Raw genomic sequence first — 56,629 nt, 5'->3', positions numbered from 1 at the left:
TTGCGGCCTGCGGACCGGCAGCATCGGGCCTCGGCGGACGCGGCCTGCGCCCCGGCTCCTGCGGACGCGGCTCCTGCACACGCGGTTCCTGAACACGAGGTTCCTGAACACGGGGTTCCTGGATACGCGGTTCCTGGACACGGGGCTCGGCGGCGCGAGGAGGCCGCACCCTCGGCTCAGGCGTGTTGGGTGCAGGGGTTCTGGGCTCGGCGACGGGCGGCTCCGGGCGTCGAACCGCCTGAATACGGGGTTCGGCCACGCGAGGCCGAGGATTGTGTGCCACGGGTGCTTGCTGCGTGGGTGCCTCGTGCACCGACGGCCTACCGGGATCACTCCGATCATCACCGGGGCGAGCGCCGTAGACCGCGCTTCCGCGAACCGGCGGCAGCACGTGCAACATGCCCGACAGTCTCGCGACCGCGTCGATCGCGGCATCCCAATCGCGACCGACACTGCCGAGCGGCAGTGACCCGAGCGTCCAGTCCTTCTCGCTCCACAGCAGCTGCAGATTCTCCGGGATGGACTCGGTGAACGCTGCCATCCGCTGGTCGCAGACACGCCGAGCGATGTCGACGTCGGTTGCGAACACCACGCGTGGGCCGATGGAACCGAGCAGTTCCATGTCCTCGTCGCGCGGCGGTGGCGTCGAGCGGGGCCGAAGATCGATGTCGACATCCGAACCGACCGAGCGTTGCACGGCCACGATCGTGCCCGTCTCCTCGACGTCGAAGAGAACGAACTCCTCACCGCGTCGAACGCCGGTCACCACTCCGAGAGCCACGTCGAACTCCGGCTTGGACAGGGCAGCGCGCGAGAACCGCGTGACCAGTTCTCGATCGTGCGGTCGGTACTCGTATCCCTGAGCCTTGGCCCACATCTGCCGTACACGTCCGGACCGATCTCGCTTGGACCTGTCGATGTAGAGCAGGGCCACTGCACCCATCAGTGCAATTGCCGCAAGGCCGAACCACATTGCCGTCATCGCGAACCACCTTAATCGACATCGACACCTTCGCCGCCCACCACCGCCGGGGCCTGTGAACCGTCCCTACTGCGACGCGGGTTGCCTAACCACCCAGACTCGGCGTTTCGATGATGACGTTCGCGCGAATCGTTCCGTCCTCGACGGCCTCGCCCTGCACCACGACGAATGCACCGACGGTCAGCGACGCCAGATCGCTACCGGACAACGAGATTATCTGGGTCTGGGGTGTGGTCTGCACCGTGACCGGGGCCCCGTCGAGACCGTCGAGCGTCAGAGTCGAGCCGTCGTTGGCGGTGATCGTTCCCACCGACGAGCCGAGCTGGCCGAGAATCTCGGGAATTCCCCCCGGGATCAGCTCGGGTGTGGTGGCCGTGCCCGATTCGGTGGGCTGCGGCGTGGTCGTGGGCGCAGTCGAGGTGGGCGGCCGGATCGAGGTCGACGGCGCAGTCGCCGTGGTCTCGGGCTCGTCCGATCCCCCGCTCAGGAAGGAAATGCCGAACACCACGACGATGGCGAGAACGACGAGTCCGATGAGCGCCAGAACCCACGGTCGGGGCCCCTTGCTGCCGGAATCGGCGTCGTTCGGTCCTTCGGTGGGAGGTGGGGCACCGTACTCCGGCGGCTGTCCGAACTGCTGAGTGTGGCCGAACTGCTGAGTGTGGCCGTACTGCGCAGTGTCGTAGCCCGGAGCCTGCCCGTACTGCTGGGGTTGCCCGTACTGAGCAGTGTTGTACCCCGGCGCCTGGCCGTAACCCGGGGCCTGACCGTACTGCTGGGTCTGGCCGTAGGCCTGATTCGCCGCAGCCTGCTGCTCGGGGTCGTAAGGCGGAAACGCCTGCGTCGGCTGATACCCCGGCGGATACGCCTGCGGGTCCGGATTCTGGTAGGCCGCGTTCTCGTAGCCCGGGTTCTGATACGCCTGCGTCGGATATGCCTCGGTCGGGTGAGCGCCGTCGGGATTTTGCTGGGTTCCGGAGTACGGCCGACCGTCGTCCTGGGTCGGCTCGGACGACTCCGCCTGGCGTGCCGCGTCCTGATCGCGCTCTCGAGGTGACCGCGGGTCGTCCGGATTCGTCATTCCACGAGCGTACCCACCCGCTGCACCCCGGTCGAAGCACGAAACAGGCCCGCACGAGCAGCGCTCGTGCGGGCCTGTTCGGACAGGCGACCCCGGCTAGCCCAGGATCAGGTGCTCGCCATCCGGGCTGACGTTGACCGACACCACATCGCCGTCGTGGACCTCACCGGCGAGGAGCAACTTCGCCAGTTGATCCCCGATGGCCTGCTGGATCAGTCGACGCAGCGGACGCGCACCGTACAGCGGGTCGTAACCGCGCACCGCGAGCCACATCTTCGCCGGCGACGACACCTCGAGTGTCAGGCGACGAGCCGACAGACGCTTGGCCAGGAAGCCGAGCTGGATGTCGACGATCGACTCGAGCTGATCCTCGGACAACGCGTCGAACACCACCACGTCGTCGAGTCGGTTGACGAACTCGGGCTTGAACGAACGCCGCACCGCGTCCATCACCTGCTCCTTGGTACCGCCGGCACCGAGGTTGGAGGTGAGGATCAGGATCGTGTTGCGGAAGTCGACGGTCCGGCCCTGGCCGTCGGTGAGACGGCCCTCGTCGAGCACTGCGAGCAGGATGTCGAACACGTCGGGGTGTGCCTTCTCGACCTCGTCGAAGAGCACCACCGTGTACGGCCGCCTGCGCACGGCTTCGGTCAACTGTCCGCCGGCCTCGTAGCCCACGTAGCCCGGAGGTGCACCGACGAGCCGAGCGACGGCATGCTTCTCGCTGTACTCACTCATGTCGATGCGCACCATGGCCCGTTCGTCGTCGAACAGGAACTCCGCCAACGCCTTCGCCAGCTCGGTCTTGCCGACGCCGGTGGGGCCGAGGAAGAGGAACGATCCCGTCGGACGGTTGGGATCGGCCACCCCGGCACGGGAGCGCCGGACCGCGTCGGACACCGCTTGTACGGCGTCCTTCTGTCCGACGACTCGCTTGCCTAGTTCGTCCTCCATGCGGAGCAGCTTGGCGGTCTCGCCTTCGAGCATCCGGCCGGCCGGAATTCCGGTCCAGGCCGCGACGACGTCGGCGACGTCGTCCGGTCCCACTTCCTCCTTGAGCATCACCTCGCCCTGAGCAGGAGAGTCCTCGGTCTTGGCGGCGAGCTCCTTCTCGAGCGTCGGGATGCGTCCGTAACGCAGCTCGGCGGCCTTGCCCAGATCGCCGTCGCGTTCGGCGCGGTCGGACTCCCCGCGCAGGTTCTCGAGCTCCTCCTTCAGGACCCGCACCGAGTCGATGGCGTTCTTCTCGTTCTGCCAGCGGGTGCTGAGCCCGGCGAGCTTCTCCTGAAGATCGGCCAGTTCCTGGCGGAGCTTGTCGAGGCGAGCCTTCGACGCGTCGTCGGTCTCCTTCGCCAGGGCCATCTCCTCGATTTCGAGGCGGCGGACGGCCCGCTCCACCTCGTCGATCTCGACGGGGCGCGAGTCGATCTCCATGCGCAGCCGCGACGCGGCCTCGTCGACGAGGTCGATGGCCTTGTCCGGCAGGAAGCGGGCGGTGATGTACCGATCACTGAGCGTTGCCGCAGCGACCAGGGCGGAGTCCGTGATCCGGACGCCGTGGTGCACCTCGTAGCGTTCCTTGAGTCCGCGCAGGATTCCGACGGTGTCCTCGACCGAGGGCTCTCCGACGTAGACCTGTTGGAAGCGTCGTTCGAGGGCAGCGTCCTTCTCGATGTACTTGCGGTACTCCTCGAGGGTCGTCGCACCGACCAGACGCAGTTCGCCGCGGGCCAGCATCGGCTTGATCATGTTGCCCGCGTCCATCGCGGACTCGCCGGTCGCGCCGGCACCGACGATGGTGTGCAGCTCGTCGATGAACGTGATGACCTGGCCCGCGGAGTTCTTGATGTCGTCGAGCACGGCCTTGAGCCGCTCCTCGAACTCACCGCGGAACTTCGCCCCCGCGACCATGGAACCGAGGTCGAGGGAGACGACGGTCTTGCCGCGCAGGCTCTCCGGAACATCGCCTGCCACGACCCGTTGGGCGAGTCCCTCGACGATGGCCGTCTTGCCGACGCCGGGCTCGCCGATGAGCACCGGGTTGTTCTTGGTGCGTCGCGACAGGACCTGCACGACACGCCTGATCTCGGTGTCGCGCCCGATGACGGGATCGAGCTTGCCTTCGCGGGCCAGCGCGGTCAGGTCGGTGCTGTACTTCTCCAGCGCCTGGTAGGTGTTCTCGGGATCTGCGCTGGTGACCCGCGCGCTGCCCCGGACGGCCTGGAAGGCGTCGCGCAATTCGTTGGGTCCGGCTCCGTGGCCGCTCAGAAGCTTGGCTACGTCGTCGTTGCCGGTCGCCAGGCCCACCATGAGGTGCTCGGTGGAGACGAACTCGTCGTCGAGTTCGGTGGCCAGATGCTGCGCGGCGGTGATCGCGGCGAGGGTTTCACGGCCGAGTTGCGGAGTTGTGGTCGAGCCGGATGCCGAGGGCATGCGATCGACGAGGTTCTGCGCTTCTCGACGCACCGTTGCAGGGTCGACGCCGACGGCCTTCAACAAGGGTGTGGCGATGCCGTCGGTCTGATCGAGCAACGCCACCAACAAATGTGCCGGACGAATGTCCGGGTTACCGGCCGCGGATGCGGCCTGCAGGGCAGCAGAAAGCGCTGCCTGCGACTTCGTGGTGGGAGTGAAACTGTCCACCGGTCACCTTCTTTCTCGGATCGGGTTTCGTGACTGTCGCTGGGTACAACCATAGACAAGTTGAGTCTGTTCCGCTCAACCCTGATTTTCTTCGTGCGCGACTCTGCACATTCCGCACCGTGCGCGATACCCTCGATCGGTCTACTTTGGAGACGGTCGACGGCAGTGACCGGTGGGGCAATCGGTGGGGTGGAGGTAGATCGATGCTCGACGCACGCACGATCTCCCTGGTTCGCACCGGATTCAAGTCCGTCGTGGCCGCCCAGGACGGACCGGCGCGGCTGTCTCGGTCCTTCTACGGCCACCTGTTCGCCGAGCACCCCCACTTCCGCGCCCTGTTCCCCGCGTCGATGGATGCGTTGCGTGAACACTTCGTCATGGCGCTCGGGTACGTCTTCGAGCATCTCGACGACCCCGACCGCGTCGAACCGTTCCTCGAGCAGCTCGGCCGGGACCACCGCAAGCACGGAATCTCGGGCGCGCACTTCCGTGCGGGCAGCTCGGCCCTGATCAGCGCGTTCCGCACCTTCGCCGGCAACGAGGTGTGGACCGACGAGGTCGAGACGGCCTGGAACGACACACTCACCGTCGTGAGCGACGCAATGGCCGAAGCCGCCGACAACGACGAACTGCCGCCGTTCTGGAGTGCCACCGTCGTCGAACATCATCGGCTTCTCGACGACCTCGCGGTCGTGCGGCTCAAGACCGACGGCGAAATTCCGTACTTCCCCGGGCAGTACGTCAGTGTGCAGATTCCGCAGCGGCCCAAGCTGTGGCGGTATCTGTCCCCGGCCATCCCCAGCAATCCGTACGGCGAGATCGAGTTCCACGTCCGACGCGTATCCGGGGGCTGGGTGTCGCCGGCGATGGTCACCGAGACCGCGGTCGGTGATCGCTGGTCCATCAGCCCGCCACTGGGCGGGATGCACGTCGATCGCGCGATCCGCGAGGACGTGCTGATGATCGCGGGAGGTACCGGCCTGGCTCCGCTGCGCGCGCAGGTCATGGAGATGGCGCAGCGCAGCAACAATCCGCGGGTGCATCTGTTCGTCAGCGGGACGTATCCGTGCGATCTCTACGATCTGGACACGCTGTGGCAGCTGTCTCTGTCCAATCCGTGGCTGACGGTCGTTCCGGTGACCGAGGAGCTCGAGAATCCGTGGTGGTACTCGGGCACACCTCGCGAACTGCCATGGGGAATGCACCACCGTCTGCACGGCGCGGTGGGCAAGGTGGTGACCCAGTTCGGCTCGTGGGCCGATCGGCAGATTCAGATCTGTGGGTCGCCGTCGATGGTTCGGACAACGATCTACGCCCTCCGCAAGGTCGGCACACCGATGGAGCACATTCAGCACGATCCGTTCTGAATCACGTTGCGCTGCTCGGGTTTCAGCTCGACAAAGACTTCGGCGGCAGATCCTCGACGATTCCGCCCGCCACCAGGCGAGGAGTCCAGGTCTCGGTGATGAGCCTGCCGTCTCCGGTGATGATCGCGTCGGGATCGGGGTCGATCAGAATGGGATAGCCCGCGTCCGCGTCGGCCAGGACGTTCTGCACCAGAAGGTCGTTCTCGATGGTGTAGTGCACGCGAACCGGATGCAGATCCGAGTCGAAAGCCCATGGGCGGCCGATGAAGATCACCGCATCACCGGAATCGTCGAGTACCGACACCGAGCCGTCGTGCTCGAGCCGCAGGCTCCACCGAGGCGGCATGGACGTGACGAACTCGAAGCGGTGGGGCGCTCGGGTGTCGAGCAGGTGGATCATCAGCAGTGCACCGTCCCAGGGATCTCGTTGCGGGACAATCACTTCGAACGATCCACATTCGTAGAACCTGGATCCGAACGGACCCGGGATACCTGCGCCGAGATCGTCTGCGATGGCGAGTTCGAGCCGAACGAATCCGGAGCCGTCCTCGGCGCGGAGCATGATTCCCTCGGACGGGTGCGGCATGGGCGATTCGTCCCGCGGTGCGTAGGACAGCACTGCACGAAGCAGAGGCTCGACCACCTCCGCGTCACCGTCTCGTGAATCGAACGTTCGTCGTCGACGACCGGTCATCTCCACCCCCTCCGCCTGGCAAGACAGTCTGCCACCGAGGCTCCGATCACGCGCCCGATTCTGCGGAAAAGCATTCGTTCGATCCCGTTTCCCCGGGTACCCGGCCGCGCGGACTCGGCCCCGCACGTCACCCCCCTCATGAAACCGATCAGTCCGATTCTGGGACGGATTTCTGCAGGTCAGCCATGATTCGACGGGATCACGACAGCGGCTACTATGAGCCGGTTCGGTCCGTGGCGGACCGATCTGCCCGGGTGGGCAGCGGCTGTATCAGGAAGGCACACACATCCCCGATGTCCGCTGATTTCGCCGCACGTCTGAACCATCTGTTCGCCACGATCCACCCGCCCGGACGCAAGCCACACACCAATGCCGAGGTCGCCGACGCACTCGCCCTGCGCGGGCACCAGATCTCAAAGCCGTACATCTCGCAACTGCGGTCGGGGCAGCGCGTCAATCCGTCCGCCGACACCGTGGCGGCACTCGCCGCGTTCTTCAAGGTCAAGGCCGACTACTTCTTCGACAACATCTATGCGGCCAAGGTCGATCACGACCTCGAACTGCTCACCCAGCTGCAGGGATACGGCCTACGTCGCCTGTCCGCCAGGGCATTCGACCTGTCCGAGGAATCTCAGAACCTGCTCAGCTCGATGGCCGAGAAGCTGCGCGTGAGCGAAGGACTTCCAGCGGTGCCGCCGGACAGCACCGTCTAGGATCCGGCTTTCGAGGCCGATACGGGTCGTTCCGCAGGCTGCACTCCCGCGGCCGCAATTCGCGCCTGCACTTCGGGACGCCTCAGTGGCGGCACCGTCGGCGGTGGCTGACGCCGCTCCGGGAGCGCGTCGAGGAGCCGGTGCGTCGTTGCCGTCACCTCGGCGACGGCAACCTCGAAGGCGTCACGGGTGGCGTCCGAGGTCTTCTGCACACCACTGATCTTGCGGACGTACTGACGCGCGGCCGCTTCGATCTCCTCGTCGGTTGCGTGTGGTTCCAGCCCTCGCAGGGTGGTGATGTTTCGGCACATGCATCGACGATAACCCCGCAGCTCACACCTCGAGAAGACCTGCCACGGCACGTAGACACACCGCACGAACCTGTTCTCGGCTCAGAGTTCTGCGCTCCACCCAGTCCAGGCACACCGCTCGCACGAAGGCCACCCACCCGCGCAGTGCGGTGCGGACAATTTCGTCGTCGCGGAATCCTTCGGGCAGAGCAGCCAGGATCCGCTCCTGCTGGATCTCGAACTCGCGCCTGAGGATGTCGTCGATCCGTCGGTCTCCCAGCAGACACCCGCGGTTGACGGCGCGGACGCCGTGCGCGTGCTCGTCGGTGTAGGAGATGTATGCATCGAGACCGGCGGCGATCTGCTCGAGGACCGGAAGGGAGGTGTCCGGTGCGGTGAGGTCGAGGTTTCGCTCGGATTCGGTGCGCACGACCTCGACGAAGAATTCACGCTTGGACGGGAAGTAGTGGTACATCAACCCGCGGGAGACGCCTGCGAGGTCGGCGACCTCCTCGATCCACACGTCCTCGTAGGGCCGCTCGGCGAACAGCGCCGAGCCGATCTCGAGTAGCTGCGCACGCCGTTGCGTCGGCGTCATCCGCTTACGGGGTGTGGTCATGGGACTCGAACTTTACTTGACACGGGTTCAACAGTGAGTACGGTCACTATTGGACACCGGTTCAACAGGCTTGTCTCTAAACGATGGAGTGGCGATGTCGACAGAGTTCGCGGTACGAAATGACGCTCTGCCGCATCCCCCGTACCGAGTCCCCGTGCTCGGCGACGTTCTCGGAATCAACCCGCGCACACCGGTTCAGGACTCGACCGCCATGGCCGGCCGCCTGGGCACCATGTTCGAGCGGAGCATCCTCGGCCGACGGTTCGTGTTCGCCTCGGGTGCCGATGTGGTGGGCGAACTGTGCGACGAGAAGCGGTTCGAGAAGTTTCTCCCTCCCGGCGTCGAGAATCTACGCGACATCGGAGCCGACGGTCTGTTCACCGCCTACAACCACGAACCGAATTGGCAACGCGCCCACGATCTGTTGCGTCCGGCGTTCACCGCCGGTGCCATGCGCGGTTATCACGAGATCATGGTCGACGTCGCCGACGATCTGGTTCGGCACTGGGAAGGTTGCGCACGCACCGGGGCGACGACCGACGTGTCCTCGGACATGACGAAGCTGACGCTCGAGACCATCGGTCGCACCGGGTTCAGTTACAGCTTCGGTTCGTTCGACCGAACCGAGCCGCATCCGTTCGTCTCCGCGATGGTCGGCGCACTGACCTACAACCAGCGGCGGGCGTTTCTGAAGGTCCCTGCGTTCGCCAAACCCTTGTTGGCCCGCTCGGATCGCGCGTACGCGCAGAACAAACAGTATTTGGCCGATGTCCTCGCAGACGTCGTCCGAACTCGACGCCGGTCCACCGAGAACTTCGACGACCTGCTGCAGATCATGATGAACGCGGCACGCGACGTCGAAAATCCGAATGCGTTGAGCGAAGCCAACATCGGCTACCAGATTTTGACGTTCTTGATCGCCGGGCACGAGACCACCTCCGGTGCGCTGTCGTTCGCGCTGTACTACCTGGCGACACATCCGGAGGTCTTCGAACGGGCCCGCGCCGAGGTCGACGAGGTCTGGGGTGCGGGCAAGCCCGAGTTCGGGCAGGTCCCCAAGCTACGGTACGTCCGCCGAGTCCTCGACGAATCGTTGCGCCTGTGGCCGACGGTTCCCGCGTTCGGCCGAGGAGCACGGGCCGAGACCACCGTCGGTGACGGCTACCGAATGGCGGCCGGGGACTGGGCGATCGTGCTGGTGACGGCCCTGCATCGCGATCCGGTGTGGGGCGATCGTCCCGGCGAGTTCGACCCGGACAACTTTCTACCCGACCGCATCAGGGCCAGACCGGCTCATGTCTACAAGCCCTTCGGTACCGGTGAACGTGCCTGCATCGGAAGGCAATTCGCCATTCACGAGGCGGTCCTGGTACTCGGAACCATTCTCCAGCGTTTCGATCTGCACGCCGACCCTTCGTACCGGCTTCAGGTCGTGGAGCGACTGACCATGATGCCCACGGGCTTTCGGGTGCAACCGTCGACTCGGCACTAGTCAGTCCGGCAACAGCGGAACCGAGATTCCCGGATCGCGGCCGAGAAGCACCCCACGAGTGAGCGATGTCGATCCGAACTTCTTGTGCACCCCGTCGAGCGCACGGTCGAGAGCCGATGCCTCCGGCGGCGTCCGCACCTGCGATGCGTCGAACTGCAACTCGAGCTGTTCGGCTCCACCCTTGTCGATACTCGAGACGGTGACACCGACGAGGGTGATGCCCTTCTCGGCGATCAGCGGTGCGGCATCACGGAGCAGTTCGAGTGCGGCGTCCAGGATGTCTCGGGTGTCGGCGGTGGCGCGATCGAGCGTGTGTGATCTGGTAGCGCGAGTGAAATCGGCAAACCGTAAGCGCAACATGACCGTTCGACCGGTTCGCTCTGCTGCGCGCATACGGTGCGTGACGCGATCGACGAGCCCGATCAACGAGGCCTCCACCTCGGCCGCGTCGTGCCTGCCGCGTCCGAGTGCCCGCTGCGCGCCGATGGAACTGCGTGACTTCCCGGGTTGGACGCGTCGCGGATCCCGGCCCATGGCGAGCGCGTACAGATGGGCGCCCGCTCCCTTGCCGAGCACCGATGCCAACGACCGCTCGCCGTAGGCTGCGATATCCCCGACGGTCCTGATGTCGAGGACGTGCAGCTTCTCGGCGGTCACTTTGCCTACGCCCCAGAGCCTTTCGATGTTCAGCGGATGCAGGAACTCGAGTTCGCCGCCGGGCGGCACGAGAAGAAGGCCGTCGGGCTTGGCGAAGGCACTGGCCACCTTGGCCAGAAACTTGGTGGTGGCGATCCCGACGGTGATGGGCAGCCCGACCTGCTCGGCGACGTCCCGGCGCAGTTGCCGACCGATCTCGGTCGCACTGCCCGCTATCTTCTGCAAGCCGCCGACGTCGAGAAATGCCTCGTCGATGGAGATGCCCTCCACCAGCGGGGTGGTGTCGTGGAAGACGTCGAACACGTCCTTGCTCGCCTGCGAATAGGCATCCATGCGTGGCGGGACGACGATCGCCTGCGGGCACACGGCGCGGGCCTGCCCACCGCTCATCGCCGTGCGTACCCCGAAGGCCTTGGCCTCGTAGCTGGCGGCGAGCACCACTCCCCCGCCGACGATCACCGGCCTGCCGCGCAACCGCGGGTCGTCACGCTGCTCCACCGAGGCATAGAAGGAGTCCAGATCGGCGTGCATGATGCTCGCCACGGGTCGGCCGCTGGACTCCACGAGTCCATGCTCGCACGGCCCACCGACACCGCACCCGACTCAGCGGCAGACGTGCTCCTCCGCGGCCTGCACGATCGGCTCGGCCCAGGGTTCGCCGGTCCCCTTGTCGTAGGTTGCTCCCAGAGAATCGGTCACCTCTGCGACGGCTTCCTCCTCCGTGAGTCCCTGTTGGGCGCGGGTCTCGCAGAAGCCGGGAATGTAGATACCGAGCGCGAACACCTCGTTGACGGTCGTTCCGATGCCCTGCCCGTAGAGGTCGTCGAACAGTTCGGCCATTCCCGGGGTCTCGAGAAAACCGTCCCGTGCCTCCTGAACATCACGCGACACATCGCTCCCTGCGCCGGAGGACGTCAGCTCGTAGCTGCAGCCGGCGGTCAACGCCATCACGCACAGTGCAGCACTCACCGATGTCCGACCTACTCGCGACTTCACAGGACCACCCCGGCAACCACGTAGGTCAGCGCGGCGACAGCTGCCGCCGCGGGCAGCGTGGTGACCCACGCCGCGAGCATGTTTCCCGCCGTTCCCCAACGCACGGCCGTCGTGCGCTTGGTCGCCCCGACGCCCATGATCGCCGACGAAATGACATGCGTCGTCGATACCGGTGCTCCCAGTCCGATCGAGGCAACGTAGAGAACCGCGGATGCGGTCGCCTCGGCCGCGAAGCCCTGGGGTGGGTCGAGTTCGATGATCTTGCGGCCGAGGGTGCGCATGATCCGCATTCCTCCGGTCGCTGTTCCGACCGCCAGCACCGTCGCGGTGAGGAAATAGCACCACAGAGGAATCGTGTAATCGGCCTGATGACCCGACACCACCAGTGCCAGAACCACGATGCCCATCGTCTTGGCCGCATCCTGCATACCGTGCCCGAAGGCCATGGCTGCGGCCGAGCATGTCTGAGCTCGCCGGAATCCGCGGCTGGTGGCACTGGGAGACGAGCGGCGGAACATCCACAGAATGGCCACCATCGCGGCACTTCCGAGCGCGAAACCGACTGCAGGAGAGACGATCATCGGCAGGATTACCTTGGTCGCGACGCCTCCCCACAGCACTGTCATTCCGCCTGCGAGTGCAGCTCCCACCATGCCGCCCACCAATGCGTGCGAGGACGAGGACGGCAACCCGAACCACCACGTGATCAGATTCCAGGCGATGGCACCGACCAGGGCGCACCCGACCACGAGCAATGCGTCGGATCCGACATCGAGGGCGATGATTCCCTCGCCGACCGTCGAGGCGACCTTCGCACCGAAGAAGGAGCCGAGCAGGTTTCCCACCGCGGCCATGAGCAGAGCCGAACGCAGTGTGAGTGCACGCGTGGACACCGACGTCGCGATGGCATTGGCCGAATCGTGAAAGCCGTTGGTGAAGGTGAACGCCATCGCCAGAGTGATGACAAGAACGAGTGCTACCACCGCGCACTCACGTCTCTTTCAACACGATGGATTCGATGACGTGCGCGACTTTCTCGAAAGCGTCTGCGGCATCTTCGAGTTCGTCGCCCACTCCCTTGAGTTTCATCACGGTCAACGCGTCGAAACGGCCATCGAACAGATCCGCCAGGAATGTCCGATAGGCATGGTCGGCCCGGTTCTCGAGCTCGTTGATCTCGATCCAGTAGCGCTCGAGATCCTTCATCGACGCCAGCCTCGGCATGGCTTCCGCAGTGACTTTCGCCGACCGGTCGAGGATGTCGATCATGTCGTGCATGTGCGGGGTGAGTCGGTCGATCCGGTAGAGCGAGAGCAGATGAGTCGCCGCTTCCATGTGGTCCATCACGTCGTCGAGACTCGAACCCAGGACGTAGATGTCGGTGCGATCGAACGGGGTGATGAAACTCGAATTCAGGGTGCGGAACAGGTCGTGAGTGATGCTGTCTGCTTCGTGCTCGAGATCGACCATGCGACGCGCCACAGCATCGATCTCCGGTGCGGATTCGAGCAGTTCGGTCAACGTCTTGGCTCCGGCGGCCAGCAGTTGAGCCGAGGAGTTGAACAGGTCGTAGAACAGAACGGACTTGGGCTTGAAGCGTGCGAACATCGTGCGGCTCCTAGGGGTGAGTCGGCTACCGGCGAGCGCCGGCGTATGGCTCGAGTAGATCCGACGGCACGCGATGATCGGCATCGGCGGGAAGCACGAGTTCGGGTGCACCGGCGCGTGATCGGGGTGCCATTCTGAATGCCTCGATGGACTGGCAGTACTTCGAGACGCGAATGACGGACATGTTCATGCGAGCCGTCATATTGGTCACCCAGTACGGAACCCGCTCGTTGGCCTTGATCTCCAGGATGGCCAGCTTGGGCGGAATGATGAACCGATTCTCGGCACCGGAGTCGAAGCGGAAGTCGCGGTCGCGTCCGTGCACCTTGTGATCGATGGTTACCCGAAGCCCCAGATCGGCCTCGCGTCCGACGTACGCCTCGCGTAGATAGCCGGTCGTCACCATCGGACGCAGGTCGAGATTGGCGATCAACGTACTGACCTCGTTGACGAACGGGCGTTGACTCGGATCGCAGTCGATCTCCTCACGTCCGTTCAACCACCGCTGAGAAACGTCGTAGGGCAACGAGATTCGACGCTTCTGCGTGACCCTGTTGACGCGCTGCTTGATCTCGATCTGCACCGGTGTGTCGTCCGTGCACTCCGACGGCGCCCCGTACAGGCGCACCCGCACCTTGCGTCGGAACTTCAGGCCCTCGATCTTCTCCCAGTAGAACCGCAGGTCGGTGGTGTCGTAGTACAGCGAGGTGACCGGGTAACCGCCCTTCGGCGAGAACGGATCGGTGTCCATCCGCGCCGTCAGCTCTTCACGGACCTGCGCGACGTCTGCCTCGGCGACGAAGTACTTGATCTCGTACCGGTTGAACGAGTGCAGCTTGCTTGCGGTCTGCTGGTAACCGGTGGGCTCGGTGGTCAGGTCTTCCGGCGACGCACCCTGCTTCTCCAGTGCGGCCTTGGGTCGAAATTTGTCGAACAGACTCATGCGGATTCCTTCTTCCTACGAACGGTGGAACGGAGCGAGCACTACGGCGGGCAAGTCGGCAGCTCCGTCGGCCTCGGACGCGAGCAGCAGTTCACCCGCGTCGGTGAAGGCGACGGCCTCGCCCTGTGGTTGATCGGGGCCCTCGACAACACCGGTTGGAGCGCCCGAGAATGCCGCGGCCACATCGCCGTCGGCGATATCGAAGACGAACAGATCCTTCTTCGTTCGCAGTGCCCCCACAGTGGCATCGGCATCGACGGCCGCCCCGGTGATCGGCCTGCTCGATCCGTCCGGTGCCGTCGCCGACACCGTTCCATTGCGAGCAAGATCGATCAATTGCGGAGAGGCGGTGACGGATTCGGCGCTGCTGTATATCGTGGCGGACGCACCGCCGGAGGCCTTGGTGATCAACACCGGTTGCCCGCTGGGCGTCAGAGCGAACGCCTCGACGTCGTGTGCGCGGTCCGGGTAGCGCAGAGAGACGGAGGTCCGCCGATCGGACCGAACATCGACGCCGATCAGCGTGACGCTGTCGCGGTCACTGTCGTTGTCACCGGTGTCGGCGAGCCACACGATCCCCGCATGATCGACGGCCATGTCCTCGACGTCGACCGTCTCGACCCCGACCTCGACCCACCTCGTGACCTCGCAGGCACGGTCGAGCACCGCCAGCCGGTCGTCGCTGCCGCGATCTCCTATCGCGTATCCGGTATCGCCCGTCCACGCCAGGCCCGAGAGCTCGGACAGTCCCGGATCGGTCGGAGTACACCAGGTCTCGAATGCTGCCGTCGACTCCGGTTGGGTCACCCCGCACGACGCGAGAACCGAGACACCGATCCCACATGCGGCGACAGTCCGACCCACGCGTCGATTCCTGTTGTTCACCCACGCGTCGCCTGACCGCCACGCGAACGAGCGGCGATCGTCACCACCCGGGAGCAACATCGGCTCATGAACGGTCGAACCTCTGTTCCGGAGTTGCTGGTGGCCACGGGTACGGCGCGCACGCTCGCGCAGGCCGCCTCCTTCGTGATGGAGGGCATGGTCCTGCTCAACGGACTGCCGCTGCGCGACCCCCGCCGCGAGGTTTCCCCGGCGGACACCCTGACCCTCCGCTGACCGCCGGGACATCACGACGATCCCGTGACAACAGGATCGTCGGCGAGTGCGTCGATTCGGATCTGCAGCCGTGACTTCAATTCCGCAGCATCCGCGTCGATGTCCTCCTGGGAGAGACCGGCCGACGTGGGAACGGACGCGGCGACCTCGTCGACGATGTCGAGCACCCGGCCACTGGCCCACAACTCGTCGTAGATCGTGCGGAACGCAGTGTCGTACTCGTCGGTGAACTCCGTCGAATCCAAGAACATGTCCTTGAGCGAATTACCCAGCATCGGGCCACCTTCGGGCACGCCCCCGCCTTCCGGGAGCTCCATTCCCTCCGGTGGGGTGAAGCCCTCGGGCAGCTGCGGCATGCCACCGCCTGCCCCTCCGCCACCGGGAATCATCGAGACTTCGTCGTGGGCCCCGGCGGTGGAATCGGAATTCAGAGCCAGATTGAGATCCCACGACACGACGGAGAACTTCTTCGTGTCCAGGTCGTAGTAGAGATAGAAGTTCTTTCCCGGTCCGCCCATGTCGTCGCCGTTGCCCAGCAAGTTCTGCAGTGCAAGATAATTCGCCAGCGAGTCGACGTCGACGTAGTCGGCCAGATGCGCATCGAACTCGGCCTGGTCTGCACCGTCGAGCCACTTCAACAGCGTGATGATCGGTTTCAGGTCCGCTGTCCCGCGGGCATTGATCTGGGTGAACTGCTCTGCATAGGTGGTCTGATCGTCACCCTGATACGTGAAGCTCGCATTCGCTCCGGTCTTGTACAACACCCCGTCGCCGTCCTCCAGAGAATTGGCGTAGTCGTCATCGGGAGCAACGACCACCAGTCGCGTCGTCTCGGCCGAGTCGTTCACCGAGTACGTGGTGTAGGTGAAGTCCTGGGTCGGCTGGCCCGAAGCGTCGGTGATCGCAAGAGAGACCGACTCGTTCAACGCCGGAGTGTACGGCCGCAGCGAGAGCGTGGTGTGACCCTGATACGCCCGCCCCTCGGAGTACTCGGCGAAGTCGATCAGAAACGGAAGATCCTCGGGCGCAGCGAAACTGAGCGGTTCACCGAACACACCCATCCCGGCTCCCCCGGGCATTCCCCCGCCCTCGGGCATGGCTGCACCGTCCGCAGGCACGGCTGCACCCTCCGGCATCGCTGCACCCTCGGGCATCGCCGCGCCCTCGGGCATCGCCGCGCCCTCGGGCATGGTTGCGCCGTTCGCAGGGGGTGCTGCGCGGTCCGCGCCGGCATTGCCACCACCGCGTCCCGGCATCGTGCCGTCGTCGTTGCTCAGCGAACTCAGCGTCGAGTTGCCCTTCAGTCGAATACCGACGTCCGAGATCAGAGTCCCGTCGATGGTGATGTCGGCGGGTACCGATTCCTTGACACCCTCGTTCTGGAACGAGTCCTTCAGGGTCTGGTAGTCACCGGCATCGATGTCGAGCGAAATCGAATGCGACACAGTGGGATCGAAGAGGTCGACCGTGCCCTGGACGTTCTCGGTGATCTCCGACGCGATGACGGTTGCATCGCCGGTGATGTACGGGCGGATCCGGGTCGACCCGAACACGGTCGCCATCACCACGACGAACACCAGGAGCGAGGCAGCGATCTTCCAGTGCTGCCGCACCGTCCGAGGAATTCGATGGATCAACCTCCTTCGCAGGGTCGTCGGAGCGGAGGGAAAGTTCGTGTTCGGGTCGGCCACGATCAGATATCCGTCTGGTCGTATCCGGTGAGTACCGAAACCCGTTGTCCGGTATTGACCTCACTGAGGGCAGCGATCAACTCACCGGGCTTCTTGCCGGACCGCAGTTGTGCGGTGAAATACAGCTCGGTCAGTGCGCCCGATCTCACCGATTCGGTACTGACAAGCTCGAACTCCTTGCAGTACTTGATCAGTACGTCCTCGACCAGATCGGTGTAATCGGCGTCGGGTGGCACCTGAACCTTGACGACCTGACGCTGCACATCGAGCTTGAACCAGTCGAACTTGCTCATCACCACCATCACCAGGCAGATCGCGAACGTTGCCGCGATCGCCAACACGTAGAAGCGCGTTCCCGTGGCCATGCCGATCGCCATCACGAGGAAGATGAAGCCGACGTCGCGAGTTTCCTTGATGGCGTTGCGGAATCGGACGACGGACAACGCACCGACGAGGGCGAACGCCCGCGCCACGTTCGATCCGACGACCAGCATGATCAGGCTGATGACCATGCCCACCGTGACGAGAGTTTGTACGTAGGACTGGCTGTACGAGACGTTCTTGTGGGTGAGTCGATAGACCCAGCCGATGATGGCCGACAGGACGAACGACAGTGTCAGAGACACCACGATGTCGAACGTCGAGAACGTTCCGCTCAGGTCTTGAATGTTGAAATTCATCGCATTCCGATCGAGTTGTATCGAATTTCGCACTGGCTACCGGGGGTGGTTCGGCCCGCGCGCCGGCGTAATCCTCGCTGTTTACCGTTTGTTCGGATGCCGTTAACCATAGAGACATTCGGTCCGGAAATTCCATACAGGAAGCTGGCAGTTTCCTGCCAATTCAGCCGTGAGAAGCCTGGCAGCACACAGTCGATCCACGACGAATACCCGACATCCACTTCGGATGTCGGGAAGGGTCATCGTTTCTTATCATGTTGCAGTGCAACAGTTTCGATTGTTCGCTTCAGGCAACGTAACTCCGACCGAACAGGCTCGCGATCAGCGAGCCTCCGAGCGCAGGGCCGGCAGAATGACCTCGTCGATGATTCGGGTTCGGTATTCCGAATCCAAAGGCTTGGCATCGGTCAATGGCCCCGTCATGATCGCGCTGAAAACCATGTATTGCAGAAAATCGGCAGCGGGCGGTCTGGTCGACAATTCCCCCCGCTCCACCGCACGCATGACGACCGACTCGAGGAATCGAGCCTCGGGTTCGAGGAACGTTCTCCGCACCGCTGCCGCCAACTGTTCGTCGACCATCACCGCATGGTGGATCGCCGCGGCGAAACGTTGATCGTGCTCCGCCCCCTCGGACACCCGGTGCATCAGCTCGAGCAGATCTCCACGAAGGTCGCCGGTATCGATGCCGACGAACGGCGGGGGGCCCACCGATTCGATGGCAGCGACCACCAGCTCGGCCTTGCTCGACCACCTCCGATAGAGGGTGGCTTTGCTGCACTGCGCTCGTTCGGCAACCAGGTCCATCGACAGCGAGTCGTAACCGACCTCCCCGAGGCAGAGCAGCGCAGCGTCGAGAAACTCGCCCTCGCGCTCCACACTCACCCTCGACCGACGTGGGGCGTCGCCGTTCATCCGTGCCCCCTCATCGAATCGAAACAGTTTCGTACCGATAATCGATCGTAGCGCTGAGGCATACTTCTGTCACGGGACGCGAGTGCAGGTGACCTACATCACGTCAGTGTGACATTGTTGAAGCCGTCGGATCGGCGTGAACGGCTGGAGAAAATCGTGACGGCCTGGTGGCGGTGGTACGCAGCGCTCGGCGCAGTCGGCTGCGTCGTCTACTTCCTCGTCCCCACGATCGTCTGGGCTCAGTCGGTCTTCGTACTCGTCGGAGCGTCCGCCGTCGCTGCCACCGTGATCGGTACCAGGATGCACCGGCCCGCCAACCGCAGAGCCTGGCTGGCCATCGCCACCGGAACCGCACTGTGGGTGCTCGGCGACATCGTGTTCGAGTGGATCCACGTCACTCGCGGCAGCGTGCCGTATCCCTCGATCGCCGATGCGCTGTACCTCGTCGGCTATCCGATCTACGGTTTCGGCCTGTTTCTGCTGGCCCGCCACAAGTGGCGGGCCAGTGAGCGTGGGCATGTCGCCAACAGTGCCATCATCATGGTGGCCTTCGGACTGCTCACCTGGGTCTTCGCCGTCCAGCCGACGCTCGGCGCGGAAGGAATCTCCGGATTGGGCGGACTCGTCGACGTCGCGTACCCCGCGATGGACATCTTCCTGCTCGGACTGCTGGCCCACTTCGTCGGATCACGACAATGGCGAGCCCTGTCCTACCGACTGCTCACCTGCGCCGTGTTGTTGCTCGTCGTCACCGACACCGTCAACAACTTCGCGATCATGCCCGCGTCCTCGTCCCAGCGGTCGCTGTTCGACGTCGGATGGACCCTGTCCTACGTCCTGATCGGCGTCGCCGCCCTGCACCCGTCGATGCGCCGCATCACCAACCCGAACATCGAATCCGACGCACATCTGATGGCGTCGTTCACCACCCCGACGGTCGTCGTGCTCACTGCGGCCACATTGACCGCACCGATCGTCATGTTCATCGAAGTCGTTCGCGACGAACCGATCGAGCAGTGGGGTTGGGCAGTTCTGCTCTGCGCCGGAGCGTTGGTGATCCTGGTGGTGTTTCGCATCACCGATCTGTTGCGGTTGCTGCACACTCAAACGGTGCAGTTGCGTGCAGTCGCCGACACCGATCACCTCACCGGGTTGGCCAATTTACGCGCCCTGGAACATCAGGTCTGGAGCAATGCCGGCGGATCGACATTGCTGACCGTCGATATCGATCGTTTCAAAGAGATCAACGACACGTTCGGGCGCGGCCTGGGCGACCGGGTTCTCGTGGTGGTCGCCGACCGCCTACGAAGTATCGTCGACGACTCGATTCTGTTGGCACGCTTGGCCGGTGACGAGTTCGCGCTGTGCGGGCCGGCGGAATCGATGGACCCGGCCGCGTTGGCCGAGAAGATTCAACAGCAATTCGCCACGCCTTTCGAGGTGGAGAACATGACTCTGCTGATCGAAGCGAGCGTCGGTGTCGCGTCGAACTCTCCGGCTACCGAGGGCGACGAGGAGACCACACCGGATCGCCTCGTGCAGCGCGCCGACCTCGCCGTCCAGACGGCGAAAGCCGCTCAGTCGCGCGTTGCGTACTACGACCGATCGATGGACCGGGACAAGAGCGAGCAACTCATCATGCTCGGCGAGCTCACCACAGCACTCGAATCGGACCAGCTGCGGCTGCACTACCAGCCTCAGGTCGACCTCAGGACGATGAGCGTCGTCGGCGTGGAAGCACTACTGCGGTGGCATCACCCGAACGGTAACGTCCTGTCCCCCAGCGCATTTCTGCCCACCGCCGAACGTACCGGACTGATCCGGCCGCTGACGAACTACGTTCTCACGCACGCCCTCGCCCAACGCAGGCAATGGCTGGCCGACGGTCTCGACCTGAGCATCGCTGTCAACATCTCGACTCGAAATCTGTTCGACGACACCTTGATCGAGCAGGTGTGCACGGCGCTGACCGAATTCGACTGCCCTCCGTGGCGATTGACGGTGGAAGTGACCGAGACCTCGGCGATGACCGACCCGGTGGGCGCGACGGAGAAGCTGTCGATTCTGCACGCGATGGGTGTGCAGGTCGCCATCGACGACTACGGCACGGGCTACAGCTCACTCGCCTACATCGAGCGGTTGCCGGTCCAGGAGTTGAAGATCGATCGCGCCTTCATCGCCGGCATGGCCCACAATCCCGCACACGCCGCCATCGTGCGCTCGACCGTCGAACTGGCCCGTACTCTGGGATTGTCGGTGACGGCAGAGGGCGTGGAGGACGAGATGACGATGACGGCGTTGCGTGAGCTCCGGTGCGGTCGGGCACAAGGTTTCCACCTCGGCCGGCCCACCTCGGCAGATCGACTGCCCGCCCTCGTCGCCGAGCTCGACGAACGTCTGAGAAGTGTTACAGGAGAACGGATATCATGACCGAGGCAGCCCTGTCGGTGTATGCAGCCATTCGATCTCGCCGCGACGTTCGCGCCGAGTTCGACGGAACCGTCGTCGACGACGAGACGCTGCGCCGCATTCTCGGTGCCGCGCATCAGGCCCCGAGCGTCGGCAACACCCAACCCTGGGACTTCGTGATCGTCCGCAAGCCCGATACCCTGAGCGCCTTCGCCTCCCACGTGGCCGGCTGCCGACAGGACTTCGCGGACAAGCTCGATGCCGAACGCCGAAAGACGTTCGACCCCATCCGTATCGAGGGAATCGAGACGAGCGGAACCGGGGTGGTGGTCACCTACGATCCAGGCCGTGGAGGTCGGCACGTCCTCGGCCGCGACACCGTCGACGACACCGGATTGTTCTCCGCCGTACTGGCCATCGAAAATCTCTGGCTCGCAGCGATAGCCGAGAACGTCGGCGTCGGATGGGTCTCCTTCTACGACGAGGCTTATCTCACCGAACTGCTCGACATCCCCGCACCGGTTCGCCCCATCGCGTGGCTGTGTGTGGGTCCGGTCGAATCGTTCCAGGAGGTTCCCGATCTGGAGCGCTTCGGGTGGCGCACCCGCCGTCCTCTCGACGACGCCCTGCACTTCGAGCAGTACCGCCGATGATGCGGGCACGCCTGGTGACGGTTGCGGCCGCGCTGCTGTTGGTGACCGGCTGCTCTGCCGACACTGTCGACGAAACCAATCCTCCCGCAACGACTCCGGCGGCCGAGCCGGCACAGGCCCCGGACTCGGCCGACCCGATCGGAACCGTCGTCGCCCTTCCCGGTGCTCCCGAGGGTGTCGTGGTCGGCTCGTCCGGCATCGCAGCTGCCGGGGTACGTGAGCCCGACGGCGTGGTGCTGTTCGATGCGGCCACCGGTGTCGTGCGCCAGATGGTCGCGACGACGGGTGCACCGCGCCATCTCTCGCTCGCAGGTCCCGACGGCCCGGTGTTGGTTCCGCTCGAAGGCAGTGACGAACTGCTCGAGATCTCACTCGACGACGGCGCGATCCTGTCGACCGCCACGGGGGTGGGCCGTCAACCACACGACGCCGTGCAGACCTCCGACGGCACCATCGTGGCCACCAACGAAATGGGTGGCGGAGTGATCTTCCTCCGCGACGGGTCGGTGGTGTCGGAGCTTCCGCCCGGGCCCGTCCAACCCGGTGGAGTCGCCGCTCTCGGTCCCTACGCTGCCGTCGCGGACGTGCAGGGCAACGGTGTGTGGGTCTACGACGGTGCAACGCGCCAGGAGGTGGCGCAGGCTCCGATCGGGGTCAAGCTCACGCACGCGGTGACGGTGAATCAGACGGTGGCCGGGTTCGCCGACACCGACGGCGGCACGGTCCTTCTCGCCTCGGTCGACACCGCCGGAGGCATTCGCCAGATCGCGTCGATCGATGCGCCCGGCAACCCGTACGGGCTCGCCGTCGATCCCGAACGCCGGCTGCTGTTCGTGACGCTGACAGCGTCGAATCTCCTGCGAGTGGTCGACGTGTCCGATCCAGCCGCTCCTCGGACTCTGGGCGACGTTCCGACGGTGACGCAGGCCAATTCAGTCGCCGTCGATCCGCGCACCGGGGACGTGCTGGTGACCGGTAGCGACACCGGTGCGGCGAGTTCGATTCAGATCATCACCCGCGCAGAGTTGCCCGTCGGTTAGCCCTCACCACCCGTAGGAGCCGGGGATTCCCTTGAACGGCCCGACGACATCGTCGGTGATCCAGCCCTCGTAGAACCCGCCTTCCTGTGGTCGCACGGCCTCACCGTCGATCTCGCATTCGACGCGGCTCGGCGAGAAGGCCAGGTAGCCGGCGATGTCGACGAACCGTGGCGTCGGGTTCTCGTAACTCCACGCCGCCGCCGGTGCCACGGCGTCGCCTCCGTGCACATCCCAGTACGTGGCCGCACCCTTCCATTCGCAGTGCGTCGAGCGGGCGTCCGAGGGCGTCAGCGCACCCGGGACCACGTCCGAAGGCGAGATGTACCAGGTCGGTGGGTGGCTCGTCTCGAGCACTCGGTACGCGGCGGTGGTGCGGGCGATCACCTGACCGCCGAGACGGACGACCAGCGATCGGTTGGAGGACTCGAGCCGCGGTGGGCGGGGGTAATCCCACACCGACTCCTGGCCCGGCTTCGGCTTCTCGGGAACGACGGATCTCGGCAAGTTCTGACTCATCCTTCGATGGTGCCACCGGATGTCACGGAGCGTCGACGGGATAGAGATCGTCCACTCGTTCTTCGTCGAGAATCCATCGATCCACCTCGTCGAGCGGCTCGACCGTGCGCACCGAGGTGACGGGAGATTCGGGCACGGATTGCTCGACGCGGACCGGCTGGATGTGCTCCGGCTCGGGGTGGACCGGCTCGGTGTGGACCGGCTCGACGCGCTTCGTCGGCGCGGGTGCCGGCGTCTCGGGGGTGGTGAGTTCGGGCGCAGGTGTCGCCGGTTCGGCTCTCGGTGCGAAGGCCACCTCGTCGACGACGGGTTGTTCGTCGGCGATGCCTGCGGTCTTCGGCAGTTCCGCCGGTACCCGAACGAGGATGCCGAGTCCGTGGGTCGCGGCCAGCAGGCTCACCGGGGCGACGGTCGCAATGGCCGCCGACAGGGCCGGATGCAGCGTGCCGGCGTCGGAGATGAAGGCGTGCATGGCATTTGCGCCGATACTGACCAGAGCGGCCGTGATCAACACGCCCCAGAAGAAGCGTCGACCACTGCGTTGCTCCTCGAATTGGGCGAGCGCGATGACGGAGATGGTGGCCTGCAGGATGGTGCCGTCGACGATCACCGGCCACAGCCAGGACAGTGAGCGTGGAACGCCTGCCATCGTGGCGAGATCCCACAGTGCGGCGAAACTCAGCACGAACGACGCGATTCCGATGACGGTGGTGATGACGACCGCACTGACGAGCGTCGCACGCAGGACCTTGTTCATGGGTCGTCATGGAACACGAGACCACCGACAAGTTCGGTCGAGCCCGCGACGGTCAGGGCTCGAAGGCACCGCGAACCAGTCCTCGCAAACGCGCGCGCGTTTGCCAGCAGCACGCGTAATTGCCATGTGCGCGTTGACAATTACGACCGCGTTCGGCACATGCGAGCGCGTCTGCAGCGCACCCGTATTCCCCGGCGGGATCAAGCGGTCCGGATGGCTCCGCGGTAGAAGTCGGCGCGATCGTGCGCGGACATTCCGCCCCACACGCCGTAGGGCTCGTTGGCCTCCAGTGCGTGCTGGCGACATTGTTCGAGTACCGGGCAGCGGCCGCAGACCTGCTTCGCGGACTTCTCGCGCGAGGTGCGGGCGCGACCTCGCTCGCCTTCGGGGTGGAAGAACACGGACGAGTCCAGTCCACGACACAGACCGTCGAGTTGCCAGTCCCAGACATCGGCGTTGGGAACGGGAAGTTGGACCGGCCTGGCGGGTGCGCCTCGCACCATGAGCTGTCTCCTCACTGAAAAGTGAACAAGCTCACTATCTCGCATTCGTCGTACTTTTACAAGTTCTTTTGTCCATTCGTAGTACTTAAAAGCAAGCGCGCTTGCTTGAAACCCGGCGGTCAGTGACTCTCCGACATCCCGGCCCGCGTCTCGAGTTCGACGAGGATGCGCTCGGCGATCTTGGTCGGGGGCGGACCGATGTCGACGACGATGGCGTTCTCGTCGTCGCCCAGCGGCTCGAGGGTGGAGATCTGGGTGTCGAGCAGCGACGACGGCATGAAGTGGTCCATCCGTGCATTGAGGCGACCGCTGATCCGATCCTTCGTTCCGGCCAGGTGCACGAAGATCACTTCCGCCCCCTCCCTCGACCCGGCAGCCAGCACGTCCCGATACGTCCGCTTGAGCGCCGAGCACGTCACGATCCCCGATCGCCCCGTGGTGGTGTGGTCGGTGATCCATTCCGCGATCACGTCCAGCCACGGCCATCTGTCCTCGTCGGTCAGCGGCTGACCCGACGCCATCTTGGCCACGTTGGCGTCCGGGTGCAGGTCGTCGCCCTCCTGCAGGTCCCATTTCAGTGCACCTGCGAGGATGCCCGCCACCGTGGACTTGCCCGATCCGGACACTCCCATCACCACGAGTACCGGATGATGTGCTCTACCTGTCGTCTGCGATGCCATCCCTCGATACTGCTCCATCGCGCCCGCCTGGATCGGACAGACGCGAGAAACCGGGCAACCCGTGGGACGATCGACCGGACATGAGCGAGACCAACGACTTCCGCCAACTGCACGATTCGGTGCTCGACGAGCTCGGGCGCGACATCGTCAGCGGCGCGATCCCGAGCGGGACCCGAATCTCGGCAGACGACGTCGCCGTGCGGTTCACCGTGTCGCGGACCGTCGTGCGGGAAGTCGTGCGCGTTCTCGAGTCGCTGGGGTTGCTCACGGTGCGTCGTCGCGTCGGAATCACCGTGCAGGGCTCGGAGAACTGGAACTCACTCGACCCGGTGGTGATCCGCTGGCAACTGGCCGGGCCGGCTCGCGCCGAACAGTTGCTACTGCTCAGCGAATTGCGTTCGGGGATCGAACCTTTGGCAGCCAAGCTGGCCGCCCACCGAGCGACACCCGAGCAATGCGGGGCGTTGACCGCCGCCGTCATCGGAATGTCGTCGACGTCGAGAGCAGCCGACTCCGAGGCCTACCTCGAACACGACTGCAATTTTCATCGCACGCTGCTCGCGGCGTCGGGCAATCCGATGTTGCGATCGATGTCCGACATCGTGGTCGAGGTACTCGCCGGACGTACCCGCCATGCCCTGATGTCGAGGCAGGCCGACCCGGAGGCAATTCGTCTGCACGGGGTGGTCGCCTCGTCGATCCAGTCCGGTGACGCCGACGCCGCACAGCGAGCCATGTTGGCCATCGTCACCAAGTCAGCAGCATCGATGTCGGCGGCCTCGGGTGTGACGCCGTCGCCCGGTCTGGTGCCCGACCAGCAGTGATACACCGAGCGCACAAAGCCAGGTACGCCGAGGCGGGGTTCATCGCCTAGATTCGACGGGTGACTGCTCTCGAATTGCCGCTCGAACTTCGCCGCGCACTCGTTGGAGTAGCTCGGACTCCGCGTCTGCTCGTCGCGTCCGATTACGACGGCACCATGGCGCCGATCGTCTCCGACCCGCAGAAGGCGTTCCCACACCCCGAGTCGGTCAGCGCCATGCGCGGGCTCGCTTCCCTGGCCGGAACCAACGCCGCCGTCATCTCCGGACGCGCCCTGCGTGATCTCGCGATCCTCTCGCGGCTGCCGTCCGAGGTGCAGCTGGTAGGCAGCCACGGTAGCGAGTTCGACGCCGGGTTCGTCAACGCCATCGACGACAACGCAAAGAAGCTCCTCACCGTCATCACCGGCGAACTGCAGGCCATCGCCGACGCCCATCCAGGCGTGAGTATCGAGACCAAGCCGGCCAGCGTCGCGTTGCACGTCCGCAACGCCGAGACCGCCGCAGGCGACGAGGCCCTCGCGGCCGTGCGATCCGGCGCGGCTGCGCGGGACGGGGTGCAGGTTACCGAGGGCAAGTCCGTCATCGAGTTGGCGGTCATCGTCACCGACAAGGGCGTCGCGCTCGACATTCTTCGCCACCAGGAAGCCGCTACTGCCGCAGTCTTTTTCGGCGACGACGTCACCGACGAGAAGGCGTTCGGACACCTGCACGGGCCGGACATCGGCGTCAAGATCGGACCGGGAGACACCCTGGCGGAGTTCCGCATCGACAGCACCGAGCAGGTCGCGCTCGCCCTGGCGTTTCTGCTCGAAGAGCGACGCCAGTGGCTCTCGGGAGCCGACGCCCCGCGTATCGAGCGACTGACGATGTTGGCCAGCCCCAATGCCGTTGCACTGCTGACCCCCGACGCCGACGTCACCTGGCTGTGTCATCCCGAACCCGATTCGGCGGCGGTGTTCGCGCACCTGCTCGGCGGCGATCAGGCCGGTCACTTCAGCGTCGGACCCACCCGCGCGTCGCTCCCGCTGAGTCAGCAGTACGTGGACGGCACGATGACGGTGCAGACCAAGTGGGCCAGCCTGCAGGTCACCGATTACCTGCCGCACGACATCGGCCAGGGCCAGACCGCGCTGACGCGAGTCATCACCGGCAAGGCCACCGCCGTGGTCACGTTCGCGCCGCGTCCGGAATTCGGAAAGGCGTGGGCCTCACTCGAACCCGATGTCGACGGTCTGCGCGTTCTCGGTACCGCGGATCCGATGGTGCTGCGTAGCCCCGGCGTCGTCTGGAACATCGTCTCTGATGGATCCCAGCAAACCGCACACGCCGAGGTCGATCCCTCCAACGGACCCATCGTTCTCGAATTGCGGCTCGGAACGGATGATCTGAGCGAGCACCCGTGGGCCGAGGTGGAGCGTCGTCGGGCATCGGAGGCGTACTGGAAGGACTGGGCCGACGGCCTGGATCTGCCGCCGCTCAAGCGCGATCTGATGAAGCGATCGGCACTGACTCTGCGCGGCCTGGTGCACGCCGAGTCCGGTTCGATCATGGCGGCCGCCACCACTTCGCTACCCGAAGATATCGGCGGAGTGCGCAACTGGGACTACCGCTACTGCTGGCTGCGCGACGCGGCGTTGACGGCGGCAGCACTGGTCGACGTCGGCTCGACGGCCGAGGCCGAGAACTACCTGTCCTGGATCCACGGAGTACTCGAGTCGGTGTCGGGTCCCGAACGCCTGCACCCGCTGTACACCATCTGGGGCCTCGGCCTGCCACCCGAGGCCGTCATCGACGAGCTGCCCGGTTACGCCGGTTCGCGTCCGGTACGGGTGGGAAATGCTGCCAACCAACAGGTTCAGCTCGACGTGTTCGGCCCCATCGTCGAACTGGTGTCCGCCCTCGCCCACGCACGCAAGGCCGCAGGATCGGAACACGTTCTCTCCGAAGATGACTGGGAACTCGTCCGCGCCATGGTCGAAGCCGTCGAACGTCGCTGGTTCGAACCCGACCACGGTATCTGGGAGATCCGCGACAACCCCCGCCACCACGTCTACTCCAAGGTGATGGGCTGGATCACCGTCGATCGCGCCATCCGACTCGCCGAAACATTCGGCCGTGCGACGGAACCCGGCTGGGCACCTCTGCGCGAGACCATCCGAGAGGAAGTACTCGCCAACGGCTGGAACGAGGAGGTGCAGTCCTTCACCGCCGCGTACGACGGCACCGACCTCGACGCCGCGACCCTGTTCATCGGGCTGTCCGGACTGATCGACCCGGCCGACCCGCGCTTCGCGGCGACCGTCACCGCCACCGAAGCCGAACTGCGCAGCGGCTCGACCGTCTACCGATACCGCCACGACGACGGACTCCCCGGCGGCGAAGGCGGCTTCCACCTGTGCGCGGCCTGGCTGGTGGAGGCATACCTTCTGGTGGGACAGCGCGCCGAAGCCGAAGCCCTGTTCGCCCAACTCGTCAGCGCCGCAGGCCCCACCGGACTGCTCAGTGAGGAATACGACCCCATCGCCGAACGATCCCTCGGCAACCATCCGCAGGCCTACAGTCACCTCGGTCTGCTGCGCTGCGCGAGATTGCTCAGCGCCCAGCCTGCTTGACCCCCGCCCCGCCGCACCGCTCCGCTCCGCTCCGCGTCAATGGACCATTGCATACGTCTGAGCCGTGCCATGGTCCATTCACCCACCGGGGTCCGCTGCGTGAATGGCACATTGCATACGTCTGAGGCGTGCAGTGGTCCATTGACGCGAAGGCGAGCGGAGCGAGCGGCGGCGGCGAAGGTCAGGCGATTGCGGGCGGTTGTTCCGGCGGCGGTCCAGCGGTTCGGCCGCGGAAGAGTTCGGTCGGCAGGGTTTCGGCGGCGACGATGCCCGAGTGCGAGGACGAGAGCACCAGTTTGCCCGCTCGACGGCCTTTTTCCTCGGCGTCCTGGCGCACGGTGGTGAGGTTCTCGCGGATGGCGTCGGAGATGCCGTCGAATCCGGTGACCGAGAGTTGGCTCGGCACATCGATTCCGGAGACTCTGGCGAAGTTGAGTGCGCCGAGGGCGATCACGTCGGTGGTGCAGAGCAGCGCGGTGGTTTCGCGGTTTGCCTGGAGGGCTTGGGCGGCGGCGGAGTGGCCGGAGCGCACGGTGTGGTCGAAGCGTTCGACGACGGTGAGGATGTCCGGGTCGAGTCCGGCGTCGATCATGGCGGCTTGGACTCCGGCGATGCGTTCACGCTGGACGTGGAAGTGACTGTCCGCCAACCGTCCCGGGGGTACGACGCCGTCGCGACGGTCGCGTCCGAGCCGCATGCACAGGACGGCGAGGTGCTCGTGTCCCTGCGAGATCAGATGTGCGGCAAGCATTTTCATTGCGCCGCGGTCGTCGATGGCGACGAGGGCGGCTTCGGGGATGTTGCGGGGTTGGTCGCAGACGACGATCGGCAGATGACGTTCGCGAACCGCAGCGAGGTACGGGTCGTCGTCGGCGACGGAGTAGACGACGAACCCGTCGACTCCGGCCTGTTGCACGACGGCGGCGGCCTGCACGTCGTCGCGTTCGGCACCGGCGGGGATGAGCAGTAGTCCCTGTCCGGCGGCCTCGCAGGATTCGGCGAGTCCGGCGAGGAAGCTCATCGCGGCGGGGTCGCGGAAGGAGTAGCTCAGCGCCTCGGTGAGGAGCAGTCCGATGGCGCCGGCCTTGCGGGTGCGCAGTGATCGCGCGACCGGGTCGGGGCCCGCGTAGCCGCGACGCTTGGCGGCCTGGAGGACGCGTTCGCGAAGTTCGGGGGAGAGCTGATCGGGTCGGTTGTAGGCGTTCGAGACGGTGGTGCGCGACACCTTCAGCTCGGCTGCGATCGACGCCAACGTCGCTTGACGTCGTGGTTCGCTCGACCTGGCCATAACCGGGACGTTAGTCCCACAACGCATCGCAGAGAAACTCGAGGTCGCCTTCGTCCGATTCGAACAAAGGCCAATCGAACGCTAGAGTACAACGGTAACGGTTTCCATTAGCGTCAAGCCTTGCCCTTCAGGAGTACATCGATGTCGTCCATCCGTCGCGCGTCCCGGACCAAACTCACGGCCGCACTCGGCCTGACCTGCGCCGCAGCCCTCACGCTCAGTGCATGCAGCTCAACCGACTCCGCGAGCACCGAGTCTGCCCCGGCCACCCCCGTCGACGGACCGATCACGATCGTCGCGTCGACGAACGTCTGGGGAAGCGTCGCGGAGGCAGTGGCGGGCAACCTGGCCACAGTGACCTCGCTCATCTCCGATCCCTCTGCCGATCCGCACTCCTACGAGGCCAGCCCGGCCGACGCCGCTGCCGTCGCCGAGGCGTCGCTCGTGGTCTACAACGGCGGCGGCTACGACCAGTTCATCGAGGACATCCTCGGATCCGAGGGCAAGGACGTGCCGTCGGTCGATGCGTACACCCTGCTCGACGAGAGCCACGATCACGAGTCCGAGCCCACCTCCGGCGACGCGACGGCCGAGGCAGAGGCAGAGGCAGAGGCGGCGGACGATCACGGCCATTCGCACGGCGAGGTCAACGAACACGTTTGGTACAACGCCGAGGTCGCAGCGCACACCGCCGAGGAGATCGCCGACAAGCTCGGTCAGCTCGACCCCGACAACGCTGCGCAGTACACCGCCAACGCCGAAACGTTCCACGAGCAGGTACACGGCATCACCGACGTGACGGCGAAGATCGCCGCCGATCACCCGGGCGCACCGGTGGCGCAGACCGAGCCGATCGCGCACTACCTGATCGAGGAATCCGAACTCGACGATCGCACTCCCGAGGACTTCAAGGACTCCATCGAGGAGGGCAACGACCCGTCGCCCGCTTCGATCGCCGCGACGCGTGATCTGTTCACCTCGAAGTCCGTCCGCGCTCTGATCTACAACATCCAGACCGAAGATGCTGTGACGCAGGATATTCGCTCCACGAGCGAGGCCGCGGGCATCCCCGTCGTCGAGGTCACCGAGACTCTGCCCGCCGGGATGACGTACATCGAGTGGCAGACCAAGGCAGCGACGGATCTGCAGGCCGCCCTCGCAACGGCCCCTTGAGCCGATCCGACTCCTGATCTCGGACCGGCTGATGGAAAGCTGTAGTACATGCCTGCTGTAGAACTGCGCGATGCCGGACTGGCGTTCGGCGAGCGCACGCTGTGGCAGAACCTGGACCTGACGGTCGAGAAGGGCGAGTTCGTCGCCGTTCTCGGCCCCAACGGATCGGGCAAGACGTCTCTGCTGAAGGTGCTGCTCGGTCAGAATCACCTCACATCCGGCACGGCCGCGATCGACGGCAATCCCGTCCGTCGCGGCCAGTCGGGCGTCGGCTACGTGCCCCAGCAACGAAACATCGACGACGATCTCCCCCTGCGCGGACGCGATCTCGTCGGGCTCGGCTGGGACGGTCATCGGTGGGGCATGGGCCTGCGCGGCATGCGGCAGCGCAAGGAGACGGTGCAGCGCGCGATCGATCAGGTCGACGCCAACTCCTTCGCCGGAGCGCCGGTCGGCTCGATGTCCGGCGGTGAACAGCAGCGGCTGCGTATCGCCCAGGCACTCGTCGGCGATCCGTCGGTCCTGCTGTGCGACGAACCCCTGCTCAGCCTCGACCTCGCCAACCAATCTCTGGTCTCGAGCCTCATCGATCGTCGACGACGGGAGCACGACACCGCAGTGCTGTTCGTGACCCACGAGATCAACCCGATCCTGCCGCTCGTCGATCGCATCGTCTACATCGTCGACGGCCGGTTCCGTATCGGAACGCCGGAGGAAGTCATGACCACCGAGGTGCTCTCCGAGCTGTACGGCACCGAAGTCGAGGTACTGAAAGTTCGCGGCCGGCTCATCGTCGTCGGCACCGGCGACTCGATCGACGCGCTCGGCTCGGCAGGAGCCCACCATCCACCCGTGCCGCACGACAGAGAAGACAAGGCATGAACGAGAAGGTTCTCGACGCATTCTCGAAGATGCTCGACTTCGATACCACCGCAAATCTGCTGACCTACGACTTCGTCCAGCAGGCACTGCTCGCCGCCGCGATCCTCGGATTGCTCGCAGGCGCACTCGGTCCGCTGATCGTCAGCCGCCAGTGGGCGTTCGCGGTGCACGGATCGAGTGAGCTCTCGCTCACCGGTGCCTCCGCGGCACTGCTCGTGGGCATCACCGTCGGCCTCGGAGCCATCGTCGGGTCCGTGGTCGCGGCGGTCATGTTCGCCCTGCTCGGCAGCAAGGCCCGCGACCGCGACTCGGTCATCGGCGTGATCATGTCCTTCGGTCTCGGCCTGTCGGTGCTGTTCATCTGGCTCTACCCGGGCCGAACCGGCACCAGCTTCTCGCTGCTCATCGGCCAGATCGTCGGCGTCGGACAGAGCGGTATTCAGCTTCTGCTGGTGTGCGCGGTCCTGGTGTTGATCGTCCTCACCGTGGTCTACCGTCCGTTGCTGTTCGCCAGCACCGACCCCGAGGTGGCGCTGGCCCGCGGCGTCCCCGTCCGCGCACTCTCGGTGGTGTTCGCCGTGCTCGTCGGTGTCGCCTGTGCGCTGGGCGTGCAGATCGTCGGCGCGCTGCTGGTGCTCTCGCTGCTCATCACCCCGGCCGCGGCCGCCGCACGGGTGACGGCAAGCCCGCTGAAGGCGACGCTGCTGTCCATCGTCTTCGCCGAGATCGCCGCCGTCGGCGGCATCCTGCTCTCCCTTGCTCCCGGCCTGCCGGTCTCGACATTCGTCACCACCATCTCCTTCGTGATCTACCTCGTGTGCCGCGCGATCGGCGGAACCCGCAAGGCCAATTCCGGACGACTGGTCGCCGCCTAGGATGTCGAGGGTGTCCATCGACCTCAACGCCGATCTCGGCGAGAGCTACGGTGCGTGGACTCTCGGCGACGACGACGCGATGCTCGCCCTGGTCTCGAGTGCCAACGTTGCGTGCGGCTTCCATGCCGGTGATCCCACCACTCTGCTGCGCACGTGCCGCTCGGCCGCGACAGCGGCGGTACGAATCGGAGCGCAGGTGGGCTACCACGACCTCGCCGGGTTCGGCAGGCGCTTTCTCGACGTCTCCCCCGCCGATCTCACCGCCGACGTGATCTATCAGATCGGTGCCCTCGACGCGCTTGCTCAGGTTGCCGGATCGGCCGTCTCCTACGTCAAACCGCACGGCGCGCTGTACAACGCGGTCGTGCACCACCGCGGCCAGGCAAAGGCCGTGGTCGACGCCGTTCTCGCCTACGACCCCACGCTGCCGGTGCTCGGCCTGCCCGGCTCGGTGTTCCTCGAGGAAGCCGAACGAGCCGGACTGCGCACTGTCGCAGAGGCTTTCGCCGACCGCGCCTACACCCCGCAGGGGGCGCTCGTCTCGCGCTCGGAACCCGGTGCCGTACTGTCCGATCCCGACGCCGTTGCCCAGCGCGTGTTGACCATGATCACCGACGGCACGACCCTGGCTGTCGACGGCACGCGCATCGATGTCGCGGCGGAGTCGATCTGTCTGCACGGCGACTCCCCCGGCGCGGTCGCGATGGCCGCGGCCGTATCGAACCTGTTGCGCGTCAACGGTATCGACATCTCCGCATTTGTCCGATGAGGATTCACCCGGCCGGTGAGGACGCACTGCTGGTCGAATTCGACGGGCTGGACGAGACGATGGCGTACTACCGCTCTCTGACGGCCGACCCACCCGCGGCGGTCGTGGATCTGGTACCAGCCGCACGCACGGTCCTGGTGATGTTCGACGGGCCGAAGCAGCCGGTTCTGAACTGGATCGCGGCCACCGAACCCGCAGTCACGACCACCGACGACCGGTCCGACACCGTGACGATCTCGGTGGTCTACGACGGCGAGGATCTCGACGAGGTTGCCCGACTGGCCGGCCTGTCCACCGCCGACGTCGTTGCCGCCCATGTCGATCAGACGTGGACCGTTGCGTTCGGCGGCTTCGCACCCGGCTTCGGCTATCTCGTCGGCACCGACGCACGACTGCATGTTCCGCGGCGCACGTCGCCGCGCACCAGCGTTCCGGCCGGTTCGGTGGGCCTGGCGGGTGAGTTCTCGGGCATCTATCCGCGCTCCTCCCCCGGCGGGTGGCAACTGATCGGACGCACCGACGCTCGGTTGTGGGATCTCGACCGCGATCCACCCGCGCTGCTGCGGCCCGGCACCATCGTCCGATTCGAGCAGGCATGAGAGCCCTGACCGTTCTGCAGACGGGACCACTGTGCACCGTCCAGGATCGCGGACGACCCGGATTCGCGTCGATCGGCGTCGGTCGCTCGGGTGCCGCAGACCGACTCTCGCACGATGCCGCGAACCGGTTGGTGGGCAACGACTCCGACGCCGCCACACTGGAAGTGACCTTCGGTGGCCTGAAACTACGCGCCGAGTTCGACGCTCTCGTGGCCGTCACCGGGGCGCAGGTGAACTGCCGCGTGGACGGCACAGAGCAGGGACTGTTCTCGACCATCACCCTCAGAGCCGGACAGACACTGGAATTGTCCGCGCCCACATGGGGTCTGCGCAGCTACGTTGCCGTACGGGGTGGGATCGACGTTCCGGCAGTCCTGGGCAGTCGGTCGACGGACACGATGTCCGGCATCGGCCCGGCCCCTCTCTCTCCCGGCGATGTTCTGAACGTCGGCAACGGCAGTGCCGAATGGCCTGCTGCAGATTTCGTGCCGCCGCCCACGCTCCACGAGACATTGCACGTGAGGTTCGGGCCGCGTGACGGCTGGTTCACCGAGCACGCCTCGAAGACGCTGGTGCAGCAGCCGTGGACGGTCACACCGGACACCGATCGCGTCGGGATCAGGCTCGACGGATCCGAGCCCCTGGCCCGCGCAATCGACGGTGAATTATCCAGTGAGGGAATGGTTCTCGGGTCTCTGCAGGTTCCCCCGTCAGGGAAGCCCGTGCTGTTTCTCGCCGACCATCCCGTCACAGGCGGATATCCGGTAATCGCCGTCGTGACCGCAGCCGACGTGTCCGTGGCCGCGCAGTTGACTCCCGGCACTCGGGTGCGCTTCCGCGCTATCGGTTGATTCCGGCAGCGGCGGGACAGATTTCACGGATGCTGCGTCGCAATGCATCGGACATCCGGTCGGGCAGTCCGAGCGGACGAACCATGGCATCGGCCTGGTGGAACAGGTGCGTCCATCCGTCGATCAGCTCGATGTCTCGATCGGCGGCGTAGGCCTCGGCGGCGTTGCGCATGTCGGCGTAGACGAAGTCGTACACCGTTGCCGTCGGTGCCAGTTCACCTGTGCCCCAGGCGAGCTGATCCTCCGAGCCGTCTCGTCCGATGGGCGTCGCATTGATCACCAGGTCGTAGGAGCCCAGATCCACTGCTCGATCCGACCAGTCGACGACCGCGACGGAACCGTCGTACCCGTCGAGTTCGGCGACGAGAGCCGCCGCTGCACGACGGTCGACATCCGAGACCACCAGCCTGTCGATGCGGGCGTGCAAGGCGAATGCCGCAGCATGCGCGGCACCACCGGCTCCGAGCAGAAGTACCGATCCGAAGGTACGTCCCGCGGTCGCGGCTCGGACCGCCGCGATGTCGGTGTTCATGGCGAACAGCGCACCCGAACGCAGGAACAGCAGATTCGCCACCCCCGAGACCGTCACATCCGGATCGGCCTCGTCGGCAACCGTTGCGGCCCAGTGCTTCCATGGCATCGTCACGTTCGCAGCATCGGTGCGGCCGCCCCGGAGAGCCTTCTCCACGTCGGGTAGGCCGGCGGCGTCGACGACCTCCCAGGCGTCGTAACTGGACGAGACCTCGGCGATCTCGAACGCACGCGTCCACAGCGCGGGTGACATCGCGGTGGACGCGTGCGAACCGACCAGGGTCAGCGAGCTCATACCGACTTCGAGACACGCTCTGCAACAACACCTTCTGCTGCAGGAGCCTGTACGGAGACGGACGTGACGTCGGAGGAACCCATGTTCTTCATCAGCGCTGCGACCACGGCCGAGATGATGCATCCCAGGGCCAGGTACGCCGCGACGTAGTGCCAGGAGCCGTCGTTCCAGCTCACCAGAGCGGCCGCGATGAACGGGGTGAAGCCACCTGCGATCGCGCTGGCGACCTGATAGCCCACACCGGCACCGCTGTAGCGCAGTTCCGGGCCGAACATCTCGGTGAACAGGGGCTGCTGCACCGAGACCACCATGTCGTGCGAGACGTTGACCAGGATGACGGCGAGGATCACGATGGCGACCACCGAGGCCGCTTGCAGGGAGAGGAAGAACGGCACGGCAGCCAGTGCGCCCACGACGGCACCGGTGACGAAGATCGGCTTGCGGCCGAAGCGGTCGGCGACCGCCGCGTAGGCCGGGATGCTCAGGATGCCGATGGCACCGACCAGCAGCGCGACGTTGAGCATGAACTGGCGCTCGTAGCCCAGTTCGTTGACGGTGTAGCTGAGTGCGAAGGTGGTGACGATGTACATGGTGAACAGCTCGGCCATGCGCAGCGCGATGATCTTGAGGAACGAACCGGGGTGCTCGGTGATCGCCTGGATGACCGGCAGCTTCTTTTTCTCACCGCTCTCCTCGACTGCCTGCTCGAACACGGGCGATTCCTCGACACCGGATCGGATCCACAGGCCGAACAGTACGAGCACCGCGCTGGCCAGGAACGGTACGCGCCAGCCCCAGCTGGTGAAGGCGTCGTCGCTGAGCAGGTTGCTCATGATGGTGACCGCGCCGGTGGCGAGGATGAGGCCGACGGAGTAGCCGACCTGGACGCCACTGCTGTAGAACGCCTTCTTCTTCGCCGGCGCACTCTCGACGGCCATCAGCGATGCTCCGCCCCATTCGCCGCCGACGGCGAAGCCCTGGATCGCGCGCAGCAGCACCAGCAGCAGCGGCGCGAACCAGCCGATGGACTCGAAGTTGGGAACCAGACCGATCAGGGCCGTTGCGACGCCCATCAGCAACATGGTCCAGATCAGCATCCGCTTGCGTCCGAGGCGGTCACCGAAGTGGCCGAAGAAAATTCCGCCGAGGGGCCGGAAGAGGAAACCGACACCGAAGGTCGCGAACGCGGCCATCACGCCCACTGCGGGCGAGACGCTCGGAAAGAACTGGGAGTTGAACACCAGCGCGGCGATGATGCCGTACAGCAGGAAGTCGTACCACTCGACCACGGCACCGACGAAGCTGCCGATGGCAGCTTTCCGTGCTCTGGATCCGTCCGCGACTGCGACGTCAACGTTCACTTGTCGGCCCTTCGATTTTGTGCGCATAGCGCACAGTTGTTTGTTATTCGCACAACTGTAACCAGAGGCAGCTCTTGTGGTCAAGACCACAAGCACGGAGCGGTGTGATGCAGCGCGATCAGGGCGATGAGGCAGACTCGAACCATGACGGCCGAGATCGCCCCCGACGACCAACGCCCCGCCTGGTTCGTGCAGTCACTCGAACGAGGCCTGAGCGTGCTGCAGTGCTTCGACGACGCACATCCCGCCCGCACTCTGACCGAGGTCGCCGGGGCCGTCGGAGTCACACGAGCTACGGCCCGCCGACTGCTGCTGACGCTGGCCGAACTGGGATTCGTCCGCCAGGACGGCCGTCGGTTCACCCTCACCCCACGAGTGATGAACCTGGGCTTCACGTTCCTGTCCGGAATGGACCTGCCGCGTCTGGCCGAACCCCACATCGAAACGCTCGCACGACAATTGGGCGAAACGACTTCGGTGGCGATCCTCGACGGATTCGACATCGTCTACGTCGCGCGCGTTCCGTCGTCGCGCATGCTGCGGGTCGTCATCACATTGGGCACTCGATTCCCCGCGCACGCAACGTCTTCGGGTCGAGTGCTGCTCGCAGCGCTGCCCGAGAGCGAGCTGGAGCGTTACTTCGCCGACGCGCCCATCGAAGCCCTCACCCCGCGCACGCTCGTCGATCGAGACGCACTGCGTGCCGAGATCGACCGAGTGCGCGCAGCCGGGTGGTCCGAGGTGGTCGACGAACTTGATGTCGGAATGCGTGCTGCTGCAGTGCCTTTGCGGAACAGCAACGGCACCGTCGTGGCCGCGCTGAACACGTCACTGCACGCGAGGAATTACACCGACACCGACATGGTCCAGACCGTGATCCCGGCGATGCACGACACCGCCGCCCGCATCAGAACCTAGGTCTACCCGCGGCGTTGCCGAGCTATGTCGGCCAGCACGACGCCTGCGGCGACGGACGCGTTGAGCGATTCCACCGGCCCCGCCATCGGGATCGACAGAATGTGATCGCAGGTCTCGCTGACAAGACGCGACAGGCCCTTGCCCTCGGAACCGACGACGATGACGACCGGCCCCTTACCGTCGAAGGTGTCGAGTTCGGTGTCGCCGCCCGCGTCGAGACCGACGACGGTGACACCCTTGGACTGCCAATCCTTCAGTGTGCGAGTCAGATTCACTGCTCGCGCGATGGGCAGGCGAGCTGCGGCACCGGCACTGGTTCGCCATGCCACTGCCGACACGCTCGCGCTGCGCCGCTGCGGAATCACTACGCCGTGACCGCCGAAAGCGGCCACCGAACGCACGACGGCACCGAGGTTGCGCGGGTCGGTGATGTTGTCGAGAGCCACGAGCAGAGCCGGCTCCTGGTGCGTGCGCGCGTTCGAGATCAGATCGTCGGGGTGCGCGTAGCGGTACGGCGGCACCTGCAGGGCCAGGCCCTGGTGCAATCCGTTGGCGCTGAGCTTGTCCAGATCCGAGCGAGGAACTTCGAGGATGGAGATCCGCGCATCGCCTGCGCGCTGCACGGCTTCCTTGAGGCGATCGTCGCTGTCGGTACCGACGGCAACCCACAGTGCGGTGGCGGGCACGCCTGCCCGCAGGCACTCCACGACCGGGTTGCGGCCCAATACCACCTCGGGACCGTCTTCGGCCTTGCGTCCGGCCGGCCTGCCACCCGCGCGGCCACCGGTGCTGCCGCCACGATTCTGCGCGGACTTCTCGGCGAGCTTGGCCCGACGCGCGGCGGGATGCTTGGTGCGCTCGGAGGCGGGAGGCGTCGCCCCACGACCCTCGAGGCCCTTACGACGCTTGCCGCCGGAACCGGCGACCTGCCCCTTCTTGGTGCCGTCCTTGCGGATCGCGCCGCGCCTACTCGAATTGCCTGCCATCACAAACCTGCTTCGTCGGTCTTGCTCGTACCCAGCGACCATTCGGGCCCGTTGGGTGTATCTGTCACGTCGACTCCGGCCTTCGCCAGTCGTGTCCGTATGTCGTCGGCAGTGGCCCAGTCCTTGGCCGCCTTCGCCGATGCTCGACGCTCCAGCTCGGCCTCGACCAACACGCCGAGAGCGCCGAGGGCGGCCGAGTCGGAACCGCTGTCGCGGCTCCAATGCGGATCGAGCGGATCGACACCGAGGATGTCGAGCATCGCTCGCACGCTGCCCGCGTACTCCGCCGCAGCCGTTAGATCGCCGGACTCGAGTGCGGTGTTGCCGAGTGTGACGGTGGCGTGAATCTCGGCCAACGCCTTGGGAACTCCGAGGTCGTCGTCGAGGGCCTCGGCGAACCCGGCGGTCCACTTGCCCATCGGTACCTCACCGGCACGTTCGACGGCTCGACGGACGAACCCTTCGATTCCCCGGTACGTCACGGCGGCGGTCTCGAGAGCGGTGTCGGAGTACTCGAGCATCGACCGATAGTGCGCACCACCGAGGTAGAACCGAAGCTCTTGCGGCCGAACCCTCTCGAGTACGTTCGGTACCGAGAGAACGTTGCCGAGAGACTTCGACATCTTCTCCCCGCCCATCGTCACCCACCCGTTGTGCAGCCAGTACTGCGAGAAGCCGTCACCGGCCGCCATGGACTGCGCCCGCTCGTTCTCGTGGTGCGGGAACACCAGATCGAGGCCGCCGCAATGAATGTCGAACTCCGAGCCGAGGTAGTTCTCTGCCATCGCCGAGCATTCGAGATGCCAGCCCGGGCGGCCGGGACCCCACGGCGTCGGCCACGACGGCTCGCCGGGCTTCGCGCCCTTCCACAGCGTGAAGTCGCGGGGATCACGCTTGCCCTCGGCGACGCTCTCACCCTGGTGCACGTCGTCGAGCTTGTGCCCGGACAGTGCGCCGTAGCTCGGGAAGCTCTGCACGTCGAAGTAGACGTCACCGCACGAATCGGCGTAGGCGTGGCCGCGTTCGATCAGGCGCTCGATCATCTGCACCATCTGGGTGATGTGCCCGGTCGCGCGCGGCTCCGCCGACGGCGGCAGCACCCCGAGCCGGTCGTACGCCCACGTGAAGGATCGCTCGTAGGTAGCAGCCCACTCCCACCACGGACGGCCGGCATCGCGTGCCTTGTTGAGGATCTTGTCGTCGATGTCGGTGACGTTGCGTACGAACGCCACGTCGTAATCGTGCGCCAGCAACCAGCGGCGCAGTACGTCGAAGGCGACGCCGCTGCGCACGTGGCCGATATGCGGTTCGCCCTGCACCGTCGCCCCACACAGGTACACCGATACATGGCCAGGGACCAAGGGGGTGAATTCCCGCAGGGCCCTCGTCTCGGTGTCATGCAGGCGAAGGGTCACGACCAGCAATGCTACCGGTGGTTTTACCTCGTCATGACAAGTGCGGTCGCGATGGCCGCGATTCCTTCACCACGACCGGTCAACCCCAGCCCGTCGGTGGTGGTCGCAGACACCGATACCGGCGCACCGAGCACCCGCGAAAGAACTTCCTGAGCCTCGACACGGCGCGGTCCGATCTTGGGCCGATTGCCGATGATCTGCACCGCAGCGTTGCCGATCGCGAAACCGTCCTCGTCGAGCAGCCGCTTGACCTCGGTCAACATGGCGGCTCCACTGACCCCGTCCCATTCCGGACGCCCGGTCCCGAACACCGATCCGAGATCACCCAGCCCCGCCGCGGACAGCAATGCGTCGCACAGGGCGTGCGAGGCCACGTCGCCGTCGGAATGCCCGTCGAGTCCGTCCGCATCGGTGAACAGCAAACCCGCCAGCCAACAGGGCCGACCGGGAGCGATGGGATGGACGTCGGTTCCGATGCCGACTCTCATAGCGCGCCTCTCACAGCAGGGCCTGTGCCAGTAGTAGGTCGTGTGGAGTGGTGATCTTGAACGCGAGTGCGTCGCCGACGATGGAGTGCACCGTCTCGCCGATGCGCTCGACGAGGCCCGCGTCGTCGGTGGAGATGTCGGATGCGGCGTCGTACGCCCGGCGCAGGACGTCGGCGTCGAATCCCTGCGGAGTCTGCACCGAGCGCAGACTCGCGCGGTCCGGGGTACCGACCACCGCGCCCATGATGTCGACTTCCTTGATGGTGTCGACGACCGGGAGGACGGGGATGACGGCGGAGCGTCCGGCCCGCACCTCGGCCACGACGCGGGCGATCAGCGTCGGTGGGGTGAGGGCACGGGCTGCGTCGTGGACGAGTACGACGGCCGCATCGCCGACAGCGGCCAGACCGGCGCGCACCGAATCGGTGCGCTCGAGCCCTCCGGCCACGACGACGACATCGTCGCCGACATGACGACGGGCCGCGTCGAGCAGATCGGCCGGCACGATGACGACGATGCGATCGACGGCCCCCGAGGCCCGAAGACCGTCCACGGACCGTGTCAGGAGAGAATCGGTGCCCAGACAGACGAATGCCTTCGGCTCGTCGTGTCCGAGCCGAAGGCCTTTGCCTGCTGCGGGTACCAGGGCGACCACGTCGCCGGAAGTACCGTTCACTCTAGGAAGCTGTAGCGAGAACTTCGTCGAGCATGGTGTCGGCCTTGGCCTGATCCGTTCCCTCGGCGAGTGCGAGCTCGCCGACCAGGATCTGACGCGCCTTGGCGAGCATGCGCTTCTCGCCTGCCGACAGGCCGCGGTCCTGCTCACGTCGCCAGAGATCACGGACGACCTCGGCAACCTTGTTCACGTCACCGGACGCGAGCTTCTCCAAGTTGGCCTTGTAGCGGCGCGACCAGTTGGTGGGCTCTTCGGTGTGCGGCGCGCGAAGCACCTGGAAGACTTTGTCGAGACCTTCTTGCCCGACGACGTCGCGAACGCCTACGTATTCTGCGTTGTCCGCGGGAACTCGAACGGTGAGGTCGCCTTGCGCGACCTTGAGAACCAGATACTCTCTCGGTTCACCCTTGATGGTGCGTGTCTCTATCGCTTCGATCAGCGCCGCTCCGTGATGGGGGTAAACGACGGTGTCTCCGACCTTGAAAATCATGTGACAAGTGCCCCTTTCGATTTACCCAGAATACCACGGCTCATATCAACGGTGCAGGTCAGGGGCATAGTGGTGCCGAATCAGGGGTTGACACAGACCGATCAACGTGTATCCGGGGCCACATTTTCACGTGCGTCACTGCGCCGTCCTCACACTCGGCAGGCACCCTCACCTGGCGTCATCGGGCCACCGGCAGACCCCACGAGCGGCCGGCGGACGAGAACTACTACTCTCCCTAGTGGACGAGATGGACCGAGCCGGCCCGGCACCACATGGAGGACGACCGAAGTGACTGCATTCGACGCTGCGACACCGCTTGGCCGCCATCGCAGGACGGCCGCTGCCCTCGCTCTTCTCGCCGGTGGCGCGCTCGCCCTCACCGCGTGCGGCGCAGGTCAGATCTCCCAGACGGCCACTCAGGTCGCCGCGGTCAACGGCAACTCCGTCGACGTCGGCGACATCCAGCTGCGCAACGTGCACGTGGTGTACCCCGATTCGCAGGAGTACAGCATCGAGCCCGGCGGCACCGTCGAGCTCGGTTTCACGGCCATCAACTCCAACCCGGGTGTGGCCGACGAGCTGACCGGCATCTCCTCCCCCGAGGCCGAGGTCACCATCGTCGACGAGGCGGAATCGGGCAGCACCGAGATCGCTCCGCTGACCGCGCTCGGCGCAGGTACGCCCGCGGACGTTCAGCTCGACGATCCGCTGCTGCCGATCCAGCTGATCAAGGTCGAGATGGCAGACATCTCCGAGAACGTTCGGCCGGGCCTGACCTTGCCGGTCACGTTCGAGTTCGCCAACGCGGGCGAGGTCGTCGTCAACGTTCCCGTCGATGCCGGCCACGAGCTCGAGCGCGACGAGTCCGCGGTGACCGAGCACAGCGAAGGCGAGTAGCCGCCGCCCCGACCCTGTCGGTGCCCATCGTTAGGCTCGCGGCGTGGTCAAACTGAAGTCGAGCTACCGCTGCTCCGCGTGCCGTCACTCGGTCTCCAAATGGGTCGGTCGCTGCCCCGAGTGCGGTGACTGGGGCTCGATGGACGAAGTCCAGGCCACCGCTGCTCCGCTCGCCACACGCGCAGGCGCATCGGCCCTTCGTTCGGGCGGTGGGGCCATGATTCCCACCACGCCCGCTGCAGCTCTGACGACAATCAGCAGTGCCACCTCGCAGGCCAACACCACCGGAATCGACGAGTTCGATCGTGTTCTGGGTGGCGGCCTCGTCCCCGGTTCGGTCGTGCTCCTCGCCGGCGAGCCCGGAGTCGGCAAGTCGACGCTGTTGCTGGAGGTGGTGCATCGGTGGGCCCGATCGGCGCCCGATCGTCGAGCGCTCTACGTCACGGGCGAGGAGTCGGCGGGTCAGGTGAGGTTGCGTGCCGATCGGACCGGCGCGGTACACGAGCGCGTCTTCCTCGCCGCCGAGTCCGACCTCGCCACCGTCTTCGGCCACGTCGAGCAGGTCGAGCCGAGCCTGCTGATCGTCGATTCCGTGCAGACGATGCTCGCCGCGGACGTCGACGGCGTCATCGGCGGTGTCACGCAGGTTCGCGCCATCACGAGCGCGCTGACCACGCTGGCCAAGACGACCGGGGTTGCGGTGCTGCTCGTCGGGCACGTCACGAAGGAGGGCGCGGTGGCAGGTCCGCGCTCGCTCGAGCACCTCGTCGACGTGGTCCTCAACTTCGAGGGCGACAAGCACTCGACTCTGCGGATGATCCGCGGCGTCAAGAATCGGTTCGGCGCATCCGACGAGGTCGGCTGCTTCGAGCTGCGCGAAACCGGGATCGTCGGCATCAGTGATCCGTCCGGGCTGTTCCTGCATCATCGGGGCGACGCCGTGCCCGGCACTGCCATCACCGTCACGATGGACGGCAAACGGCCGCTGTTGGCCGAGCTGCAAGCACTGATCGTGGACACCGCGATGCCGTCGCCCCGGCGCGCGGTCAGCGGGCTCGATCACGCCCGCGTGGCGATGATCCTGGCCGTGTTGGAACGCCGCTGCGGGGTCAAGGTGTCCAAGGCGGAGGTCTATGCGGCGACGGTCGGCGGCATGCGCACCAGCGAACCGTCCGCCGATCTCGCGCTGGCTGCGGCCGTGGCGTCGGCGGTCCGCGATCAGCCGCTGCCCCCGGGCATGGTGATTCTGGGCGAGGTGGGGCTGGCAGGCGAGGTGCGCCGCGTCGCCGGACTGGGTCGCCGCCTCGCCGAGGCCGCGCGGTTGGGCTTCAACTACGCCATCGTCCCCGAGGACGCAGGCCCCATACCGGACGGCATCAAGGTCAAGACCGTCACCAACGTCGGCGAGGCGTTGACCTACACGCGTATGCGGCCCGTATGACACCGGGCAGTATTCTTTGTCGGGCTGCCTGCATGTAGTTGCGCAGTACTCTTTATCCGCAGACATGCATCGCCCGCACGGGCAGCAACCACGCCGCACGCCGAGACGACACGAGGGGGTTGGCCATGGAGGGCACCACGCCGTCCCCAGCGCTGCGCGAGACCATCGCCCGGCTCGCACCGGGAACCGCCCTGCGCGACGGTCTCGAGCGAATTCTGCGCGGCCGCACCGGCGGCCTGATCGTCCTCGGATACGACGACGAGGTCGAGGCCATCTGCGACGGCGGATTCGAGCTCGATGTCGAGTTCGCGCCGACCAGACTTCGCGAGCTGTCGAAAATGGATGGTGCAGTAGTACTTTCGACCGACGGCAAACGAATCGTCCGGGCCAATGTGCAGCTCGTACCGGACCACAAGATCCCCACTGTCGAATCCGGCACCCGGCACCGCGCCGCCGAGCGAACCGCCATGCAAACCGGCTATCCCGTCGTCTCGGTGAGCCAGTCGATGAGCATCGTCAGCGTCTACATCGGCGGCGTCAGGCACGTCGTGGAGGGCTCGGCCACCATCCTCTCGCGCGCCAATCAGGCCGTCGCGACCCTCGAGCGCTACAAGGCCAGGCTCGACGACAACACTCGTCAACTCTCTGTCGTCGAGATCGAGGACTTCGTGACCCTGCGCGATGCCCTGACCGTCGCGCAGCGCCTCGAGATGGTGCGGCGAGTGTCGGTGGAGATCGAACAGAACGTCCTGGAACTCGGCACCGACGGCAGGCAACTCGCGCTCCAGCTCGAAGAGTTGTTGGGCGACAACGACGTCGATCGCCAACTGATCGTCCGTGACTACCTCGCCGGGAACGAACCGTCGAGCACCACCGGAGTCGAGAAGGCACTCGCCGCACTGGACAAGCTGACCGACGTCGATCTGCTGGATCTGACGACGCTGGCCCGAGCCTTCGGATATCCCGCGACCATCGAGGCCCTCGACACCCCGATGAGCCCCCGCGGGTACCGGGTGCTCACCCGAGTTCCGCGGTTGCAGTTCAGCCAGATTCACCGACTCGTCGGCGCGTTCGGCACCCTGCAGGGGCTACTCGCGGCCACCTCGGCCGACCTGCAGTCCGTCGACGGCATCGGTGGACTGTGGGCCCGTCACATCCGCGAAGGCCTCTCCAGACTGGCCGAGGCCTCGATCTCGGGACCGTACGACTAGGACGCCTTCTTCTTCGTCCCCGGCAGGAAGCCTGCATCGATCACGGCCTTCACGTACGGTCGTGCGCTCGTGATCAACTCCTCGGCATCGGGGACGTCTCTCCACACGGCCGACGCCATGATGTCGGTGCGATCCTCGATGTGCTGATCGAGCGCGACGCCGTCGTCGGTCAACGTCTCGCCCTCGGCGGAGACGGTGAGCAGTCCACGGGCAGCGAGTCGTTCTGCGGCAGAACCCCATTCGCTCTCGGACCATTCCCGGGTGAGCTGCGTGATGCGCTTGCCGAGCGCCCGACGGCCGGGCTGCGGGTTCGGCCGGTCGGCCTCGTGGAAGACGGCCGCTTCCGTTGGATCGAGTTCTGCGTCGATCAGCGCGGCGAGGTGGCCGTCACCGCGCCATTCACGGAGGACGGTGATCGAGTGCCAGAGGGCCAGATGCGGTACCTCCGGTCGAGCGGCGGAGTGCCACGCCGCGGCGAGCGGTCGGCCCGCGAACGAGGCGGTGTCGCCGATATCGCCCAGACGCCCCGCCAACTCGGTGAGCGCAGGGTCGTCCGCCAGGGAGCCGAGAGCCGTGCCGAGAACGGAGTCGAGCAGGGCCCACCGACGATCGGACACCGCGTCCAGTCCGACGGCCACGGCGGCAGGCCACGCACGCTCGATCAGTACCGGATTGAAGTTGTAGAACGCAGCAGCGACGACACTCGGCGCGCACGGCCCCATCGGAGCAGCCCGAGCTCCGACGTACCAGGCGTGCCCGTCGAGGCCGGTGTCCTCGTACGCCGATCCCAGTTCGGGATTGAAGTACGCGGTGACGTGGAAGGGTTCGAGCGTCTTGTAGGCCGCTCGGGCGAGTGCTGTAAAGGTGGTCATGAGAGTCGACCGTACTCAGCCGGTGATGTTGAACGGCTCCGGCGCGCTCTTGAGCTCGCCGAGCTGGGCGATCGCCTGGTAGGCACCGACGCCGACCGGGATGCGCTCTTCGCCGCAGCCGGGAACCGAGTTGGTACCCGACCACTTGACGGTGAAGCCGGCCTGTTCGCCGGGCTTGAAGGTGCGCAGATCCGAAGCAGCGTTGGGGAAGCAGTCGATGTTGGACCAGATGCGCTGATTGTCGAGGGTGTAGACGAGCGCCTGCTGCAACCCGGCACCGACGTCGCGCTGACATTCGGTGGAGCCGATGTTGGTGATGACCACGGTGAACACGGGCTCTTCGCCCAGCCGGTAGGTGGCCTGCTCCGGCGTCACCTTGATCGCGAGCGACTGATCCGAGCACTGATTGGCGATCACCGGAGCCGGCACGCCGCTGGTGGTCGCAGCTGCGCCACCACCGGCAGCGGAGTCGGTGGCTCCACCCGAGCCGCCGGAACCACCTGATCCACCCGAACCGCCACCGGAGCCACCTGCACCGGCGGAATCCGCATCGGAGGCAGAGGAGCTGGGTGACGGCAGAGCCGAGGACGTCGCCGGAGCCGCAACGACACCTGCAGGAGCGGCCTCGGTGTCGTCGGAACCGCCACTGAGCGAGGCGATGAACCACACGATCAATCCGAGGACGACAACGGCCGCACCGATGGCGAGCGCACGGCGTCGCCAGTAGATTTCGGGAGGCAAAGGCCCGGTCGGTTCCAACACGAATCAACCGTATGCGGCCGAGGCCACGCTATCCCTGAGCCCACGCGGCGTGTCGCGTCAGCGAACTCACCGAGATGGGATCGGAGTGGTTCAGGCTGGTATTTCGCCGATGTCGCCGATCACCTCACGCAACTGCGCATGACCCTTCGACAGTTGGTAGGTGAGCCCGACGATCGCGAGCTCTCCGGCTTCGACCTTCTCGGCGACGATTCGGGAACGCTGCATCAGCAGATTTCCGGTTTCCTCGACGTGGCGGGCCTCGAACTCGTCGACGGCATGGTAGCCGTCACGGCGGGCCGAGAGCACCGACGGGGTGACGCGTTCGACGACGTCGCGGATGTAGCCACCGGGTACGTCGCCACTCTCGAGGGCGTCGACGGTCGCCTTGACTGCACCGCAATGATCGTGGCCGAGCACCACGATCAGCGGCGCCTTCAGCACCGCGACGCCGTACTCGATCGAGCCCAGAACCGCAGAGTCGACGACATGGCCTGCCGTGCGCACCACGAACATGTCACCGAGGCCCTGATCGAAGATGATCTCTGCAGCAACACGCGAGTCCGCGCAGCCGAAGAGGATGGCACCGGGATGCTGAGCGCTCTCGAGGCGGGCGCGATCCTCGATACCCTGCGACGGGTGCAGGACCTCTCCGGAGACAAACCGTTGGTTGCCTTCCTTGAGTGACTTCCAGGCAGCGATCGGATTCGAAGCAGGCATGGGTTTCATTGTGCACGTGGATCGAGTTACCGGCGAGTCGGGTTGACTACTGTTGGGACCGATCACAGACACGACGAGAAGGGCGACCACTTGCCGATCGATGCCGACGCACTGCTCGGGTGGTTCGACACCGACGGACGCGACCTGCCGTGGCGAAGGCCCGGCGTCAGCGCGTGGCAGATCCTGATGAGCGAGATCATGCTGCAGCAGACGCCGGTGGTGCGGGTCGCGCCCATCTGGGAGCAGTGGGTGCAGCGTTGGCCGGTGCCGTCGGCGATGGCCGCGTCCTCGCAGGCCGAAGTGCTCCGCGCGTGGGGCAAGTTGGGCTATCCGCGTCGAGCACTGCGGTTGCACGAGTGCTCCCGGGTGCTCGCCGAAGAGTACGGCGACGAGGTGCCCACCGACGTCGAGACTCTGTTGGGTCTGCCGGGCATCGGCGCATACACCGCAAGGGCGGTCGCGACTTTCGCCTACGGTCAGCGAGTTCCTGTGGTGGACACCAATGTTCGACGCGTCGTCGCGCGTGCGATGCACGGCAATGCCGAGCCCGGAAATCCCTCGACCTCGCGGGATCTGGCCGACGTCGAACAGCTGCTCCCCGAGAGCGTCCCGCGCGCCGCCCGCTACTCGGCGGCGTTGATGGAACTGGGCGCACTGATCTGTACAGCCAAGAATCCGGCCTGCCTGCTGTGCCCACTGCCGGAGTGCGCCTGGATCGAGGCAGGCAGGCCCGCGCACACCGGCCCGGCCAAGAAGGTCCAGAAGTTCGCGGGGACGGATCGTCAGGTGCGCGGCAAGCTCATGTCGGTGCTGCGCGAGAGCACCGGACCGGTCGAGCGCGCCCAACTCGACATCGTCTGGCCCACCGACCCGGCCCAACGCGATCGAGCTCTCGATTCACTGCTCACCGACGGCTTGATCGAACAAACCGAATCGGGATTGTTCGCCCTCGCTGGCGAGGGTTCGGACGGCTAGGACGCCAGGAACTCCACCAGCGCAGCATTGACCGCATCGGGGCGTTCGAGGTATCCGAAGTGACCGGTGTCGGCGATTTCGATGTACTGCGCACCGGGTATCGCGGCGGCGACGTCGCGGCACTGCTGCACCGGAATCATGCGATCGTCGGCGAATCCGATCACCAGAGATTTCGCCCTGATCGCCCGGCACGCCGCCAATCGGTCCGTCCCTGAACGCATTTCGAGTCCGATCTGCGCACGCATACCCGCAGTCTTTCTGCCACCGGAGTATTCGAGGATCGCCAGCCAATCACCGATCGCCGAGTCGTCGGCGAGGGTCTTCGGCGAAAAGTTCTGCATCGCAGTCATCGCCGCCCGATACGACGCGGGGAGTTCGACCCCGGCGTCGTGAAGATCCTTCTCACCCTTCGACATCTGCGCACGAAAAGTGGTGGTCTTGCCGAAGGTGGCCATCATCACTGCATGCGACACCAGATCCGGCCGGGCCAAGGCCAGTTCCTGCGTCACGCGCGCTCCCATCGAGGTGCCCACGACGCGTGCAGGCCCGCCACCGAGGTGTTCGATGAGGGCAGCGGTGTCGGCGACCAGATCGTCGAGCGTCATTCCGCTCGCGCACTCGGAAGACGGTGCGATACCCCGATTGTCGAAGGTCACCACCCGATACCCCTGCTTCACCAGCACCGGAACCTGATGGGTTCGCCACACGCGTCCCGGGCTACCGGTACCCATCACCAACACCACCAGCGGACCGTCGCCGGTGACGTCGTAGTTGAGGTCGATTCCGTTGAGCTTCGCGAGCGGCATTCGGATCATCCTAGTGCGCGCAGGAACTCCTGCACCGCCGTGCGATACCCCTCGGGTGCCTCGTCGTGAATCAGGTGCGCCGCCTTCTCGATCCGCACGTACGCCGATCCGGGCTTGCCCGAGTGCATTCGCTGCATCTGACCGGCCGGGGTGATGGTGTGTTCACCTTCGATCAGCAACACCGGAGCGTCGACGGCATCCCACTCGTCCCAGAAGTGTCGAGTCCCCCACTCCTGCGAGATCGCCTCGAAGACGTCCACCTCACCGTGCAGGTGCCAGCCATCGTCACTTCGCACGAAGGAATCCAGAAAGTATTGTCCCGCAACATCTCCGAAGAACGCCAGCACCGCATCGGCGTCGGGAAAGGGTTGCGGCCACGCCCGCATCATCGCTGCCCAATCATCGGCGGTCCGTCCCCTGAAATCCGGAGAGATGTCCTCGACCACCATGGCGGAAACCAGGTCGGGGCGCTCGGCGGCGGCACACCAACCGTGCAGTGCGCCCATCGAATGGCCGATCAACACACTGGGACCCAATGCCTCGAGATGCTCGAGCAGGTCGGCCACGAAGAACTCGGTCGTGAGCTCGGTCGGCGCAGGACGACGATGCCCCGGCGCATCGTAGGAGTGCACATGCCCGAATTCTCGAAGCCACGGAACCTGCCGCCGCCAGGTGGCGGCGCTGCCCATCAGCCCGTGCAGCAGCAGAATCGAACGGCCGGATCCACCCTCGTCGTAGAGCATCACCACCGAGCATATCGGCGGAGTAATCTCGCGGGCATGGCCATTGTGAAGATCAATGCGATCGACGTACCCGAGGGCGCGGGCCCCGAACTCGAGAAGCGCTTCGCCGCGCGCGCCGGGTCGGTCGACGGCTCCCCGGGTTTCCTCGGGTTCCAACTGCTGCGGCCGGTCAAGGGCGAGTCGCGCTACTTCGTCGTCACCCAATGGGAGGACGAGGAGTCGTTCCAGGCATGGTCGGCGGGACCGTCGCGGGAGGCTCACGCCGGAGCCAGTTCTGCGAAGCCGGTCTCGTCCGGAGCATCCCTGCTCGAATTCGAGGTCGTACTGGACGTGCCTGCCGCGTCCTGAAGAGCGCACGCGTCCGCTCAGATGCGTTCGCGGGCGAGCTCCCATTCGAGTCTCGTCGGCATCTGCGAATCCAGTTTCGCCACAGCTTCGGCCAGGAACTCGGCCGGCATCGGCCTGCCGAGGAAGTAGCCCTGAGCACCGTCGCAGCCCAATTCTCGGAGCGCGTCCAACGTGCCCGCGTCCTCGACTCCCTCGGCCATCACCCGCACCCCGAGACTTCGAGCCAGGTCGATGGTCGAGCGCACGATCGATGCGTCGGTCTCTTCGGTTTTCATCTTCGACACGAACGAGCGGTCGATCTTGAGAGTCTGCACCGGCAGAGTCTGCAGATAGGCCAACGAGCTGTAGCCGGTGCCGTAGTCGTCGATCGCGATGGTGACGCCGAGGCCACGAAGGGACGTCAACGCGTTCACCGAGCGCACCGGATCGGTCATCGCCGTTGTCTCGGTGACCTCGAACTCCAGGGCATGCGCGGGAACCGAATGTTTCGCCAGCGCGGCCGCGACCTGTTCGGTGAGCGTCTCGTCCAGTAGGTTTCTCACCGAAAGATTCACCGAGACAGACAAATTGACTCCACGTCGACGCAGCTCGCTGCACTGAGCCAAGGCCTCGTCGAGCACGAGGGCGGTGATGGCGGGCAACATACCGGTGCGCTCGGCGTCGGGCAGGAACATCGACGGTCCGATCAGACCCTCACGTGGGTGCTGCCACCGCAGTAACGCCTCGACGCGATCGACACTGCCGGATTCCAGATCCAGGCAAGGCTGAAAGAACACTCGAAGCTGGTGGTCACCGATGGCCTTGTCGAGTTCGCCCAGCAACCGCATGTGATCGTGTCGGTCACGATCCATGTCGGGTTCGTAGCGACCGATACGAGTGTGGCCCGCCTTCGCGGCAGTCAGGGCCACGTGTGCCCGCTGCAGCATCGATTCGCCGTCTATCGACACGGTCGCCGAACCCGAGGCCGCCGGGCAGACTTCTATGGCTGCGATTCCGACCGTCGCGTCGAGTGCCACGTTGATGTCGTGCACGAACATCGTTCTACTGACTGCGAACTGGAGTTGCTCGGCAGTGTCCGATACGTCGATCTGGCCGGGACGCCTGCGCATGGCGACGACGAACTGATCCCCACCGAGCCGTCCGACGAGGTCGTCGGATCGCACCGATGCGACCAGGCGATGACCGATCTCGCGCAGGACACTGTCTCCCACGCTGTACCCGAAGGTCTCGTTGATCTGCGCGAAGCGGTCGATGTCCACCACGAGCGTGAATACGTCCGACTCGCCGCGTCCGGCGAGCATCGTGTCCAACCGCTCTCGGAGCAGGCGGCGACTGGCCAGCCCGGTCACCGCATCCGTCCGAGCCACGTCCTCGAGCACTGCGGCCTGCCGCCGCAGCGTCTCGAGGAAGTATGCGATACGGCACCCGACGAGCGCGATGATCATCGCCGACGACAGCACGATCACCCACCCCCACTGCTGGACCGGAACCCCCCGGGCCAACTGAACAGCCATCGCAAGGGGTGTCACGGCGACCGCGACCGCGAGTCCGAGAAATCTCACACGCCCGAATCTGAACGGGCTGGACCGGTCGACCCGCGACACCGCCCGCTCCGGAATGTGCAAGGCGATCACTCCGAAACACACGTACGAGGCCAACCACAGCGTGTTCAGGAGAGTCGAACGGTAGAGCTCGGACGAGTCGACCGTGGCATAGGACGCGAAATCGGCAGACACCAGGAACACGACTCCGGCCGCTGCCGCCAGGAACGGCACCGTTGTCGAGCGGGTCAGCAGGTACAGACTTCCGACGAGCGTGAGCAGAAACGCGTCGATGGTGAGGTAGACCGTGGCAGGCCACAATTCCATCGCCGACGGAAACGACAGCGTCGAATCGCCGGGGATGACGAACACCCACGTGGCGAGTCCGATACCGACTGCAACAACCAGACACTCGAGCAGTTCTTCCCACCCGAACACGAGCCCGTTCTCGTCGGCGGCTCGTGCGAAGCCGACGGCGATCACCAGATAGCCGAACAGGTAGAAGATGTCGGACGAGGAGAACGTCGATACTCGTCCACCGCTGACCTGCACCATCGCGATCAGCGCGTCGCCGATACCCCAGGAGCCGACGCCGACGGCCATGTACCTCCACGTCCGCTTGTCCGGCCCGGGTTCCCGAAAGTAGCGGTAGACGAACGCGACAATTGTGGCCAGAAGCACGATTGCGTATATCGCACCTTGGGGTATCCCCGGCGGGGCTATTGCGTACGCCGCTACGGCGAGTACACCGAGGCCCAGGAAGCGCGTCCACAACATGGTGGGGCTGATCCTTCCTAGGCCGGTCGGTGCATACCCCGAACGTACGCATCAGCCGATCGAACCCGACGTTTGAACACGATTCGTAACCGAATCACCCTGCAGATGGGTCGAGTAACGAACTATTTCAAACCTGACGATTGTTCGCCAGTCTCACATCGGGCGATTTGTCCGTTCAGCTTTCGAGAGCCGCGTCCAATGTGATCTCGACACCGGTGAGAGCCTTGCTGACGGGGCAGGTTTCCTTTGCCGCCTGAGCCGCCTTCGCGAAGCCGTCTGCATCGAGACCCTCGACCTCGCCCCGCACGGTGAGTTTGATGCCGGTCAGCTTGAAACCCGGTTCATCGGGACCCAGCGAGACATCGGCGGTGACCTCGAGGCTCTGTGGGGTGCCGCCCGCCTCGGCGATCAACGCCGACAACTGCATCGCATAGCAACTCGAGTGAGCCGCGGCGATCAATTCCTCGGGACTGGTGGTGCCGTCGGCGTTCTCGGCGGCGCGCTTGGGAAACGACACATCGAAAGTCGCCGCGCCGGAACTGGACAGCTCGACCTGGCCGGAACCTTGTTCCAGCGTTCCGTTCCAAGCTGTGCGTGAAGTACGAGTTGGCATCGAACCGAATCCTTTCGTAGTCGACCCTCTGTGGGCCTGTTTCTCAGGCTAACGTCAGCGGGGTGACCGGGCTACCGAGTGCGAAGATGTCGACACGACGGGTGCGACAATCGAGAAACTGCCCGCGCGCAGCGACGATCGTGGCAACCGCGATCCTGTCGATCGCGATCGCCGGATTCTCGACGCCGACGGCCGGCGCGAGCCCTCTGACGGACTTCTACGACGCGCCGGTTGCGGCGGTCGACACCGCGACGCTCGGCGAGGTGGTCCGAAGCCGGCCCGTCAACTCGCCCAAAGGGTTCGGTCTCGGATTCGACATCGAGCGGATTCTCTATCGGTCCACCGACACACACGATCAGCCCATGGTCGTATCCGGCTACACCATGACCCCCACCGCTCCGTGGGTCGGCCCCGGACCCCGGCCGGTGATCGCGTACGCGCCCGGCACCTCCGGTATGGCGGACCGCTGCGCCGGATCGGCTGTTCTCGGGACAGTCGGTTCGTCCCCGGCCATCCTGCCGCTGCTGTTGGCCGGATATCGCGTCGTCGCGACCGACTACCAGGGCCTGGGCACCCCCGGCGGGCACACGTACCTGAACCGAATCGCCTCGGGCCGTGCTCTGCTGGACGCCGCCAGATCAGCGGACGTCGAGCCGACCACCCCGGTGGTGCTGTTCGGCTACTCCGAAGGCGGGTTCGCGTCCGCATCCGCTGCCGAACTCGCCTCCACCTACGCTCCCGAGCTGAACGTCCGGGGAGCGTACGTCGGTGCGCCACCGGCCGATCCGACCCTCAACATCGACACGCTCGACAACACCCGCCTCGGTAGCGCCGCGCTCTTCACGGTCGACGGGATGATCAACGCCTACCCGGAACGAGCGGCAGGCATCCGCGACCTCTTCGACTCCGACGGGATCGCCGCGCTCGACGCCGCACAGAACTGGTGCACCACCGACCCCGCGGCCACCGTAACCGTACGAACGACCGAGCTCACCCGCGACGGCCGACCACTGACCGAGCAACTGAGCAACCCGGTGCTGGCCGAGATCACCGAGACGAACACCGTCGGGCGCATCGCCCCTGCCATGCCGGTGTATCTCTCGCACGCAGTCGAGGACGACACCGTGCCCGTCGAGCAGAGCCGCACCCCGCTCGGGCGCTGGCGCGATCTGGGCGCAGACGTCACCTACCGCGAATACGATCTGCCGGCCATCCCGGTGGAGGGCGCGAACCACCTACCCGGATCCCTGGCGGCCTACGACGACGTGATGCCCTGGATCGCAGGCCTCGTCCGCGCAGGAGTGGAGCTTGCAGGAACGACCCGATAGGCGGAAGCTGATCTCAGGTGTGAAATCAGGGTGTTCACCGAGGCGTCGACCGCGATGAGGTTGATTCACTCCCATCATGCGCATCGTCCACGCCCTGCTGACCGTCGTAGCGGTCCTGACCGCAGGCTCCCCCACCCCACCGGACCCCGGCGTGGCGTCGGACATCCGAGCCGTCGCAGACGAACTCGGACTGCCGGGAGTCGCGTTCCGCGTCGTCTCCGAGCACGAGGTCTTGGAGAACGTCGAGTACGGGGTGGACGGAGACGGTGCGCCGATCGACGAGACGACTCCGTTCGTGTGGGGTTCGGTATCGAAGTCGGTGACGGCGGCCACGGTGTACTCACTCGCCGAACACCGAGCCCTGACGCTGGATGGATCCGTGAATTCGATTCTGCCGGAAAGTGATTGGATCCTTCCGGACGACGTCACGATCGACGACCTGATCCACCACACGAGCGGCCTCCCGCACGATGTGACCGAACTGGACGTGTGGGGGCGCACGGAGCGAGCGCTCGACATCCTCCCCACCCTGGACGTCAGGGCCGCCGAACGCGGCACCTTCCGTTACTCGAGTCTGAACTACCTACTGCTGCAAGCGATCGTCGAGAAGGCCACCGCCGAACCTTTCGCCGACGTCGTCGCCCGTGAGACCGGGGTGCACACCGCCGACACCGTCGCACCCGGCCACGTACCGTTCTTCACCTTCCCCCGAAGAATCGATACCGGAATCGACTCCGCAGGAATGGGTTACGGCTACCTGAGCGGTTCCATCGACGAACTCTCACGCTATGCATCCAGGCAACTGACCGCTCCGGCGTCGGACAGTCCGGATACGGTGCCGACAGGTTCGGGGGCGGCGTACGGATACGGGTGGTACGTCGAAACGCTGCCCGACGGTACCGAGATGCGGTGGCATTCCGGGGCGGTCCCCGGCTATTTCACTCACGTCGCACTCGTTCCGGAACGACACCTGGCAGTGGTGTTCGCGACCAACAGATACGGCGAGCTCGAGGCCGATGCTCTGGCCTCGGCTGCCCGCTCCCTCGTGCTCACCCGACTCGGCATGGACGAACCTCGTACCGCCGGCTTCGGTCCGTACGAAGTTGCACTGATAGCGTCGACCACCCTCGCGGTGCTGTTGGCGATCTGTGCGACCAGAGCGCTCCTCGGATTCCGAACCGCTCCAGGACGATGGGCACCCGCGCATGCACTGGCCGCCCTCGGCGCAGCTGGACTGCTGTACTTTTCGCTGCCCGCACTCGCCGATGCGCCGATCTCGACACTGGCCCGCTGGGCTCCAGATATCGCGCTGCTGTTCTGGATCCTGCTCGCCGAACTTGTTGTCATCGCCGTTGCCCTCGGCGCTCGGGTCCTGCGTCAATGGACCACTGCACACGTCTGAGCGCTGCAATGTGCCATTCACCCGCGGAGCTGATCTGCGTGAATGGACCACTACATACGTCTGAAGAGTGCAATGGTCCATTGACGCGAACGGGGGTGGGTGGTCGGGCCGTGGG

At 65.5% G+C, this 56,629-nt stretch carries 57 protein-coding genes (1 of these 57 cut by a window edge); 23 read left to right on the top strand and 34 right to left on the bottom strand.

What is annotated here, in order from left to right; all coding sequences use genetic code 11:
- The 3 genes from CH306_RS12350 to clpB all read right to left on the bottom strand — a co-directional run.
- Positions 1–982 carry the 5' portion of a hypothetical protein gene (locus CH306_RS12350; protein ID WP_094646768.1) on the bottom strand. It extends 89 nt beyond the left edge of the window, so 982 of the gene's 1,071 nt are visible here — the first part of the coding sequence; it begins with the start codon at positions 980–982; its stop codon lies off the left edge, out of view.
- Positions 983–1,067: 85 nt separating this feature from the next.
- Positions 1,068–2,063, bottom strand: coding sequence for a DUF5666 domain-containing protein (locus CH306_RS12345; RefSeq protein WP_094646767.1), 996 nt, complete (start codon positions 2,061–2,063; stop codon positions 1,068–1,070).
- Between the two features lie 96 nt (positions 2,064–2,159).
- Positions 2,160–4,706, bottom strand: coding sequence for an ATP-dependent chaperone ClpB (clpB, locus tag CH306_RS12340; protein WP_032397165.1), 2,547 nt, complete (start codon positions 4,704–4,706; stop codon positions 2,160–2,162).
- Positions 4,707–4,909: 203 nt separating this feature from the next.
- Here clpB and CH306_RS12335 point away from each other — a divergent pair, with 203 nt between their 5' ends.
- Positions 4,910–6,073 (top strand): globin domain-containing protein, encoded by a 1,164-nt coding sequence (locus CH306_RS12335; RefSeq protein WP_094646766.1) that lies wholly within the window; start codon positions 4,910–4,912, stop codon positions 6,071–6,073.
- 22 nt (positions 6,074–6,095) lie between these two features.
- Here CH306_RS12335 and CH306_RS12330 read toward each other — a convergent pair whose 3' ends face one another.
- On the bottom strand, positions 6,096–6,767 hold the full coding sequence (locus CH306_RS12330) for a hypothetical protein (RefSeq protein ID WP_143544543.1): 672 nt from the start codon (positions 6,765–6,767) through the stop codon (positions 6,096–6,098).
- 293 nt (positions 6,768–7,060) lie between these two features.
- On the opposite strand from CH306_RS12330, the gene CH306_RS12325 reads away from it, so the two are divergent.
- Complete coding sequence (locus CH306_RS12325; protein ID WP_032397406.1) at positions 7,061–7,480, top strand: helix-turn-helix domain-containing protein; 420 nt, start codon at positions 7,061–7,063, stop codon at positions 7,478–7,480.
- Here the strand turns inward: CH306_RS12325 and CH306_RS12320 are convergent.
- Both CH306_RS12320 and CH306_RS12315 read right to left on the bottom strand, forming a co-directional pair.
- Positions 7,477–7,791, bottom strand: coding sequence for a DUF2277 domain-containing protein (locus tag CH306_RS12320; protein ID WP_045198644.1), 315 nt, complete (start codon positions 7,789–7,791; stop codon positions 7,477–7,479). The genes CH306_RS12325 and CH306_RS12320 overlap by 4 nt on opposite strands.
- A gap of 22 nt (positions 7,792–7,813) precedes the next feature.
- Positions 7,814–8,389: a TetR/AcrR family transcriptional regulator gene (locus CH306_RS12315; protein ID WP_094646765.1), complete on the bottom strand. Its 576-nt coding sequence runs from the start codon at positions 8,387–8,389 to the stop codon at positions 7,814–7,816.
- Positions 8,390–8,483: 94 nt separating this feature from the next.
- Between CH306_RS12315 and CH306_RS12310 the strand changes: the two genes are divergently transcribed.
- Entirely contained in the window at positions 8,484–9,881 is a 1,398-nt protein-coding gene (locus tag CH306_RS12310) for a cytochrome P450 (RefSeq protein WP_094646871.1), read from the top strand.
- On the opposite strand, the gene dinB is transcribed toward CH306_RS12310, so the two are convergent.
- The 6 genes from dinB to CH306_RS12280 form a co-directional block, all read right to left on the bottom strand.
- Positions 9,882–11,069 (bottom strand): DNA polymerase IV, encoded by a 1,188-nt coding sequence (gene dinB / locus CH306_RS12305; RefSeq protein WP_179272863.1) that lies wholly within the window; start codon positions 11,067–11,069, stop codon positions 9,882–9,884.
- Between the two features lie 72 nt (positions 11,070–11,141).
- Positions 11,142–11,507 carry a hypothetical protein gene (locus tag CH306_RS12300; protein ID WP_143544545.1) on the bottom strand — a complete coding sequence of 122 codons (366 nt, stop codon included), beginning with the start codon at positions 11,505–11,507 and terminating at the stop codon, positions 11,142–11,144.
- A gap of 23 nt (positions 11,508–11,530) precedes the next feature.
- Positions 11,531–12,517, bottom strand: a complete 987-nt coding sequence (locus CH306_RS12295) for an inorganic phosphate transporter (RefSeq protein WP_032397171.1) — start codon at positions 12,515–12,517, stop codon at positions 11,531–11,533.
- Positions 12,518–12,524: 7 nt separating this feature from the next.
- The gene (locus tag CH306_RS12290; RefSeq protein ID WP_094646763.1) at positions 12,525–13,142 is read right to left on the bottom strand and encodes a DUF47 domain-containing protein; all 618 of its coding nucleotides are present in this window, start codon (positions 13,140–13,142) and stop codon (positions 12,525–12,527) included.
- Between the two features lie 25 nt (positions 13,143–13,167).
- Positions 13,168–14,085: a polyphosphate polymerase domain-containing protein gene (locus tag CH306_RS12285; RefSeq protein WP_094646762.1), complete on the bottom strand. Its 918-nt coding sequence runs from the start codon at positions 14,083–14,085 to the stop codon at positions 13,168–13,170.
- Between the two features lie 15 nt (positions 14,086–14,100).
- A complete protein-coding gene (locus CH306_RS12280) occupies positions 14,101–14,949 on the bottom strand; it encodes a hypothetical protein (protein ID WP_143544547.1) in 849 nt (282 codons plus the stop codon).
- Between the two features lie 87 nt (positions 14,950–15,036).
- Here CH306_RS12280 and CH306_RS29045 point away from each other — a divergent pair, with 87 nt between their 5' ends.
- Positions 15,037–15,204, top strand: a complete 168-nt coding sequence (locus tag CH306_RS29045; RefSeq protein ID WP_155290818.1) for an RNA-binding S4 domain-containing protein — start codon at positions 15,037–15,039, stop codon at positions 15,202–15,204.
- Between the two features lie 11 nt (positions 15,205–15,215).
- Here the strand turns inward: CH306_RS29045 and CH306_RS12275 are convergent, their stop codons facing one another.
- From CH306_RS12275 to CH306_RS12265, 3 genes are all read right to left on the bottom strand, one after another.
- Entirely contained in the window at positions 15,216–16,895 is a 1,680-nt protein-coding gene (locus tag CH306_RS12275) for a CotH kinase family protein (RefSeq protein WP_441347018.1), read from the bottom strand.
- Positions 16,896–16,897: 2 nt separating this feature from the next.
- Positions 16,898–17,575, bottom strand: coding sequence for a DUF4956 domain-containing protein (locus CH306_RS12270; protein ID WP_032397174.1), 678 nt, complete (start codon positions 17,573–17,575; stop codon positions 16,898–16,900).
- Between the two features lie 321 nt (positions 17,576–17,896).
- Positions 17,897–18,490: a TetR/AcrR family transcriptional regulator gene (locus CH306_RS12265; RefSeq protein WP_094630989.1), complete on the bottom strand. Its 594-nt coding sequence runs from the start codon at positions 18,488–18,490 to the stop codon at positions 17,897–17,899.
- A 108-nt stretch (positions 18,491–18,598) separates the two neighbouring features.
- Here CH306_RS12265 and CH306_RS12260 point away from each other — a divergent pair, with 108 nt between their 5' ends.
- The 3 genes from CH306_RS12260 to CH306_RS12250 are packed head-to-tail and all read left to right on the top strand — an operon-like array spanning position 18,599 to position 22,592.
- Positions 18,599–20,920, top strand: coding sequence for a putative bifunctional diguanylate cyclase/phosphodiesterase (locus tag CH306_RS12260; RefSeq protein WP_094646760.1), 2,322 nt, complete (start codon positions 18,599–18,601; stop codon positions 20,918–20,920).
- Positions 20,921–20,931: 11 nt separating this feature from the next.
- Positions 20,932–21,552, top strand: a complete 621-nt coding sequence (bluB, locus tag CH306_RS12255; protein ID WP_179272865.1) for a 5,6-dimethylbenzimidazole synthase — start codon at positions 20,932–20,934, stop codon at positions 21,550–21,552.
- On the top strand, positions 21,549–22,592 hold the full coding sequence (locus tag CH306_RS12250; protein WP_256981144.1) for a hypothetical protein: 1,044 nt from the start codon (positions 21,549–21,551) through the stop codon (positions 22,590–22,592). Before bluB ends, CH306_RS12250 begins: the two co-directional genes overlap by 4 nt.
- Before the next feature lie 3 nt (positions 22,593–22,595).
- Here the strand turns inward: CH306_RS12250 and CH306_RS12245 are convergent, their stop codons facing one another.
- The 4 genes from CH306_RS12245 to CH306_RS12230 all read right to left on the bottom strand — a co-directional run bounded on the left by CH306_RS12245 (position 22,596) and on the right by CH306_RS12230 (position 25,048).
- Entirely contained in the window at positions 22,596–23,108 is a 513-nt protein-coding gene (locus CH306_RS12245) for a DUF427 domain-containing protein (protein WP_032397179.1), read from the bottom strand.
- Between the two features lie 22 nt (positions 23,109–23,130).
- Positions 23,131–23,865: a DUF2637 domain-containing protein gene (locus CH306_RS12240; protein ID WP_094646757.1), complete on the bottom strand. Its 735-nt coding sequence runs from the start codon at positions 23,863–23,865 to the stop codon at positions 23,131–23,133.
- Positions 23,866–24,065: 200 nt separating this feature from the next.
- Positions 24,066–24,368, bottom strand: coding sequence for a WhiB family transcriptional regulator (locus CH306_RS12235; RefSeq protein WP_032397411.1), 303 nt, complete (start codon positions 24,366–24,368; stop codon positions 24,066–24,068).
- A 119-nt stretch (positions 24,369–24,487) separates the two neighbouring features.
- Positions 24,488–25,048, bottom strand: a complete 561-nt coding sequence (locus CH306_RS12230; RefSeq protein WP_032397181.1) for a gluconokinase — start codon at positions 25,046–25,048, stop codon at positions 24,488–24,490.
- A gap of 80 nt (positions 25,049–25,128) precedes the next feature.
- Here CH306_RS12230 and CH306_RS12225 point away from each other — a divergent pair, with 80 nt between their 5' ends.
- Together CH306_RS12225 and otsB are read left to right on the top strand one after the other, a co-directional pair.
- Complete coding sequence (locus tag CH306_RS12225; RefSeq protein WP_032397182.1) at positions 25,129–25,872, top strand: FadR/GntR family transcriptional regulator; 744 nt, start codon at positions 25,129–25,131, stop codon at positions 25,870–25,872.
- 59 nt (positions 25,873–25,931) lie between these two features.
- A complete protein-coding gene (gene otsB, locus CH306_RS12220; protein ID WP_094646756.1) occupies positions 25,932–28,484 on the top strand; it encodes a trehalose-phosphatase in 2,553 nt (850 codons plus the stop codon).
- Between the two features lie 181 nt (positions 28,485–28,665).
- On the opposite strand, the gene CH306_RS12215 is transcribed toward otsB, so the two are convergent.
- Complete coding sequence (locus CH306_RS12215; protein WP_032397184.1) at positions 28,666–29,772, bottom strand: LacI family DNA-binding transcriptional regulator; 1,107 nt, start codon at positions 29,770–29,772, stop codon at positions 28,666–28,668.
- Positions 29,773–29,913: 141 nt separating this feature from the next.
- On the opposite strand from CH306_RS12215, the gene CH306_RS12210 reads away from it, so the two are divergent.
- From CH306_RS12210 to CH306_RS12185, 6 genes are read left to right on the top strand one after another with little or no spacing between them, the layout of a single operon-like run.
- Positions 29,914–30,945, top strand: coding sequence for a metal ABC transporter solute-binding protein, Zn/Mn family (locus CH306_RS12210; protein WP_094646755.1), 1,032 nt, complete (start codon positions 29,914–29,916; stop codon positions 30,943–30,945).
- Positions 30,946–30,993: 48 nt separating this feature from the next.
- On the top strand, positions 30,994–31,827 hold the full coding sequence (locus tag CH306_RS12205; RefSeq protein ID WP_032397185.1) for a metal ABC transporter ATP-binding protein: 834 nt from the start codon (positions 30,994–30,996) through the stop codon (positions 31,825–31,827).
- Positions 31,824–32,702 (top strand): metal ABC transporter permease, encoded by an 879-nt coding sequence (locus CH306_RS12200; protein WP_032397186.1) that lies wholly within the window; start codon positions 31,824–31,826, stop codon positions 32,700–32,702. Before CH306_RS12205 ends, CH306_RS12200 begins: the two co-directional genes overlap by 4 nt.
- Before the next feature lies 1 nt (position 32,703).
- The gene (locus tag CH306_RS12195; protein ID WP_094646754.1) at positions 32,704–33,471 is read left to right on the top strand and encodes a LamB/YcsF family protein; all 768 of its coding nucleotides are present in this window, start codon (positions 32,704–32,706) and stop codon (positions 33,469–33,471) included.
- Entirely contained in the window at positions 33,468–34,070 is a 603-nt protein-coding gene (gene pxpB, locus CH306_RS12190) for a 5-oxoprolinase subunit PxpB (RefSeq protein ID WP_094646753.1), read from the top strand. The genes CH306_RS12195 and pxpB overlap by 4 nt, the downstream gene beginning before the upstream one ends.
- Complete coding sequence (locus CH306_RS12185; RefSeq protein WP_094646752.1) at positions 34,067–34,921, top strand: biotin-dependent carboxyltransferase family protein; 855 nt, start codon at positions 34,067–34,069, stop codon at positions 34,919–34,921. The genes pxpB and CH306_RS12185 overlap by 4 nt, the downstream gene beginning before the upstream one ends.
- On the opposite strand, the gene CH306_RS12180 is transcribed toward CH306_RS12185, so the two are convergent.
- Positions 34,911–35,747, bottom strand: a complete 837-nt coding sequence (locus tag CH306_RS12180; protein ID WP_094646751.1) for a shikimate dehydrogenase family protein — start codon at positions 35,745–35,747, stop codon at positions 34,911–34,913. The two genes, CH306_RS12185 and CH306_RS12180, sit on opposite strands and share 11 nt — an antisense overlap.
- On the bottom strand, positions 35,744–37,108 hold the full coding sequence (gene shiA, locus CH306_RS12175) for a shikimate transporter (RefSeq protein WP_230596973.1): 1,365 nt from the start codon (positions 37,106–37,108) through the stop codon (positions 35,744–35,746). The genes CH306_RS12180 and shiA overlap by 4 nt, the downstream gene beginning before the upstream one ends.
- Positions 37,109–37,252: 144 nt before the next feature.
- Here shiA and CH306_RS12170 point away from each other — a divergent pair, with 144 nt between their 5' ends.
- On the top strand, positions 37,253–38,026 hold the full coding sequence (locus CH306_RS12170; protein ID WP_052050010.1) for an IclR family transcriptional regulator domain-containing protein: 774 nt from the start codon (positions 37,253–37,255) through the stop codon (positions 38,024–38,026).
- 2 nt (positions 38,027–38,028) lie between these two features.
- Here CH306_RS12170 and rlmB read toward each other — a convergent pair whose 3' ends face one another.
- Genes rlmB through CH306_RS12145 form a run of 5 tightly spaced genes read right to left on the bottom strand, consistent with a single transcriptional unit; the run spans position 38,029 to position 42,081 of the window.
- Complete coding sequence (gene rlmB, locus CH306_RS12165; RefSeq protein WP_032397190.1) at positions 38,029–39,012, bottom strand: 23S rRNA (guanosine(2251)-2'-O)-methyltransferase RlmB; 984 nt, start codon at positions 39,010–39,012, stop codon at positions 38,029–38,031.
- Positions 39,012–40,427: a cysteine--tRNA ligase gene (cysS, locus tag CH306_RS12160; protein WP_045200901.1), complete on the bottom strand. Its 1,416-nt coding sequence runs from the start codon at positions 40,425–40,427 to the stop codon at positions 39,012–39,014. Before cysS ends, rlmB begins: the two co-directional genes overlap by 1 nt.
- A 23-nt stretch (positions 40,428–40,450) precedes the next feature.
- Positions 40,451–40,915, bottom strand: a complete 465-nt coding sequence (gene ispF / locus CH306_RS12155) for a 2-C-methyl-D-erythritol 2,4-cyclodiphosphate synthase (protein ID WP_032397191.1) — start codon at positions 40,913–40,915, stop codon at positions 40,451–40,453.
- 10 nt (positions 40,916–40,925) lie between these two features.
- On the bottom strand, positions 40,926–41,591 hold the full coding sequence (ispD, locus tag CH306_RS12150) for a 2-C-methyl-D-erythritol 4-phosphate cytidylyltransferase (RefSeq protein WP_094646750.1): 666 nt from the start codon (positions 41,589–41,591) through the stop codon (positions 40,926–40,928).
- A gap of 1 nt (position 41,592) precedes the next feature.
- Positions 41,593–42,081 carry a CarD family transcriptional regulator gene (locus CH306_RS12145; protein WP_027494344.1) on the bottom strand — a complete coding sequence of 163 codons (489 nt, stop codon included), beginning with the start codon at positions 42,079–42,081 and terminating at the stop codon, positions 41,593–41,595.
- Positions 42,082–42,369: 288 nt separating this feature from the next.
- Here CH306_RS12145 and CH306_RS12140 point away from each other — a divergent pair, with 288 nt between their 5' ends.
- From CH306_RS12140 to disA, 3 genes are all read left to right on the top strand, one after another.
- A complete protein-coding gene (locus CH306_RS12140; protein ID WP_094646749.1) occupies positions 42,370–42,978 on the top strand; it encodes a hypothetical protein in 609 nt (202 codons plus the stop codon).
- 43 nt (positions 42,979–43,021) lie between these two features.
- Positions 43,022–44,419, top strand: coding sequence for a DNA repair protein RadA (gene radA, locus CH306_RS12135; protein ID WP_094646748.1), 1,398 nt, complete (start codon positions 43,022–43,024; stop codon positions 44,417–44,419).
- 125 nt (positions 44,420–44,544) lie between these two features.
- A complete protein-coding gene (gene disA, locus CH306_RS12130; RefSeq protein ID WP_032397195.1) occupies positions 44,545–45,630 on the top strand; it encodes a DNA integrity scanning diadenylate cyclase DisA in 1,086 nt (361 codons plus the stop codon).
- Here disA and CH306_RS12125 read toward each other — a convergent pair.
- The 3 genes from CH306_RS12125 to CH306_RS12115 all read right to left on the bottom strand — a co-directional run bounded on the left by CH306_RS12125 (position 45,627) and on the right by CH306_RS12115 (position 47,981).
- Positions 45,627–46,502, bottom strand: a complete 876-nt coding sequence (locus CH306_RS12125) for an SCO6745 family protein (RefSeq protein ID WP_094646747.1) — start codon at positions 46,500–46,502, stop codon at positions 45,627–45,629. The genes disA and CH306_RS12125 overlap by 4 nt on opposite strands.
- Before the next feature lie 15 nt (positions 46,503–46,517).
- Positions 46,518–47,264 carry a hypothetical protein gene (locus CH306_RS12120; RefSeq protein ID WP_094646746.1) on the bottom strand — a complete coding sequence of 249 codons (747 nt, stop codon included), beginning with the start codon at positions 47,262–47,264 and terminating at the stop codon, positions 46,518–46,520.
- A 90-nt stretch (positions 47,265–47,354) separates the two neighbouring features.
- Positions 47,355–47,981 (bottom strand): carbonic anhydrase, encoded by a 627-nt coding sequence (locus CH306_RS12115; protein ID WP_032397417.1) that lies wholly within the window; start codon positions 47,979–47,981, stop codon positions 47,355–47,357.
- Positions 47,982–48,071: 90 nt separating this feature from the next.
- Between CH306_RS12115 and CH306_RS12110 the strand changes: the two genes are divergently transcribed.
- On the top strand, positions 48,072–48,956 hold the full coding sequence (locus tag CH306_RS12110; RefSeq protein WP_094646745.1) for an A/G-specific adenine glycosylase: 885 nt from the start codon (positions 48,072–48,074) through the stop codon (positions 48,954–48,956).
- On the opposite strand, the gene CH306_RS12105 is transcribed toward CH306_RS12110, so the two are convergent.
- Positions 48,953–49,762, bottom strand: a complete 810-nt coding sequence (locus CH306_RS12105; protein WP_094646868.1) for an alpha/beta fold hydrolase — start codon at positions 49,760–49,762, stop codon at positions 48,953–48,955. The two genes, CH306_RS12110 and CH306_RS12105, sit on opposite strands and share 4 nt — an antisense overlap.
- Before the next feature lie 5 nt (positions 49,763–49,767).
- A complete protein-coding gene (locus CH306_RS12100; RefSeq protein ID WP_094646744.1) occupies positions 49,768–50,505 on the bottom strand; it encodes an alpha/beta fold hydrolase in 738 nt (245 codons plus the stop codon).
- 36 nt (positions 50,506–50,541) lie between these two features.
- Here CH306_RS12100 and CH306_RS12095 point away from each other — a divergent pair, with 36 nt between their 5' ends.
- Complete coding sequence (locus CH306_RS12095; RefSeq protein WP_045198600.1) at positions 50,542–50,853, top strand: antibiotic biosynthesis monooxygenase family protein; 312 nt, start codon at positions 50,542–50,544, stop codon at positions 50,851–50,853.
- Positions 50,854–50,870: 17 nt separating this feature from the next.
- On the opposite strand, the gene CH306_RS12090 is transcribed toward CH306_RS12095, so the two are convergent.
- Positions 50,871–53,171: a putative bifunctional diguanylate cyclase/phosphodiesterase gene (locus CH306_RS12090; protein WP_094646743.1), complete on the bottom strand. Its 2,301-nt coding sequence runs from the start codon at positions 53,169–53,171 to the stop codon at positions 50,871–50,873.
- Between the two features lie 175 nt (positions 53,172–53,346).
- Complete coding sequence (locus CH306_RS12085; RefSeq protein ID WP_032397201.1) at positions 53,347–53,784, bottom strand: OsmC family protein; 438 nt, start codon at positions 53,782–53,784, stop codon at positions 53,347–53,349.
- Between the two features lie 140 nt (positions 53,785–53,924).
- Here CH306_RS12085 and CH306_RS12080 point away from each other — a divergent pair, with 140 nt between their 5' ends.
- Positions 53,925–55,112, top strand: coding sequence for a lipase family protein (locus CH306_RS12080; protein WP_256981143.1), 1,188 nt, complete (start codon positions 53,925–53,927; stop codon positions 55,110–55,112).
- A 76-nt stretch (positions 55,113–55,188) separates the two neighbouring features.
- Positions 55,189–56,514 carry a serine hydrolase domain-containing protein gene (locus CH306_RS12075; protein WP_094646741.1) on the top strand — a complete coding sequence of 442 codons (1,326 nt, stop codon included), beginning with the start codon at positions 55,189–55,191 and terminating at the stop codon, positions 56,512–56,514.
- Positions 56,515–56,629 lie beyond the last annotated feature (115 nt).

This window comes from Rhodococcus sp. 15-725-2-2b, assembly GCF_002259075.1.
GTDB lineage: Bacteria > Actinomycetota > Actinomycetes > Mycobacteriales > Mycobacteriaceae > Rhodococcoides.
The sequence above is the reverse complement of the archived record's forward strand: the minus strand, read 5'-3'. Positions and strand labels throughout refer to the sequence as shown.

Coding starts and splice junctions, on each gene's coding strand:
- CH306_RS12245 (WP_032397179.1), bottom strand. CDS start 23,108: ATGAGTCAGAACTTGCCGAGATCCGTCGTTCCCGAGAAGCCGAAGCCG.
- CH306_RS12185 (WP_094646752.1), top strand. CDS start 34,067: ATGAGAGCCCTGACCGTTCTGCAGACGGGACCACTGTGCACCGTCCAG.
- CH306_RS12285 (WP_094646762.1), bottom strand. CDS start 14,085: ATGAGTCTGTTCGACAAATTTCGACCCAAGGCCGCACTGGAGAAGCAG.
- CH306_RS12115 (WP_032397417.1), bottom strand. CDS start 47,981: ATGCCTGCTTCGAATCCGATCGCTGCCTGGAAGTCACTCAAGGAAGGC.
- CH306_RS12315 (WP_094646765.1), bottom strand. CDS start 8,389: ATGACCACACCCCGTAAGCGGATGACGCCGACGCAACGGCGTGCGCAG.
- CH306_RS12310 (WP_094646871.1), top strand. CDS start 8,484: ATGTCGACAGAGTTCGCGGTACGAAATGACGCTCTGCCGCATCCCCCG.
- CH306_RS12180 (WP_094646751.1), bottom strand. CDS start 35,747: ATGAGCTCGCTGACCCTGGTCGGTTCGCACGCGTCCACCGCGATGTCA.
- CH306_RS12265 (WP_094630989.1), bottom strand. CDS start 18,490: ATGAACGGCGACGCCCCACGTCGGTCGAGGGTGAGTGTGGAGCGCGAG.
- CH306_RS12195 (WP_094646754.1), top strand. CDS start 32,704: ATGTCGAGGGTGTCCATCGACCTCAACGCCGATCTCGGCGAGAGCTAC.
- CH306_RS12100 (WP_094646744.1), bottom strand. CDS start 50,505: ATGCTCTACGACGAGGGTGGATCCGGCCGTTCGATTCTGCTGCTGCAC.
- pxpB (WP_094646753.1), top strand. CDS start 33,468: ATGAGGATTCACCCGGCCGGTGAGGACGCACTGCTGGTCGAATTCGAC.
- CH306_RS12205 (WP_032397185.1), top strand. CDS start 30,994: ATGCCTGCTGTAGAACTGCGCGATGCCGGACTGGCGTTCGGCGAGCGC.
- CH306_RS12270 (WP_032397174.1), bottom strand. CDS start 17,575: ATGAATTTCAACATTCAAGACCTGAGCGGAACGTTCTCGACGTTCGAC.
- CH306_RS12170 (WP_052050010.1), top strand. CDS start 37,253: ATGACGGCCGAGATCGCCCCCGACGACCAACGCCCCGCCTGGTTCGTG.
- dinB (WP_179272863.1), bottom strand. CDS start 11,069: ATGCACGCCGATCTGGACTCCTTCTATGCCTCGGTGGAGCAGCGTGAC.
- CH306_RS12075 (WP_094646741.1), top strand. CDS start 55,189: ATGCGCATCGTCCACGCCCTGCTGACCGTCGTAGCGGTCCTGACCGCA.
- CH306_RS12095 (WP_045198600.1), top strand. CDS start 50,542: ATGGCCATTGTGAAGATCAATGCGATCGACGTACCCGAGGGCGCGGGC.
- CH306_RS12125 (WP_094646747.1), bottom strand. CDS start 46,502: ATGACCACCTTTACAGCACTCGCCCGAGCGGCCTACAAGACGCTCGAA.
- CH306_RS12145 (WP_027494344.1), bottom strand. CDS start 42,081: ATGATTTTCAAGGTCGGAGACACCGTCGTTTACCCCCATCACGGAGCG.
- CH306_RS12215 (WP_032397184.1), bottom strand. CDS start 29,772: ATGGCCAGGTCGAGCGAACCACGACGTCAAGCGACGTTGGCGTCGATC.
- CH306_RS12335 (WP_094646766.1), top strand. CDS start 4,910: ATGCTCGACGCACGCACGATCTCCCTGGTTCGCACCGGATTCAAGTCC.
- CH306_RS12210 (WP_094646755.1), top strand. CDS start 29,914: ATGTCGTCCATCCGTCGCGCGTCCCGGACCAAACTCACGGCCGCACTC.
- CH306_RS12325 (WP_032397406.1), top strand. CDS start 7,061: ATGTCCGCTGATTTCGCCGCACGTCTGAACCATCTGTTCGCCACGATC.
- CH306_RS12230 (WP_032397181.1), bottom strand. CDS start 25,048: ATGGCATCGCAGACGACAGGTAGAGCACATCATCCGGTACTCGTGGTG.
- CH306_RS29045 (WP_155290818.1), top strand. CDS start 15,037: ATGAACGGTCGAACCTCTGTTCCGGAGTTGCTGGTGGCCACGGGTACG.
- CH306_RS12235 (WP_032397411.1), bottom strand. CDS start 24,368: ATGGTGCGAGGCGCACCCGCCAGGCCGGTCCAACTTCCCGTTCCCAAC.
- ispF (WP_032397191.1), bottom strand. CDS start 40,915: ATGAGAGTCGGCATCGGAACCGACGTCCATCCCATCGCTCCCGGTCGG.
- CH306_RS12330 (WP_143544543.1), bottom strand. CDS start 6,767: ATGACCGGTCGTCGACGACGAACGTTCGATTCACGAGACGGTGACGCG.
- CH306_RS12320 (WP_045198644.1), bottom strand. CDS start 7,791: ATGTGCCGAAACATCACCACCCTGCGAGGGCTGGAACCACACGCAACC.
- CH306_RS12225 (WP_032397182.1), top strand. CDS start 25,129: ATGAGCGAGACCAACGACTTCCGCCAACTGCACGATTCGGTGCTCGAC.
- CH306_RS12250 (WP_256981144.1), top strand. CDS start 21,549: ATGATGCGGGCACGCCTGGTGACGGTTGCGGCCGCGCTGCTGTTGGTG.
- disA (WP_032397195.1), top strand. CDS start 44,545: ATGGAGGGCACCACGCCGTCCCCAGCGCTGCGCGAGACCATCGCCCGG.
- CH306_RS12090 (WP_094646743.1), bottom strand. CDS start 53,171: ATGTTGTGGACGCGCTTCCTGGGCCTCGGTGTACTCGCCGTAGCGGCG.
- CH306_RS12105 (WP_094646868.1), bottom strand. CDS start 49,762: ATGCCGCTCGCGAAGCTCAACGGAATCGACCTCAACTACGACGTCACC.
- CH306_RS12290 (WP_094646763.1), bottom strand. CDS start 13,142: ATGTTCGCACGCTTCAAGCCCAAGTCCGTTCTGTTCTACGACCTGTTC.
- CH306_RS12200 (WP_032397186.1), top strand. CDS start 31,824: ATGAACGAGAAGGTTCTCGACGCATTCTCGAAGATGCTCGACTTCGAT.
- CH306_RS12085 (WP_032397201.1), bottom strand. CDS start 53,784: ATGCCAACTCGTACTTCACGCACAGCTTGGAACGGAACGCTGGAACAA.
- CH306_RS12345 (WP_094646767.1), bottom strand. CDS start 2,063: ATGACGAATCCGGACGACCCGCGGTCACCTCGAGAGCGCGATCAGGAC.
- rlmB (WP_032397190.1), bottom strand. CDS start 39,012: ATGGCAGGCAATTCGAGTAGGCGCGGCGCGATCCGCAAGGACGGCACC.
- CH306_RS12240 (WP_094646757.1), bottom strand. CDS start 23,865: ATGAACAAGGTCCTGCGTGCGACGCTCGTCAGTGCGGTCGTCATCACC.